The sequence below is a fragment of the Campylobacter concisus genome (genome assembly GCF_015229955.1).
GTDB classification, from domain to species: Bacteria; Campylobacterota; Campylobacteria; order Campylobacterales; family Campylobacteraceae; genus Campylobacter_A; species Campylobacter_A concisus_AT.
The window spans coordinates 1-57,671 of record NZ_JAAKYZ010000001.1; the positions used below are offsets into that span (position 1 = coordinate 1).

Annotated in this window: 60 protein-coding genes (1 of these 60 running past the window's edge); 49 read left to right on the forward strand and 11 right to left on the reverse strand. The window is 36.2% G+C overall.

Features of this window, described 5'->3' with window-relative positions:
• The first annotated feature begins 276 nt into the window (after positions 1-276).
• The 7 genes from G6W45_RS00005 to G6W45_RS00035 all read left to right on the forward strand — a co-directional run bounded on the left by G6W45_RS00005 (position 277) and on the right by G6W45_RS00035 (position 12,341).
• Complete coding sequence (locus G6W45_RS00005; protein WP_194167105.1) at positions 277-936, forward strand: tRNA 2-selenouridine synthase; 660 nt, start codon at positions 277-279, stop codon at positions 934-936.
• The gene (locus G6W45_RS00010) at positions 937-4,437 is read left to right on the forward strand and encodes an Mbeg1-like protein (protein ID WP_194167106.1); all 3,501 of its coding nucleotides are present in this window, start codon (positions 937-939) and stop codon (positions 4,435-4,437) included.
• Positions 4,438-4,439: 2 nt separating this feature from the next.
• Complete coding sequence (locus G6W45_RS00015) at positions 4,440-8,237, forward strand: hypothetical protein (protein WP_194167107.1); 3,798 nt, start codon at positions 4,440-4,442, stop codon at positions 8,235-8,237.
• Between the two features lie 93 nt (positions 8,238-8,330).
• Positions 8,331-9,605, forward strand: a complete 1,275-nt coding sequence (locus tag G6W45_RS00020) for a thioredoxin reductase (protein ID WP_242039011.1) — start codon at positions 8,331-8,333, stop codon at positions 9,603-9,605.
• Between the two features lie 87 nt (positions 9,606-9,692).
• A complete protein-coding gene (locus G6W45_RS00025; protein ID WP_194167109.1) occupies positions 9,693-9,911 on the forward strand; it encodes a hypothetical protein in 219 nt (72 codons plus the stop codon).
• A 229-nt stretch (positions 9,912-10,140) separates the two neighbouring features.
• Positions 10,141-11,331 (forward strand): NifS family cysteine desulfurase, encoded by a 1,191-nt coding sequence (locus G6W45_RS00030; protein WP_103624788.1) that lies wholly within the window; start codon positions 10,141-10,143, stop codon positions 11,329-11,331.
• Positions 11,332-11,348: 17 nt separating this feature from the next.
• Positions 11,349-12,341: an iron-sulfur cluster assembly scaffold protein NifU gene (locus G6W45_RS00035; protein WP_054196048.1), complete on the forward strand. Its 993-nt coding sequence runs from the start codon at positions 11,349-11,351 to the stop codon at positions 12,339-12,341.
• Positions 12,342-12,371: 30 nt separating this feature from the next.
• On the opposite strand, the gene miaA is transcribed toward G6W45_RS00035, so the two are convergent.
• On the reverse strand, positions 12,372-13,247 hold the full coding sequence (gene miaA / locus G6W45_RS00040; RefSeq protein ID WP_194167110.1) for a tRNA (adenosine(37)-N6)-dimethylallyltransferase MiaA: 876 nt from the start codon (positions 13,245-13,247) through the stop codon (positions 12,372-12,374).
• A gap of 2 nt (positions 13,248-13,249) precedes the next feature.
• Positions 13,250-14,464 carry an FAD-dependent oxidoreductase gene (locus G6W45_RS00045; RefSeq protein ID WP_194167111.1) on the reverse strand — a complete coding sequence of 405 codons (1,215 nt, stop codon included), beginning with the start codon at positions 14,462-14,464 and terminating at the stop codon, positions 13,250-13,252.
• Positions 14,465-14,569: 105 nt separating this feature from the next.
• On the opposite strand from G6W45_RS00045, the gene mqnP reads away from it, so the two are divergent.
• From mqnP to G6W45_RS00165, 24 genes are all read left to right on the forward strand, one after another.
• On the forward strand, positions 14,570-15,430 hold the full coding sequence (gene mqnP / locus G6W45_RS00050) for a menaquinone biosynthesis prenyltransferase MqnP (RefSeq protein ID WP_194167112.1): 861 nt from the start codon (positions 14,570-14,572) through the stop codon (positions 15,428-15,430).
• The gene (locus G6W45_RS00055; protein WP_194167113.1) at positions 15,427-15,948 is read left to right on the forward strand and encodes a hypothetical protein; all 522 of its coding nucleotides are present in this window, start codon (positions 15,427-15,429) and stop codon (positions 15,946-15,948) included. The genes mqnP and G6W45_RS00055 overlap by 4 nt, the downstream gene beginning before the upstream one ends.
• 9 nt (positions 15,949-15,957) lie before the next feature.
• A complete protein-coding gene (locus G6W45_RS00060; RefSeq protein WP_021091068.1) occupies positions 15,958-16,464 on the forward strand; it encodes a DUF6115 domain-containing protein in 507 nt (168 codons plus the stop codon).
• A gap of 138 nt (positions 16,465-16,602) precedes the next feature.
• Complete coding sequence (moaA, locus tag G6W45_RS00065) at positions 16,603-17,571, forward strand: GTP 3',8-cyclase MoaA (protein ID WP_194167114.1); 969 nt, start codon at positions 16,603-16,605, stop codon at positions 17,569-17,571.
• Positions 17,571-18,326 carry a 7-carboxy-7-deazaguanine synthase QueE gene (locus tag G6W45_RS00070; protein ID WP_194167115.1) on the forward strand — a complete coding sequence of 252 codons (756 nt, stop codon included), beginning with the start codon at positions 17,571-17,573 and terminating at the stop codon, positions 18,324-18,326. Before moaA ends, G6W45_RS00070 begins: the two co-directional genes overlap by 1 nt.
• On the forward strand, positions 18,326-18,907 hold the full coding sequence (locus G6W45_RS00075; RefSeq protein WP_194167116.1) for a 6-pyruvoyl trahydropterin synthase family protein: 582 nt from the start codon (positions 18,326-18,328) through the stop codon (positions 18,905-18,907). The genes G6W45_RS00070 and G6W45_RS00075 overlap by 1 nt, the downstream gene beginning before the upstream one ends.
• Complete coding sequence (locus G6W45_RS00080) at positions 18,907-19,110, forward strand: hypothetical protein (RefSeq protein WP_194167117.1); 204 nt, start codon at positions 18,907-18,909, stop codon at positions 19,108-19,110. Before G6W45_RS00075 ends, G6W45_RS00080 begins: the two co-directional genes overlap by 1 nt.
• On the forward strand, positions 19,107-19,508 hold the full coding sequence (locus tag G6W45_RS00085; RefSeq protein WP_103651141.1) for a hypothetical protein: 402 nt from the start codon (positions 19,107-19,109) through the stop codon (positions 19,506-19,508). The genes G6W45_RS00080 and G6W45_RS00085 overlap by 4 nt, the downstream gene beginning before the upstream one ends.
• Positions 19,509-20,165, forward strand: a complete 657-nt coding sequence (locus tag G6W45_RS00090; RefSeq protein ID WP_107792854.1) for a 16S rRNA (uracil(1498)-N(3))-methyltransferase — start codon at positions 19,509-19,511, stop codon at positions 20,163-20,165. It abuts the gene before it with no gap.
• Positions 20,166-20,248: 83 nt separating this feature from the next.
• Positions 20,249-20,449: a 50S ribosomal protein L31 gene (gene rpmE / locus G6W45_RS00095; RefSeq protein ID WP_002942443.1), complete on the forward strand. Its 201-nt coding sequence runs from the start codon at positions 20,249-20,251 to the stop codon at positions 20,447-20,449.
• A 3-nt stretch (positions 20,450-20,452) separates the two neighbouring features.
• Complete coding sequence (gene rsmI / locus G6W45_RS00100) at positions 20,453-21,268, forward strand: 16S rRNA (cytidine(1402)-2'-O)-methyltransferase (protein ID WP_194167118.1); 816 nt, start codon at positions 20,453-20,455, stop codon at positions 21,266-21,268.
• Positions 21,269-21,379: 111 nt separating this feature from the next.
• Complete coding sequence (gene rlmB / locus G6W45_RS00105; protein WP_054196059.1) at positions 21,380-22,060, forward strand: 23S rRNA (guanosine(2251)-2'-O)-methyltransferase RlmB; 681 nt, start codon at positions 21,380-21,382, stop codon at positions 22,058-22,060.
• Positions 22,053-22,994, forward strand: a complete 942-nt coding sequence (locus G6W45_RS00110) for a phosphatidylglycerophosphate synthase (protein ID WP_194167119.1) — start codon at positions 22,053-22,055, stop codon at positions 22,992-22,994. The genes rlmB and G6W45_RS00110 overlap by 8 nt, the downstream gene beginning before the upstream one ends.
• On the forward strand, positions 22,988-23,770 hold the full coding sequence (locus G6W45_RS00115; RefSeq protein ID WP_194167120.1) for a hypothetical protein: 783 nt from the start codon (positions 22,988-22,990) through the stop codon (positions 23,768-23,770). The genes G6W45_RS00110 and G6W45_RS00115 overlap by 7 nt, the downstream gene beginning before the upstream one ends.
• A gap of 9 nt (positions 23,771-23,779) precedes the next feature.
• Positions 23,780-24,988 carry an LL-diaminopimelate aminotransferase gene (locus G6W45_RS00120; protein WP_072593963.1) on the forward strand — a complete coding sequence of 403 codons (1,209 nt, stop codon included), beginning with the start codon at positions 23,780-23,782 and terminating at the stop codon, positions 24,986-24,988.
• Entirely contained in the window at positions 24,985-26,247 is a 1,263-nt protein-coding gene (locus tag G6W45_RS00125; RefSeq protein ID WP_194167121.1) for a homoserine dehydrogenase, read from the forward strand. The genes G6W45_RS00120 and G6W45_RS00125 overlap by 4 nt, the downstream gene beginning before the upstream one ends.
• 1 nt (position 26,248) lies before the next feature.
• Positions 26,249-26,590 (forward strand): YraN family protein, encoded by a 342-nt coding sequence (locus G6W45_RS00130; protein WP_194167122.1) that lies wholly within the window; start codon positions 26,249-26,251, stop codon positions 26,588-26,590.
• Between the two features lie 72 nt (positions 26,591-26,662).
• Complete coding sequence (gene trxA, locus G6W45_RS00135) at positions 26,663-26,977, forward strand: thioredoxin (RefSeq protein ID WP_012001054.1); 315 nt, start codon at positions 26,663-26,665, stop codon at positions 26,975-26,977.
• Entirely contained in the window at positions 26,977-27,423 is a 447-nt protein-coding gene (locus G6W45_RS00140) for a hypothetical protein (RefSeq protein WP_194167123.1), read from the forward strand. The genes trxA and G6W45_RS00140 overlap by 1 nt, the downstream gene beginning before the upstream one ends.
• A 9-nt stretch (positions 27,424-27,432) precedes the next feature.
• Entirely contained in the window at positions 27,433-28,371 is a 939-nt protein-coding gene (locus tag G6W45_RS00145) for an NAD(P)/FAD-dependent oxidoreductase (RefSeq protein ID WP_107690690.1), read from the forward strand.
• Positions 28,372-28,516: 145 nt separating this feature from the next.
• A complete protein-coding gene (gene dapB, locus G6W45_RS00150) occupies positions 28,517-29,287 on the forward strand; it encodes a 4-hydroxy-tetrahydrodipicolinate reductase (protein ID WP_107690691.1) in 771 nt (256 codons plus the stop codon).
• Positions 29,280-29,474, forward strand: a complete 195-nt coding sequence (locus G6W45_RS00155; RefSeq protein WP_107690692.1) for a hypothetical protein — start codon at positions 29,280-29,282, stop codon at positions 29,472-29,474. The genes dapB and G6W45_RS00155 overlap by 8 nt, the downstream gene beginning before the upstream one ends.
• Before the next feature lie 122 nt (positions 29,475-29,596).
• The gene (purF, locus tag G6W45_RS00160) at positions 29,597-30,934 is read left to right on the forward strand and encodes an amidophosphoribosyltransferase (protein ID WP_107690693.1); all 1,338 of its coding nucleotides are present in this window, start codon (positions 29,597-29,599) and stop codon (positions 30,932-30,934) included.
• A complete protein-coding gene (locus tag G6W45_RS00165; RefSeq protein ID WP_194167124.1) occupies positions 30,931-31,593 on the forward strand; it encodes a DUF8095 domain-containing protein in 663 nt (220 codons plus the stop codon). The genes purF and G6W45_RS00165 overlap by 4 nt, the downstream gene beginning before the upstream one ends.
• A gap of 121 nt (positions 31,594-31,714) precedes the next feature.
• Here G6W45_RS00165 and G6W45_RS00170 read toward each other — a convergent pair whose 3' ends face one another.
• From G6W45_RS00170 to G6W45_RS00205, 8 genes are all read right to left on the reverse strand, one after another.
• Entirely contained in the window at positions 31,715-32,266 is a 552-nt protein-coding gene (locus tag G6W45_RS00170; protein WP_103583279.1) for a DUF2393 family protein, read from the reverse strand.
• Positions 32,266-32,796 (reverse strand): DUF2393 family protein, encoded by a 531-nt coding sequence (locus G6W45_RS00175; RefSeq protein ID WP_194167125.1) that lies wholly within the window; start codon positions 32,794-32,796, stop codon positions 32,266-32,268. Before G6W45_RS00175 ends, G6W45_RS00170 begins: the two co-directional genes overlap by 1 nt.
• A complete protein-coding gene (gene hisIE / locus G6W45_RS00180; protein WP_194167126.1) occupies positions 32,786-33,520 on the reverse strand; it encodes a bifunctional phosphoribosyl-AMP cyclohydrolase/phosphoribosyl-ATP diphosphatase HisIE in 735 nt (244 codons plus the stop codon). The genes G6W45_RS00175 and hisIE overlap by 11 nt, the downstream gene beginning before the upstream one ends.
• Before the next feature lie 2 nt (positions 33,521-33,522).
• Complete coding sequence (locus tag G6W45_RS00185; RefSeq protein ID WP_194167127.1) at positions 33,523-34,641, reverse strand: prohibitin family protein; 1,119 nt, start codon at positions 34,639-34,641, stop codon at positions 33,523-33,525.
• A gap of 17 nt (positions 34,642-34,658) precedes the next feature.
• On the reverse strand, positions 34,659-35,573 hold the full coding sequence (locus G6W45_RS00190) for a branched-chain amino acid transaminase (RefSeq protein ID WP_021090882.1): 915 nt from the start codon (positions 35,571-35,573) through the stop codon (positions 34,659-34,661).
• A 104-nt stretch (positions 35,574-35,677) separates the two neighbouring features.
• Positions 35,678-36,319 (reverse strand): thiol:disulfide interchange protein DsbA/DsbL, encoded by a 642-nt coding sequence (locus G6W45_RS00195; RefSeq protein WP_194167128.1) that lies wholly within the window; start codon positions 36,317-36,319, stop codon positions 35,678-35,680.
• Between the two features lie 9 nt (positions 36,320-36,328).
• A complete protein-coding gene (gene bcp / locus G6W45_RS00200; protein ID WP_194167129.1) occupies positions 36,329-36,826 on the reverse strand; it encodes a thioredoxin-dependent thiol peroxidase in 498 nt (165 codons plus the stop codon).
• Entirely contained in the window at positions 36,823-37,026 is a 204-nt protein-coding gene (locus G6W45_RS00205) for a tautomerase family protein (protein ID WP_085657868.1), read from the reverse strand. Before G6W45_RS00205 ends, bcp begins: the two co-directional genes overlap by 4 nt.
• Positions 37,027-37,150: 124 nt before the next feature.
• Here G6W45_RS00205 and G6W45_RS00210 point away from each other — a divergent pair, with 124 nt between their 5' ends.
• Positions 37,151-37,555 carry a hypothetical protein gene (locus tag G6W45_RS00210; RefSeq protein WP_194167130.1) on the forward strand — a complete coding sequence of 135 codons (405 nt, stop codon included), beginning with the start codon at positions 37,151-37,153 and terminating at the stop codon, positions 37,553-37,555.
• On the opposite strand, the gene G6W45_RS00215 is transcribed toward G6W45_RS00210, so the two are convergent.
• Positions 37,552-40,860 (reverse strand): DUF748 domain-containing protein, encoded by a 3,309-nt coding sequence (locus G6W45_RS00215; protein ID WP_194167131.1) that lies wholly within the window; start codon positions 40,858-40,860, stop codon positions 37,552-37,554. The two genes, G6W45_RS00210 and G6W45_RS00215, sit on opposite strands and share 4 nt — an antisense overlap.
• Positions 40,861-41,031: 171 nt before the next feature.
• Between G6W45_RS00215 and G6W45_RS00220 the strand changes: the two genes are divergently transcribed.
• The 17 genes from G6W45_RS00220 to G6W45_RS00300 all read left to right on the forward strand — a co-directional run.
• Complete coding sequence (locus G6W45_RS00220) at positions 41,032-42,564, forward strand: ABC transporter substrate-binding protein (RefSeq protein ID WP_194167132.1); 1,533 nt, start codon at positions 41,032-41,034, stop codon at positions 42,562-42,564.
• Between the two features lie 12 nt (positions 42,565-42,576).
• Entirely contained in the window at positions 42,577-43,515 is a 939-nt protein-coding gene (locus G6W45_RS00225; protein WP_103640564.1) for an ABC transporter permease, read from the forward strand.
• Complete coding sequence (locus tag G6W45_RS00230) at positions 43,512-44,312, forward strand: ABC transporter permease (protein ID WP_194167133.1); 801 nt, start codon at positions 43,512-43,514, stop codon at positions 44,310-44,312. The genes G6W45_RS00225 and G6W45_RS00230 overlap by 4 nt, the downstream gene beginning before the upstream one ends.
• The gene (locus G6W45_RS00235) at positions 44,309-44,989 is read left to right on the forward strand and encodes an ATP-binding cassette domain-containing protein (RefSeq protein ID WP_194167134.1); all 681 of its coding nucleotides are present in this window, start codon (positions 44,309-44,311) and stop codon (positions 44,987-44,989) included. The genes G6W45_RS00230 and G6W45_RS00235 overlap by 4 nt, the downstream gene beginning before the upstream one ends.
• Positions 44,986-45,735 (forward strand): ATP-binding cassette domain-containing protein, encoded by a 750-nt coding sequence (locus tag G6W45_RS00240; RefSeq protein ID WP_194167135.1) that lies wholly within the window; start codon positions 44,986-44,988, stop codon positions 45,733-45,735. Before G6W45_RS00235 ends, G6W45_RS00240 begins: the two co-directional genes overlap by 4 nt.
• A 28-nt stretch (positions 45,736-45,763) precedes the next feature.
• Positions 45,764-46,837 carry an epoxyqueuosine reductase QueH gene (locus G6W45_RS00245; protein WP_194167136.1) on the forward strand — a complete coding sequence of 358 codons (1,074 nt, stop codon included), beginning with the start codon at positions 45,764-45,766 and terminating at the stop codon, positions 46,835-46,837.
• Positions 46,838-46,987: 150 nt separating this feature from the next.
• Entirely contained in the window at positions 46,988-47,434 is a 447-nt protein-coding gene (gene fabZ, locus G6W45_RS00250) for a 3-hydroxyacyl-ACP dehydratase FabZ (protein ID WP_021091063.1), read from the forward strand.
• A gap of 21 nt (positions 47,435-47,455) precedes the next feature.
• Positions 47,456-48,244 (forward strand): acyl-ACP--UDP-N-acetylglucosamine O-acyltransferase, encoded by a 789-nt coding sequence (gene lpxA, locus G6W45_RS00255; protein ID WP_009295380.1) that lies wholly within the window; start codon positions 47,456-47,458, stop codon positions 48,242-48,244.
• Positions 48,244-49,476: an ATP-dependent Clp protease ATP-binding subunit ClpX gene (gene clpX, locus G6W45_RS00260; protein ID WP_021090629.1), complete on the forward strand. Its 1,233-nt coding sequence runs from the start codon at positions 48,244-48,246 to the stop codon at positions 49,474-49,476. The genes lpxA and clpX overlap by 1 nt, the downstream gene beginning before the upstream one ends.
• A 9-nt stretch (positions 49,477-49,485) precedes the next feature.
• Positions 49,486-50,523: a rod shape-determining protein gene (locus tag G6W45_RS00265; RefSeq protein ID WP_021090637.1), complete on the forward strand. Its 1,038-nt coding sequence runs from the start codon at positions 49,486-49,488 to the stop codon at positions 50,521-50,523.
• Complete coding sequence (mreC, locus tag G6W45_RS00270) at positions 50,513-51,268, forward strand: rod shape-determining protein MreC (protein WP_194167137.1); 756 nt, start codon at positions 50,513-50,515, stop codon at positions 51,266-51,268. Before G6W45_RS00265 ends, mreC begins: the two co-directional genes overlap by 11 nt.
• Entirely contained in the window at positions 51,268-54,528 is a 3,261-nt protein-coding gene (gene carB, locus G6W45_RS00275) for a carbamoyl-phosphate synthase large subunit (protein WP_194167138.1), read from the forward strand. The genes mreC and carB overlap by 1 nt, the downstream gene beginning before the upstream one ends.
• 163 nt (positions 54,529-54,691) lie before the next feature.
• A complete protein-coding gene (locus G6W45_RS00280) occupies positions 54,692-55,132 on the forward strand; it encodes an isoleucyl-tRNA synthetase (RefSeq protein ID WP_072593936.1) in 441 nt (146 codons plus the stop codon).
• A gap of 49 nt (positions 55,133-55,181) precedes the next feature.
• The gene (locus G6W45_RS00285) at positions 55,182-55,733 is read left to right on the forward strand and encodes a DUF507 family protein (protein ID WP_194167139.1); all 552 of its coding nucleotides are present in this window, start codon (positions 55,182-55,184) and stop codon (positions 55,731-55,733) included.
• Entirely contained in the window at positions 55,733-56,851 is a 1,119-nt protein-coding gene (gene carA / locus G6W45_RS00290; protein ID WP_194167140.1) for a glutamine-hydrolyzing carbamoyl-phosphate synthase small subunit, read from the forward strand. The genes G6W45_RS00285 and carA overlap by 1 nt, the downstream gene beginning before the upstream one ends.
• A 22-nt stretch (positions 56,852-56,873) precedes the next feature.
• A complete protein-coding gene (locus tag G6W45_RS00295) occupies positions 56,874-57,518 on the forward strand; it encodes a sulfite exporter TauE/SafE family protein (protein WP_194167633.1) in 645 nt (214 codons plus the stop codon).
• Positions 57,519-57,598: 80 nt separating this feature from the next.
• Positions 57,599-57,671: the beginning of a response regulator transcription factor gene (locus tag G6W45_RS00300; protein ID WP_194167141.1), read on the forward strand. It continues 611 nt past the right edge of the window; 73 of the gene's 684 nt are visible here — the first part of the coding sequence; its start codon is at positions 57,599-57,601; its stop codon lies beyond the right edge, outside the window.

The following is a 57,671-nucleotide window of genomic DNA, read 5'->3' on the forward strand; positions in this document are numbered from 1 at the left end:
AAAAAATCAAATAAAGAGCTAATAAATTGCTTTAAAGACTATATTGATATAGCTGATGCAAGTTATGCAATGCTTCATAATGTATTTGAGAATGAAAGAAATGGACTTGATGAGCTTTATGATAAATAAAGTAAGCTATAAAAATACCCAAAATAAATTTTTATCTGCATAATAAATTTTAATAAACCCCAAACAGCACATAATAAATTAATAATATTATAAATACAATAACAATAAAATATCCAAACTAAAATTTCAAACATAAAAGGATAATCAATGAAATTTCTAGCTATAACACTCTTACTTCTAACAAGTATATTCTTAATAGCTTGCTCAGCTAATCAAGCAAACAAAAAGATAAGTAACTCTGAGCTAGAAAACTTAGCTAAACAATATGGTGGAGTATATATATTTGATGAGAAATTTGAGAAAGAGATAGAGAGACAAGAACAAATAAGAGATAGTAAAAGAAAAGAAATTTTAGAGAGAATAAAGACAATACCTAATAAAAATGAAAGAAATCAAAAAATGAGAGAAATTTTAAAAACAGAGTTTTACGATAATCCAAAAATGGATCAAACCCTCTCAAATGGTAAAAAATACTACATTCGCTGGATAGATTATGAAAACCAAACTGGTAAAAAAGCTAAAATTTCTGAGGTCTATATAAATAAAATAATTGAGTTTATAGGTTTAGAAAATTTTAACAAAGAAAAACCATATTTAGATTTAGGAAAATTATATGTAGATGATAATGGAGAAATAGTTCCTATAAGCATAGATGTTTATTATGAAACATACAGTACTAAATATGGCTTATTTGGAGATGAAGGAATGGGAATAAGCTTTAGTAAAAAAAGTATAGTTCCAGTAAGCGGTGGAAACAAATTCATTCTAACAAACAACAAATTTATAAAAGCAAACAAGGACAAGTAAGTGCAAACTAAAAAATCAAATAAAGAGCTAATAAATTGCTTTAAAGACTATATTGATATAGCTGATGCAAGTTATGCAATGCTTCATAATGTATTTGAGAATGAAAGAAATGGACTTGATGAGCTTTATGATAAATTTGGTAAAGATAATGTCCCTGAAAACATTGTAAATTCTTATAGAGAAAATGAAAAGAAAAAGCCTGTTTGGAGATATGCAGATGATATTACCTTGGGTGATAAAATTGATATAAGCAATGAAACAGACACATCACAAACAAACAATAGAAAATTTGGTGACCTTACCGCTTATGCTCTTTGTATAGAAGCAAGATTTATGGCAGATAAAATAGTAAAGAAACCAGTTGGGGCAAATGGAGAAACAAAAGATACTGAACTCAAAAATGATGTAAAAAATTTTATAGCTTTGGTACCAGATCAGCCACCCTATATCTTTTATAAGCCTGAATCCCTCTCTCCTCGCACAAAACTATTTGTTAATCGCTATGAGCTAGTAAAGCACATACCTAATCAAAAATCAGGTTTTAGCTCAACTATATTTTATGACACTCTTAAGTCAAACTATATAATAGGCTTTAGAGGAACAGAGATGAAAATAAACGATCTCTTAGATGATGCCTTTATGGCCATCACATCAAGAGCGCTTATGCAAATATCTGCTTTAAAATCACTTCAATCCTCTATGCAAGAAGCTATAAATTCTCATAGTCAAAACTTAAGTGGCTTAGATAACATCGCTAAAGACATCATTTTATCAGGTCACTCATTAGGAGGTCATCTAGCTCAAATATATGCAGTAACCTTTAAAGATAGCGGAGTAAAAGAACTTTATACTTATAACGCTCCAGGAATTTATGGTGGCATATTAGCTTCAGCTTTTACTTGGAGCTTAAGGCTTCTTAGCTTTGTAGCCAAAGCCATAGCAAAAGGTGCAAGATGGATAGCAAGAGTCATAGATAAAGATGGCTTTATAGGAAAGATGGTAGGCTCAGTCTTTAATAAGATAAAAGGCATGTTTGGCTTTAAAGATGATAAGAGCAGCGTAGATGAATATGTAGATGTAGTTAAAAATAATGAACAAGCTCAAAAGACTCTTGCAGATAAAAAGGTGAGCTCTAATATAAATAAAGCTAGCAAAGAAAAAGATATAGACATAGAGATACATCACGTAGAGAGCGTTAAACAAAGTATAAATAGAGATGAAGATAGCTTTTCAAAAGATGTAGCTGTTTTGATAGAACCTACCTTTTCGGTCATATCTGATCTAGGCTATAAGCTAGGCATAGATACAACTGGCGAAGTAAAGTATGAAAATACCGAGAATAGACACTTGGTGAATATATTAATTAGATCTCACTTTTTAAAAGAGAGCGTTTTGGTTTTATATATGTTGTGTTATCTCTTGGAAAACAAAGAAAATGAAGCCAAGATAGAGGGTAAAGATATAGCTGAAGCACTTGATTATCTAAATGAATATATCCAGTCTCTTAAATTTAAACTAAAATGCATAAGATCGAAGTTAAATTTAGATGTAAATATAGATGATATAAGTGATGCTTCTATGCTAGATACGCCTTTATATATCTTTTATGCTTATTTAAATCTCTTTTACGAATATGGCAAATTTAGTGATGAAAATTTTAAGCAAGATATGGTCGGGTATATAATAGAAAATTTAGGCAGCAACATAGATAAAAATAGCAACAAAGAAGCACATCTAGTAAAGATACTAGATATAGATGATCTAGATAAACTAGATGCGACAAAGATAGTAAGTGATGCTAGAGCTGGCGATATAGATATGCTAGTGGCAATTTGTGCTTTGAATTTATTTGTATTTGAAAAAAAGATAGATGTAAATGAGCTTGGTAAATACTTCTCTTATAGCAAAAACATCTATAAAAATATAACGATACTACGAGACAATAGAGTAGATATAGCAGAGGCTAGCATCTTTGTAAAAGATAGAATAGATATGCTAAAGAGCATAATAAATCTAAAATATGCGGATCTAGCAAAGCTAAAAGAAAATGAAAATTTCTTGGCTAGCATAGACTCTAAGGACATAAGCTCTAGTGATGAAGCCATAGTAATAGCTAATAATAAATCTGCTCAAAATAACGATGATGTAGCCTACAGCAATAAAGTAGCAACCGATGATATAAAAGCTCTTATGAATGAGAGTGTAGGAAGTATCTTTTATAAAAACAACGATACCCTTAGTGTAAGTGCAGTAGATAAAAGTATCGTTGATGTTGAAGTATTAAAGGAGATATTTAATCTAGATAGTAAAAATATGAATCAAAGAATATATCTAAACTCTGCCCTTTTGTCTAAAGCCAATGAAGAGGAGGATTATCCACTTTATTTTAAAGACGAAAAATATAATAGTGATGAGAATATCCCTCTAAATTTTACTCATCAGCCAAGAGACGAGGATAAAGATATAGGAAGGCTAAATGTTGCTTATAGAAATTCTCAAGCAAATATATTAAATTATTCACTACTAAATAAGAGTCTAAATATCGATCTAAAACCAATGAGCAAAAAGACTAAAGAGGCTCTTTCAAATTTAAATCAAAGGCAAAATTTACAAAAAGATAATCAATCTAAAGAAATTTCATCCACTGCGACTTCATGCCCTGTCATAGAAGACGACACTATCATTTGCCCACATGGTGGTCATGTGATATTAAAAAGTAGGGCAGGCAGGAGCATAAGATCAGATGATCAAGGCGTGATACTTGATGTTGATTTTATAAATTCACCGATAGTAGGCTGCTCAGCTAGGACCCCATGCGTCATAGTAGCTTATGTACCAAGATCGGCACTTAGTTTAAAAAGTATGAATGATCACTACGCTGTAATGCAAGATCTAGTGCCAAACTGCCTAAGCAACACCGGCTCTTCGCTAAGGTGCATAAAAAAAGAGAATAAACTAAAACTAGAGCATAGTTTAAGTAATCCTGGTATGCAAGATAGTAGCGAAGTAATAAAAGATATAAATTTAAATAATGCCTACATAAGGCTTCATATAAAATCAGCCCTTAATCAAACAGATAATCTTGCCGTTTGTATATATAAGCTAAATGATGTGGAATATAAAAACCAAGAGGGATTTAAAGAAATGGAGCTAAATTTAGACGAAGGCTCTGATATAAAAGATAAGAAGCTAAAAGAGTATCTAAAGGCCCGATTTAGAGATGATAAATTTAGTATCTCATCATTTAACTTTAAATACTCGCTTATGGATAAAAATTTTATTTTTATTACCCCTAAATATACTGAGCCTATCTATAAAGATATGACGCTTCCTAAGAGCGGGATAGGATTTTTTCAATTTGTAGATGATATTAGCGACGATAACAATCTTATCTATATTACGCCAAGTAAGGCAAAAACAGTATGTATAAAATTTGCTTGCGGGTTAGATAGTGAATATAGCGATGATATAAATATAATTAAAATAGTAGTGGTGGCATAACGATGAATGATATAAATATAACCTACTCTTGCGAAGAGAGTTTAAAAAAGATAAAAGAGTACATGGCTGATGCAAAGAGTGTGACGCTTTATACGTCTAGTTTAAACTATCTCTCTTCATATTCTGGCAATATAATTGCGGAGATTGTCTCTGATCTTATCTATTGTAAAGATAAAGATAAAGACATATCAATAATAACTGATTTTTATGTAGACAAAGAGAGCTTTAAAGATAGCAAACTAAATAGAGTAAGGGAGTTTAAATATAAAGGCATTCCGGTAAAAGTAGTTCATAAAAAAAGTGCTATTGATAAATTCTTTGAAAATTTAAGAGAAGGGCTTACTCCTTTACAAACAAAAATACATAATCAAGAGATATTGGATTTAGCTCAAGATGAGCATGATAGAGAGTTGCTAAAAGATGGTAATGAAGTAGAAGATAAACCATCAAGTTTTTATCATATGTTTGAGCTTATTGTTTCTAATTATAATGAGGCTAAAAATATTTTAAGAGATTGTTTAAAAACTCTAAAAAATGATCTACTAAATGACGCTAAATCATTGATAGCTAGTGAAGGATTAGACGAGGCCAAATTTGAAAGAAGCATAAAAGAGTGTTTTGATGAGCTAGATAAAAATTTAAAAGAGCTAAGCTCGGAAAATGGAGAATTTATAATAAAACAAATAGCTCTTTTTATATTAAGTCTAGTTGATATAACCGATCCAAAGGCCATAATAAAAAAATCAAATCTTGGTTTTGTGGCTTATGAGCTTGGAAAGATGGCGTATGCAATTCATGAATATGATAGCAATAGGGTATTTTACGGTGTATCCTTACCAATACTAAGTTTTTTTACATCCAGATTTGCTTCTATCGTAAATACTTTAAATATAAGTTCAAACTGCAATGTCTTAGTGTTTAAAAGTGATAAAAATTCTAGATCTAGTTTTTTCTTGGACTTTACTCACTTAAATTTAGACTACCGCCCTTTTAAATATAGCATTAACGAAAAAGAGACAAACTATAATACAGATGAAGGATATAGTGTATATGGATATTTAGATGATGTATCTGTATTTGATTACTCCAAAGAGGTTTGCTCTTATGACGCGGTAAATAAAAATTTAGGCTTTGGCTCAAGTGATGATACTTTATTTAGTAGATTAAAAGATGAGATAAAAAGTACAAATGCAAATTTAAATTTTATCTGTGCTTCAAATTTTAACTCTATAAAGTTAGCTAATCTAATAGCAGATAAATCCGATAAAAATAATACCTCAGTAAATGATGAGATGAATAGTAAAGACTTCTCAAATTTAAATAAAAACTACATTGTTCTTTCAAACTCTCCTTTTAGATCAAGTGCAGGATTAAGAGAGGAAGTTATTAGTAAAAGTCTTGATCAAACTATAAAAGATGATATAAATAGATCAAAAAGTAGCAACCTGGTAAAACAAAAATTTAATGACATAAAGACTCTAAATCCAGTAAAAGACTATAGCAAATATAGTATAGATATAGATCAAAACAATGATAAATCAACTCTTTTACTAAATTTATCTCCATTTGCAAGGATAGAAAAAAGCTATATAGATAATATTGAAGAGAACAAAGAAAAATATAGTGAAAGCTATACAGAAGAAAATAGTAGCGATGCTTATGATTTTCAATTAAGCAAATTAAAGTACGATGAGCTTTTTGATATAAATGTCTCTCATATAAATGCTTATGCAAAGCAACCAAATGATATGGAGAAGATAAAAGAGAGTGAAAAAGAGTATATGGAAAAATCAACTCTAGCATTTAAAGCAGTCTTTGACAGAGTTAATAAAAATGTTAGTGATAGAATGAATTTCGAAGATGACTGCTATGATAAGATAGAAGCGATAAAAGAGTATGAGATATTAGGAGATATAGACTCTGTAAAAAGTACCGTAAAAGACATACTAGATGATCAGCCAACTCCGTACTACTCTCTTTTAGAAGTACTTTGCCTTGGCGTGGCTTACTTTATAATGACCAAAAGCTATTCAGGAGAGTTATTAAATAAATCTATAAAAAACTCCCGTGAATATATAAAAATAGGTGATGAAGAGATAAGTACTATAAATGTAAATTCTTTTGTGAAATTAGGTGATATTGATATAAGATTATTCTTTTATAAAGATAGTGCTAAAAGTAGTGGATTAAACAAAAATGAGTATCTATGTATAGAAGAGATTAGTGATTATATGGATGGCGCAGGAAATACTAAGGATGTATATAGCATAAAAGAACTTTTGGAAGAAAATGATAGTAGTGTAAGTACAAATATAAAAGATCCTTTACAAAGTGATCTAATGAAGCTTCTAATAGAGCAAGCCAATGATATAGATGAAAGCTGCAAGAAAGATAAAGCTTTTATAAAAGAAGTGATAGTTTCTAAGGATAAAGATGTCTTAAAAAAAGCCATAGACTTAGAAGATAAGGCTTATCATAATGATAGAGATATGGATAAAGAGGTAAGCTCTTTACTCGTAAAAACAGCCATTGAAGGATTATTCCCAATAGCAGGCTTTGCAAGTGAAGATGGCATATCTAAAATTTATGAGATGCTTAGCTCTTTTATATTTGAAAGGGATGCAAAGAAATTAAAAGATGCTTTTTTAGACGAGCTTGGAGTATTAAATTTAATAAAGAAACTATTTAGTGCAAAAAAGACTAAACAAATAGATGAATATTTTTTGTATATCACAAGATTAAAAACTACAAATATAGTACTTCAAAGATCAAAGCTAAATTTAATTTTGCAAGCCCAAAATACCTCTATGCTTTATAGAACGATAGAACATTTTAAACTAAATATATCTTACAGCGAGATAACGACATATACTTTTATGAGATACACATATAGCTTTAATATAAGAGATGTAGAGCTTATGAAAAAAGAAATCAAAGACTATACTAAAACTCTTGGTAAAGACATAGGTATCTCTATGATAACCGGTCTAATAGAACTTTATAAAACATCATATGAAAAACTAGAAGAGAACTACAACGAAATAATGCACACAAGATATACATATAAATTTAATGAAGCTTACGCATTAAATAATATCTCATATAAACCTATGTCTATAAAAGAAGCTTATGATAAAAATAGTACAAATACCTATTGCTACTATCCAGTAATGATCTATCAAAACTATATAAGCCTAAATTTAAATAGACTATTTTTAGGAGCTAATATAAGTAGTGGAGGACTAGACTATAACTCATTTATCTACTATGATATAAACAATAAACAAAGCAAACTCTCACATAACCTTGCTTCAAAGCTAGCACTAAATAACCTTAGTGCTTATCTATGTTTAGATGAACTAAGAGGAGCTGGTAATGAGATAGATGCAAACTACTTTAAATATGCAAGAAGCAGATATACAAACTCAGATGTAGAGATAAGAGGATTAAATTTAGATGTAAAAGAGGAGAAAGAAATTTATGATGTGTATAAGCAAAATATATTAGCAGGTGATAGTGAAGATGCCGAATACGCAATAGACTCTTATCAAGAAGCAGTAAAAATCATAAATTTATTTAAAAAAGGAATCTTTAACACTAGCGATGAAAACAATCACTCTAATCTCTCAAGAGATCTGGTAGAGGCTCTTGATACTATTGGCAACAATAACATTAAGGGCGTGTATGTGGGGTGCAAGGCACCTAAAGAGAAGGAAAGAAGCCAAGATGAAATCCCTCCTCGTCTAATCGGTCGTCTAGCCACCACCATAGTCATGGAAGATGGTCTTTACATAGGATAAAAGATGAAAAAGATTATATTTGCAGCTTTAGCTATCTTAGTAATAGCTATATCGCTAATAGCAATAAATAAAAGAATAAATAAAGGAAATTTAATGGATAACAATAATACATATATAGTTATAGCTCACAATGGTAGAGAGGTAAAATTTGATAAAAATACAAATTTGATTGTTTATGATGGAAAAAAATCAGATAATACAAACAATGATCTTTCTTCAAAACTAGTCCTTAACTCCCGCTCCATCCTAGACTCATCTCCATATAAAAACTATAAACCACTATACTATAACCCTAAACCAAACTCTTTAGGTCAAACAGACTATCTATCATTTAAGCCATGGCTAGATATTAGCTATAAACCAAGCTCAACCAAACTATCACCTTGGACTAAATCAGAAAAAGCTTACTATGAAAGCTTAAAAGATAAAAGAGATAGATATATTTATCTAGTAAAAAGAAGTAATCTAAAATGTACTATGATAGATATTCCTGAAGATGCAATAGCTAGAGTAGATAGTAATGGCAAACTAACCAAACCAGAATACGCTGAAATTTATGATGAAGTAAATGCTAATAGAAATACTCTAAAATCAGAACTATTTGCAGCAGAGTGGAATATATGTGCCGGAACTTTAGGAAATACGGCTGGATTTTCAAGAGGAGTTGGGCTAGGATATGCAGGATTTAAAGCAAGAGCATATCAATCAATGTTTTTATCAGCCCAGCTTGGTAAAAAGGAAGCCCTAAGAGCTTTAGCTGATATGTTTGAATATTCTACATACCTAGCAGGTCTAAACAAAAATTTACAAATGGCAGAAGAGTTTAGAAAACTATTTACTAATCCTCCACTAGATGAATATGGTATGATGCCTTATCTTGATGAAATAGTAGGCAATTACTTTGTGATGGATTTTAATAGAGGTGGGGTGGCAGCAATGCCAGATAATTCTTTATATAAAGATCTAAGAGAGCTTGTAGAAGATAAAGGTGAGCTACTAGACCCCAGAGACTTTGATGCTAATGAAACTACAAGGGAAGAATTTATGAAATATGTAAAAAGTGAATTACCTAAATTCCAGGATAGGCTAGAACTTCCCGGTTTTCCTAAAGATTGGGATGATAGAACACTTACTCTTTTTATCGACTCCACCATCCTAGAATCCAAAATAATGTCCCTAACTCCACCTGAGGGTTATCCAAATGCTCCATACTACAACACACCAGAAGAACTAACAAGACTATATGAGGCTGGTAAATTAGATAAAAAGCTAAATCCACTAACACCAGTGATGTATAGAGAAAGTTTTCCTGAAGATCTTAGGCAAAAGATATTAAGCTATGCCAAAGAGCATAATATAAAGGATTAGATAATAAATTTAATACCTATGGCTCCATTTGGAGCCAAACTTCGTCTCCTAATAGGTCGCTATAACATAAGTATCATCTGGAATAGTATGAGAAGCTTTGCTTTTATGAAACAAACTTATATGTTTAATCCAAAAGATGTCGAAGCTATGAGAAATATGCTAAAAGGATATGGCAAATCACTAGGCAAAGATGTAGGAGTAGCTTTTCTTAAAGGTATGGTAGAACTTTATAAAACATCATATGAAAAACTAGAAGAGAACTATAAAGAGATAAAGCACGCAAGCAATATGTTTATCGCACTATAAACTTAAAAAAATAAATTAATTTTAGGAGATAATTAGACTTTTTTATAAGAAAAATCGCAAATAGCGTTATATACAAATTCTGATAAAGAATTTCAATATATTTTAATATCAAAATGAGCTGATTTTTGAAAAAATTAAAGCATATTTTTAAACTTGCTTTTAACTTTTTTGTTATAATATCCCATTAAAAATAAAAAGGATATTTTTTATCCTAATTAAGGTTTTAAATTTGAGAGTATATTTAGACAATAACGCTACAACAATGGTTGATCCTGAAGCTTTTGAGCTTATGAAGCCATATTTTTGTGAAAAATACGGCAATCCAAACTCGCTTCATAAATTTGGCTCTGAAACACATCCAGCTTTAAGAACAGCACTAGATCAGCTCTATGCCGGACTAAACGCAAAAGATAGCGATGACATCGTCGTTACCTCATGTGCGACTGAGAGCAACAACTGGGTAGTAAAAGGTATCTACTTTGACAAAATAGCAACTGGCGAGAAAAAGCGTATCGTAACAACCGCAGTTGAGCATCCAGCTATTTTGGCGACTTGTAAATTTTTAGAAAAATATGGCGTAGAGCTTACTGTTTTAGATGTAAATAACGATGGTATAGTCACGCCAGAACAGCTAAGGGCCGTAATGGATGAGAATGTAGCGCTTGTTTCTATAATGAGCGCGAATAACGAAACTGGCATGATCTTTCCTATAAAAGAGCTTGCTAGTATCGCTCATGAATATGGAGCTTTATTCCACACGGATGCTGTTCAAGCAGTTGGTAAGATAAAGATAAATGTTCAAGACCTTGACGTTGATTTTTTAAGCTTTTCTGCGCATAAATTTCATGGACCAAAGGGTGTTGGAGCACTATTTATAAAAAATAGTATGCCACTAAGTAGCTTGCTTCACGGCGGCGAGCACATGGGCGGACGTAGAAGTGGTACACTCGATGTTCCTGGCATCATCGGCATGGGTAAAGCACTTGAACTGGCAAATAAATTTATGGATTATGAACACTCTCATGTTCGCCGTTTGCGTGATAAGCTTGAAGATGCAATTTTGCAAATTCCTGACGTTAGCGTCGTTGGTAAAAAAGAGCAACGTGTGCCAAATACCATTTTGGCTTCTATAAAAGGCGTTGAAGGCGAAGCTATGCTTTGGGACCTAAACAAAGCTGGCATCGCAGCTTCAACTGGCTCAGCATGTGCAAGTGAAACATTAGAGAGTAATCCAATAATGGAGGCCATAGGGGCAGATAAAGAGCTAGCTCACACCGCACTTAGATTATCTCTTTCTAGATTTAATACAGAAGAAGAGATTGATTATGCGATCGAGCATATAACAAAAGCAGTAAATAGACTAAGAGGTATCTCTAGTACATTTGCCTACGCCCCAGAATGGCATAAGAGTGGATTATAAAATTTAAAGGAAATAACATGGCAAAGAATAATTTGATCGGAGGCTCTATCTGGGATGAGTATTCTAAGGTAGTGCAAGATAGGATGAATAATCCTAAATTTATGGGAGAGATAACCGAAGAAGATGCTAAAAAGGCAAACGCAAAGCTTATTGTGGCTGACTTTGGTGCAGAAAGTTGCGGTGATGCGGTTAGGCTATACTGGCTTGTTGATGAAAAGACAGACAAAATAATAGATGCTAAATTTAAGAGCTTTGGCTGTGGTACAGCGATAGCTAGCTCTGATACGATGGCTGAGCTTTGTATCGGTAAAACAGTCGATGAAGCAGTCAAGATCACAAATCTTGATGTAGAAAAGGCTATGCGCGACAATCCAGAAACGCCAGCAGTTCCACCCCAAAAGATGCACTGCTCAGTTATGGCGTATGATGTTATAAAAGCAGCAGCTGCAAGCTACAAGGGAATAGACCCAGAGCATTTTGAAGATGAGATCATCGTTTGCGAGTGCGCTAGGGTAAGCCTTGGTACGATTAAAGAAGTGATAAGACTAAATGACCTTCACACAGTTGAGGAGATCACGCAATACACCAAAGCTGGTGCATTTTGCAAGTCTTGCGTAAAGCCTGGTGGTCATGAAAAAAGAGAATATTATTTGGTGGATATTTTGCGTGATACTAGGGCTGAAATGGAGCGTGAGAAGATCGAAGCTCAAGCAAATGCCCAAGCAAATCACACTTTAGGTGACATTAGCTTTGAAAATATGACGATGGTAGGGCAGTTAAAAGCAGTCGAGTCTGTCATAGATAAAGAAATTCGCCCAATGCTCGAGATGGATGGCGGAAATTTAGAAATTTTAGATATCAGAAATGATAACGGCGAAAATACTGATATTTATATCCGCTATCTTGGTGCTTGCTCGGGCTGTGCAAGTGGCTCAACTGGCACTCTTTACGCGATTGAAAATGTCTTGCAAGAGAGCTTAAGCCCAAAAATTAGGGTAATGCCTATTTGATTTTATTGACTAGCCCTTGTGGGCTAGTTTTTATTCTCTTAAGAATTTTAAAATTTCACTTCTAATTTGATCCAAGTCACCCACAAATTTTTTTTCAAACTGCGAGCGATTAAAGGTTCGCTGACGTTTTGCTAACTGAGCCGTGTGCGTAGCTATGAGCTCTTCAAGCTCGTTTTGAGAAATTTCTTTATCTAAAAATTGCTTGCACTCTTTTAAACCTATTGATTTTAGGGGTTTTGGCTCACTTTTGTATTTATCAAATAAAAATTTCGCCTCATCTATGAGTCCAGCTTCAAGCATGCCTTTTGTTCTTTTCTTGATACGTTCTCTAAGCTCATCTTTATCCCATAAAATTTCAAAGATCGCTAGCTCTTTTATGATGCTCTCTTTAGTATTTTCTCTTAGCCAAATGCTTGGAATTTGGCTACTAAATTTATAAATTTGATACCATTTTTCGAGGCGATAAGAGTCGTTTTGACTAAATTTACTTGCAAACTCAGGATCGATTTTTACAGCTAACTCGTAAATTTCTTCATTGCTTAAATTTAGCTCACATTTTGGCACATCTGGTGCAAGTCCGCTAAGCATTGATTTTAGATAAAAGCCGCTACCTCCTGTAATGATGAGTGGGCAGTCTTGTAAGTGCGCAAAATTCTTTGCATTTTTATAAATTTCAAAAAATGCCCCAACGCTAAATTCTTCATCAGGATAAATTTCATCTACACCAAAGTGCTTTATGGCTTCAAGCTGCTCTTTATTTGGCTTTGCGCTGGCGATATCTATCTCCTTATAAAGTGCAAGCGAATCAAGACTTAAGATGACGCCATTAAGCTCCTTTGCAAGCTCAAATGCAAGATCGCTTTTGCCGCTTGCTGTGGTGCCAATTATTGCAAATTCTTTAAACAAGTCTAGCCCTCGTAAAACGAGCTAAAGAGTAAAATTTCATCATTTTCCTCGTTATTTTTGCCATCTTTTATAAGACTTGCCAAAACACCGGCAAAATACGGAGCAAAGCTAAGCTCATTTAGTCCATAAGCTTGGCTATAGATCAAGTTACTATATATGTTATCGCGTCCAAGAGCTGGTTTATCGTTTGAGCTAAGAAGTACGTAGTTTGCCCTAAAGCTAGGCTCTTTTAGCTCGCTTATACCAAGATGTATCTTTAGTTCATTTAAAAATGCATTAATCTTTTCAGTTTTAACAAGCGTATCGATAGCGCCGACTTGTAAATTTGTAATAATCGTAACGCCATTTTTAGTTGGATAAATTTTGGCAAATAAATCATTTAAAATGATTGGTTTTTTAGGAATTTGCCCTTCATTTAGGCTAAGATCAATAGTATAAAATTTAGCCAAAATCGCATTTAAGCTCGTGCCTAGCTTATTTGAAAGCTCTAAATTTTTTGAAGCGATCACAAAGCTATCGGCCTCATATTCGCCGTTATTACCGGTAGCTTTTTGTACTATTTGCACTTGCGTTTTTAGCTCATAAATTTCATCATTTATAAATTTTACCCCAAGAGAATTTAGCTCATTTATCAAAGCTTTTTTTAGCTCATTTGTATCAATACTTGCGTTGTTGGCTAAATTTATAGCGCCTTTTATGTTTTTATTTATTAGCCCAAAATTTGCAAGCTCTTTATCTACACTTAAAATTTCTTGCTCGCTATGGGCAACTTTTATCTCATCAAGCCTTTTTTTAAAGCTTTCGTCATTGCTAAAAAGTAGATAAACGCCGCTCTCATCGAAATTTATCTGCGGATATTTGTTGTTTAAATCTCTTAAAAATTCAAAGCTTTTCTTACCAAATTTTGAAAATAAAATTTGCATCTTTTTGTCGTGAGCTTTGGTTGATTTAAGTGTAAAATTTGTCATCCAAGCTCTAAAATTTTCGTTTAAGCAAATACTTATATCAAGCTCGCTTTTTTTGCTAACTAGCCCCATAAACGAGCTAGATATCGCTCCATCTTTTGCAAGAGCGTGTGTACCAAAAGGCGTTAAAATTCCATTTGTAAAATCATCTTTTTGGTTGCTAATAATTAAAATTTCTTCACCTTTTTTAGCTAATTCGTAAGCCGTAAATAACGCACTAAAACTATCTCCAATAATCGCTATTTTGCCCATAATAACCCTTTGTTTTAAATTAATCTTGTAATGATAATATAAATTCAAATTTAAAGCAAAATGGTGTAAAATCAACCATTTTTAAAGAAAATGGAAATTTATCAAATGATAGAAAAATTAAAAGTTATTGCTGAACTTATTGTTTTTAAGCATTCTGTTTTTGCTTTGCCTTTTATTTTTGTGGCGATGATAGTTGCTAGTAAGATAGAAAGTGGCTCGGCTTGGTTTGGTTTAAAACTGCTTATCTTAGGTACTTTTTGCGCTGTTAGTGCTAGAAATTTTGCTATGGCATTTAATAGATATAAAGATGAAGATATCGATAAGCTAAATCCGCGAACTGCAAGCCGCCCAAGCGTTGATGGTCGTATCGGTAGGAGCAATATGCAGCGTTTCATCGCAGCAAATGCGTTTGTTTTTATCGTATGTGCTTATTTTATAAATTCGCTCGCATTTTGGCTAAGTTTTCCTATTTTAGCTGTTCTTGGTGGATATTCGCTATTTAAACGCTTTAGCGAGTTAGCACACTTGGTGCTTGGCCTTAGCTTAGGTCTTGCTCCTATTGCTGGTGTGGTCGCAGTGAGTGCTGCTATACCACTTTGGAGCGTGTTACTTTGCCTTGGTGTGACATTTTGGGTAGCTGGATTTGACTTGCTTTACTCGCTTCAAGATATGAAATTTGATAAAGAAAACAAGCTCTTTAGCATACCAGCTATTTACGGCGACAAGGCTACACTTTTTTTATCGGCCATTTTTCACGCTTTGGCTTTTGTATTTTGGCTACTTTTTGCTTGGGCTGCTGGGCTTGGAGTGATGGCATTTTTTGGAATTTTAGTAAGTGGCGTTATTTTATTTTTTGAGCATAGGATCGTAAGACGCGACTTTAGTAAGATAGATAGAGCATTTTTTACGTTAAATGGCTATTTGGGAATTTTATTTTTTATCTTTGTTTGGATTAGCGTATTATGAGTGAGATTAAGCTGTTTAAAGCGCCTCTTGATATAGAATTTGAGTCTGATAAAGATGGGAGCGAGAAATTTAAAAGAGAGTTTGACTCTATCTTGCCGGGCGAAGAGGACGCACTTGGGGCTTGGCTAAAACGAGCTAAATCACGTGGCGAAACCAAAGAGAGCGATCAAGTTTTATTAACTTTGCTGATCGAGCTCCATAGAAAAGTTGATGCACTGAGTGATTATATTAAAAATGAGCATAAGCAATATTTGCCACTAAAAGAGAGGACGAGTATCGAAGAAATAGGCTTTACACATATCAAAATAAGTGAAGAGAAATTTATAAAAGATGAAATTTACTACGCAAGGATTGCTATGCCTATCTTTCCAAAGAGAAATTTGAGCCTTTATTTAAGGGCTGTTAGTGAAAATTTAGTAAAGATAGAAAATATGCATGAAGAGGATGAAGCCGATTGGAACGCTTACGTAACAGCTAGAGAGCGTGTAATGATAAGAGAAATGAGAGCGAATTCGTAAAGGAAAAATATGGAAATTTATATTTTTTTAGGCTTTGGTATCGTTTTGGCGATAATAGTAGCTTTAATGTTGATAAAAGATAGTGAGACAAATAAAAAATTTGCGAGATTTGAGCGAGCGATAGAAAGCGTTATGCAAGAAAATTTCAATCTAAAAAAGCAAATTTCAATGCTTGAAGGCGAGGCATTTAAAAATAGTGAACAATATGAGCCACTTAAAAAACAGATAAAAGAAAATATTGATTTGCAAATAAATGAGAAAATTGTGCCAATAATTCGTGCGATTAAGAGTATTGAGCGAGTAATTGATGATTTTGCGACAGAGCAAAAAGATAGGATAGTTAGTCTTGAAGAGCGAACAAGAGATATTAATAAAATCGCACCAAGTGTCATCAATGAAGAAGAGCAAATTTTAAAAATGTTTAAAGACGGAAAAAGTGCAGCGATGATTGCAAAGGACCTTCATGTTGGAATGGGGCGAGTCGAGTTTGTGCTTAAATTTCATAAATTAGCCTAAATTTACAGGCTAATTTTAAAAAGACTAATCTACTCTTAAACTACAAAAATTGGCTTAAATTTTTATTTTGATTTAAATCTTTTAACATATAATTGAAAAAATTATAAAAAGCTCTAACCAAGCTTAAGAAGGTACTTTATGCTAATCGATAAATATGGTCGGGTTGTTGATTATTTAAGGATTTCTGTAACTCAGCGTTGCAACTTTAGGTGTAGGTATTGTATGCCTACAACGCCATTTAGCTGGACGCCAAGAGAGAATTTATTAACCTTTGAAGAGCTATTTTTATTTGTAAAAGTGGCTATCGATGAAGGTATAAAAAAGATAAGAATCACTGGTGGCGAACCGCTTGTACGTAAGGATTTGGACGTTTTTATAAAAATGATAAGTGATTATAATCCAGACATCGATCTAGCACTTACTACAAATGGCTATATGCTTTCACACTTTGCTAAAAGGCTAAAAGACGCTGGACTAAAGCGCATAAACATGTCACTTGATACACTAAATGAGCAAAAGGCTAAATTTATCGCACAAAAAAGCGTCTTGCACGAAGTTTTAGCTGGCTTTGAAGCGGCTCATGATGCTGGATTAAAAGTAAAAATCAACACTGTCGCACTAAAAGGTGTAAATGATGATGAGCTTATAAATTTGCTCGAGTTTGCTAAATTTAGAGATTCCCAGATCAGATTTATTGAGTATATGGAAAATTCACACGCTAAAGATGATCTAAAAGGGTTAAGTAGCGATGAAATTTTAAAAATCATCTCACAAAAATATAATGTTACAAGAGATGGAAAACTACCAAATGCGCCTGCGTCTATTTATAGACTTGATGATGGTTATAAATTTGGCATCATAGATCCACACAAGCACGACTTTTGCGAGAGTTGCAACCGTATCAGACTAAGTGCTGAAGGACTTTTGATACCTTGCCTTTACTTTGAAGAGGCTCTTAGCATCAAAAAAGCGGTTGAAAAAGGTGATATCGTAGCTGCAAGTGAAATTTTAAGGCAAGTACTAGCAAATAAGCCAAAAGAGAACAAATGGGCGATAGGCGCTAGCAATGAAACCTCTTCGCGTGCCTTTTATCAAACTGGTGGTTGATGAGCAAAGAGCTAGAGCTAGTTGAAGCGTTTTTAAGTATCCAAGGCGAGGGGGCTTACCAAGGCAGACTCGCTATATTTTTACGATTTTTAGGCTGCAACTTAAACTGCTCTGGCTTTGGCGTGCAAACAAAGTCTTTAAAAACCGGCGAAAGCTTACTAGGATGCGATAGTATAAGGGCTGTTTTTAAAGGGCATTTTAATTATAAAATTTACAGTGTAGATGAAATTTTAGGCTTAGTTGATAACCTATGCAAAGGCTTAATGCAAAAACCTATCATTGTTTTGACTGGTGGCGAGCCGCTCATCTGGTATGAAAATGAAAATTTTATAAATTTGGTAAAGAAATTGCTTGAAGATTATGAAGTGCATTTTGAGACGAATGGCACCATCTTAATTGATTTTGCTAAATATGAAATTTATAAAAAATGCCATTTTGCACTTGGTGTAAAGCTAGCAAATAGCGGAGTTAATGAACAAAAACGCATAAATTTAGACGCTATTTTAGCTATTAAAAATAATGCAAGAAGTAGCTTTTTAAAATTTGTCCTCTCGCACTTTGACAAAAGCGAGTTGGACGAGATTATAAATATAAAAAATCAAGTTGATTTGCCAGTTTGGTGTATGGCAATAGGGGCAAATAAAGCTGAGCTAAACGAAAATGCTTTAAAAACAGCAGAATTTGCCATAAAGCATGGATTTAACTACTCAGAGCGTATCCACATCAGGCTTTGGAGCGATAAAGAAGGTGTTTGATGATTATTAGAAAGCTTTTTAGATTTGAAAATGCACATATTGTGAGATTTTGCAGCTCAAAGCGTTGTAGGACTAGCATCCACGGGCATAGCTATGTGGCTGAAATTTTACTTAGCTCAAATTTTCTTGATAACGCCGGCATGGTCTATGATTTTGGCTTGATGAAGCAAAATATAAAAACGATCATTGACAGTTTTGATCACGCTACGACAATATTTTCAGGCGATAATGATGAATATAAAAATGATCTAAAAAAGCACTCGGCAAGATGGATCGAGATCCCGTTAAATCCAAGTGCAGAGCAGTTTTGCCGTATATTTTTTGTACTCATAGAAAGACTACTTGAGCTTAGCGTGATGAAAAACGGCGAGCGTGAAGTGAAGCTTCATAGCATTATCGTGCATGAGACTGATACAGGCTATGCACAGTGCTTTAAAGAGGACGCCATAAATGTGCAAATGGGCGAGATAAAGCTAGATGAGATCAAATTTTCAGACGCTATCATAGAAGAGTGGGAAGATAAAAATTTATTTGAGAAGATTAAAAATAGGTTAAAAATAGAAATTCCAAAGGACGTTTGATGAAAAAAATTATAACTTCTTTTTTATTTATAGCTGGTCTATTTGCGGGTTGTGGAGATAAAGATGAGGCTAGAAATGATATTAGTGAGCCAGTGCCGAGTGACGTGACCATAGCTCAACCAGACGCAAATGTTACAATCGATGAACAACTCCCGCCTGAGCCAGTCGTCGAAGAGAACGAGCCTTCTAAAGATAAGAAATGAACGAACATCTCTCCTCACTTTTTGCATACACTTTGCCTTTTCATGTGATATTTTTTTATGCACTAGTTGCCTGTAATATACTTTATTTAATACTTACTCAGTTTGGTAGCAATAGTAAAAACTATGTGCTTCGTATAAGATATTTTTTACCGATTTATCATATGCTACTTAGTTTTCTTACGCTTACTGGACTTATTTTATGGGCGTATTATGGATATGAGTTTAAATTTAATGCCATAAAAATGTTAATTATCTTAATAATTTTAATCGCACTTAGTGCCATAGGTTTTAAAAGGCTAAAAATTTATGCAGTTAATGGTGACTTAGAAAAATTTAAAAAATTCGCCCTTATTAAGGGTTTTTGCGATCTTATTTTAGTCTTAGTTGCAGGGATTTAGATGAAATTTTTATATGATAAAAATGCAGGTAATGAAAGCTTAAAGATAGTAAATGAAGCTTTTTTGCACCTAAAAGCTAGAAGAATGCAAGCTGGTGAGCGAATAAGCGTTAGAAATTTACGAGATTTTAAAGAGTATATTTATGAAATTGATGAGATTGATAGGCGAAGTGCGAGCTTAAGTCTTGTCTTTGCTAGCTTAAATGGCGAGCATAAATTCGACTTTACGATCGCTTGGGCTATCGTCGATCCAAAGACGATAGAAAAGACATTGCCATTTTTAAATGAACTTGGCGTTGGTAAAATAGCTTTTGTCTATACTAAATTTTCTCAAGCAAATTTTAAGATAGATATTGAAAGGCTAAACTATATAAATGCACTTTCATGCGAGCAGTGTGGACGAACTTCACTAATGGAGTTTGAAATTTATAAAAATTTAGACGAACTAATGAGCTTTTATAAAAATGTCTCAGCTATAAATTTTGGCGGTAAAAGCTTAAATGAAAAAAAAGATGATGAGCTTTTAATAATTGGTCCAGAGGGTGGATTTAGTGAGGAAGAGACGGCTAAATTTAAAAATAGCTACGGCCTAAATACAAAAAATATCTTAAGATCACAGACCGCAGTTATATCAGTAGCGGCAAAATTCATAGCTTAATTTATTTGATTTTTAGATTTCTTTTTATATAATCAGCAACTTTTAATGTAGATAATTAGCCCAAAAATAATAAAGGAAAAATGATGAAAAAAGATATCCATCCAGAATACGTAGATTGCACTGTAACTTGTGCGTGTGGCAACACTTTTAAGACAAAGTCAAACAAAAGCGAAATCAGAATTGACATTTGCGACAAGTGCCACCCATTTTTCACAGGCAGCGAAAAGATAGTTGACAGTGCTGGCCGTGTTGAGAAATTTAAGAAAAAATACGCTCAAAAATAAGCCTTGCTCTACTTTATTCCTACTCCAATAGGAAATTTAGAAGATATCTCGCTTCGTGCGATTAGAATTTTGCGTGAATGCGAGATAGCTATCTGCGAAGATACAAGAGTTTGCAAAAGCCTTATAAATCTGCTAAACGAACGCTTTGACGCAAGTATAAATATATCAAAATTTATTCCATTTCACACTCATAATGAAGATGACTTTTTCACAAATTTAAGTGATGATTTTTTTAGTAAAAATGTAGCCTACATGAGCGATGCTGGTATGCCAGGTATCAGCGATCCTGGAGTAAGTCTAGTAAGATACGCTCAAAAAAATAACATTGAATATGAAATTTTAAGTGGAGCAAATGCTGCACTTTTAAGTGTAGTTGCAAGCGGACTTTGCGATAAGGAATTTGTCTTTTTAGGCTTTTTGCCAAATACTGGCAGAGATAGGTCTTTGGCTATCCAAAATGCTCTAAATTTAGCTTATCCAGCCGTTATTTACGAAAGTCCAAAACGCATACTAGGCTTAGTACAAAGTATCGCAAATCTAGAGCCAGAGAGAGAAATTTTTGCTATAAAAGAGGCCACCAAAAAATTTGAGACTAAATTTAAGGATAGAGCCAAAAATTTAGTCCAAATTTTAGAAAAAGCAAATTTAAGTGGAGAGTGGGTGGTTGTCATCTCAAAAAGTGACAAAACAGCCACTCAAAATATCACAAAAGATGAGATACTTTCGCTTGATCTTGCCCCAAAAGTAAAAGCAAAATTGCTTAACAAAATAACTGGAGAAGATGTAAAAAAGATATATGATGAGCTTACGAAGGCTTAAATTATAGACTACAAAACTACTAAGTGACACTAAAACGAAAGTGTAAAATTTACTCTAGTTACATACAAAAATAAGTTAAATTTTAATTGACTTTAGCTACCATAAGTTACCATGATAATATACGGAAAACAACTATTTTTACATATTTTGAACAAGCGACCACAGATATTAGAAGAGATATATCTCTCAAAAGAGTGTGACAAAAAACTCTTCTCTAAAATTTGTGGCACAGGCAAAAAAATTATTCGCGTGGATAATCAAAAAGCACAGTCTTTAGCTCGCGGTGGAAACCATCAAGGTTTTTTAGCAAATGTTAGTGAGTTTGAATTTTCAGACATTGCTGAGCTTAAAAAGCTAAATTTTATCGCCATTCTTTACGGTATAAGCGATGTTGGCAATATCGGTGCTATCGCTAGAAGTGCTTATGCTCTAGGCTGCGAAGGTCTTGTGATAGTGGCAAAAAGTATAAATATGCAAGGCGTTTTAAGATCAAGTAGCGGCGCTGCCTATGAGATACCAATAGCGATTTTTGAAGATGGGCTTAGTTTGCTAAATGAACTAAAGCAATTTGGCTTTAAAATTTATGCAACAGCAAGTAATGGCAAAAACGTAAAAGAGATGAAGTTTGCCGGTAAAAGAGCTTTGGTGATGGGCTCAGAGGGCGAAGGCATACCGCAAAAGGCTCTAGCAAAGTGTGATGAGTGTATTGGTATAAAGTTAAAAGAAGGCTGGGACTCCTTAAATGTAAGTGCAGCTTTTGCAATAATTTGTGACAGGATGATAGATGAATGAGATTGAAAATTTAAAAGAGATAGGCATAAAGGAAATTTCACGTAAAACGCATATTGAGCCTACATTTTTACAATATATTTTTGATAAAAATTTTGAAAAATTATCACGTTTAAATATTAGAGGTTATGCCAAAATTTTACAACGTGAATATGACGTTGATTTGAGCGAGTTACTCGCTGAATATGATGCCTTTATGCAAGAAAACACTCCAGATGAGAGTCATAAAACTAAAGTTACTCCAAAAATTTCTTCTTACACTCCAAAAGATATTACCATACAAAAACAAAGCGGTAGTGGCGGTGCTGGATTTTTATTTTGGCTCATCATTTTAGCTATTATCGCTGGTGGGGCATATCATTTTGATGCTTACAAATATATCGAGAATTTTTTATCATTTTTAAATGACGAGAATAAAAGCGTGAGCTATTCGCAGTCAAGCATAGTAAATGAGGTAAAGAAAAATATCATCGATACAAATATCACTATCTCTCAAAATAGCCCTAAAATAGAGGCAAACGCATCAAACTTGAAAATTTCAGCTCCAGTTGAGCAAAATGTGACAACAAGTCCTGCAAACATGGAGCAAAATGCTGTGAAGCCAAGCATGGTAGCTCAGCCAGCTCCTAAGATAGAGCAAAACATTACAAAGCCACTAAATGAGGCGGTCATTACACCAAAACAACGTGTCTGGATAGGGATAATTAATCTTGAAAATGGTCAAAAAGTATCAAACGACACAAGTAAAAGCATAAATATAAATTTAGACCAAAGACAGCTCGTAGTTTGTGGAAATGGCAACATTGAGCTAAAGATCGGCGATAAGGTTACAAAATATAATCCAAGCCGTCCAGCTAGATTTTTAGTAGAAAATGGAGAGATGAAATTTGTGAGCTATGATGAGTTTGTAGAACTTAACAAGGGCAAATCTTGGTAAGAAAAATAGCGATTTTCACCGCTTTTAGTGTATTTGCCTATGCTTTTAGCCTACAAACTAGTGCAAGTGCTTTAAGCAATGCTGAAAATGTGCAAATCTCTTTAGAAAATTTAGACCAAAATGGCTCACTCAATGTCAATGAGCTAGTATCAAGATTAAAACAAAACTCAAGTTACGATAGCATTTCATTTGGTTCAAATAGTTTGAATTTAAAATTTATAAGCGAGCAAAAAGTTCCTTCTACATTATTTGTAAAATCAATAAATTCGACTCTGGATGATGCCAACATAAGTATTTCAAGGATAAATTCCTTAAAAAATGGAGATCAAATTTCTTATGGAATTTCAGCCATAAAAAATGGTGGAATAGATCCAAGTTTATTAAGCTTAGCACTTAGTCAAAGCGGTTTTAGAATTTTAGGATTTGATAGGGTTGATGGGAATTTAGAGATATTTTTAGATGCTCAGAATATGATCCTTAAGGCTACAAAGGTAAATTTTGACGAAGAGACGCCACTTTTAAAAAGCGGTGGTACTTATTTTGTTGATGTTGAGGGTGCAAGTAGTCTGGATATCGCGTCAAAAGAGTCAAATAGATGGATGCCACTTGTTAGAATTTATGATAAAAATTTAAATCAGATTGACTCTATAAAAGAGGAGCAAGCAAAAACCGCCGTTTCTATAAATTTAGCAATAGGCGCAAAATACGCATTAATTAGCGACAATGTTGATATAAATAATATAAAAAATGAGATAATTATCAAGCTTATAAAATAGGAGTAAGCAGTGTTTGATGAGATAAGATTTAATACAATTGAGCGTTTGCCAAACTACGTTTTTGCCGAAGTAAATGCAATAAAAATGGCTGCACGAAGAGCTGGCGAGGATATCATAGACTTTTCTATGGGCAACCCAGAGGGCAGAACACCGCAACACATCGTCGATAAACTATGCGAAAGCGCGCAAAAAGATAAGACCCACGGCTACTCAGCCAGTGCTGGAATTTATAAGCTCCGCCTTGCCATTTGCAACTGGTATAAGAGAAAATACGGCATAAATTTAGATCCAGATACTGAAGCAGTCGCCACGATGGGTAGCAAAGAGGGTTTTGTTCACTTAGCTCAAGCCGTGATAAACCCAGGCGATGTGGCTATCGTGCCTGATCCTGCTTATCCGATACACACGCAAGCGTTTTTATTTGCTGGCGGAAGTGTCGCAAAGATGCCACTTCACTACAATGATAAATTTGAGCTAGATGAGAATAAATTTTTTGAAAATTTGATCCAAACTATACATGCAAGCTCGCCAAAACCAAAATACGTAGTCGTAAATTTCCCGCACAATCCAACGACCGTGACAGTGCAAAAGAGCTTTTACGAGCGTCTTGTAAGCATCGCAAAACAAGAGAGATTTTACGTTATATCTGACATCGCCTACGCTGATCTTACATTTGATGGCTACAAAACGCCAAGTATCTTTGAGGTTGATGGTGCAAAAGACGTTGCAGTCGAGTGCTATACACTTTCAAAAAGCTACAACATGGCTGGCTGGAGAGTCGGCTTTATGTGTGGAAATAAAAGGCTTTGTGCGGCACTTAAAAAGATAAAATCATGGGTTGATTATGGCATGTTTACGCCGATCCAGGTGGCTGCCACAGTCGCACTTGATGGCGATCAAAGCTGTGTTGAAGAGATACGCCAAATCTATGAAAAAAGAAGAGATGTGATGATAGAGGCCTTTGCCCAGGCTGGCTGGGAGCTTAAAAAACCAAGCTCAAGTATGTTTATCTGGGCGAAACTTCCGCCAAAGGTTAGCCATCTGGGCAGCCTTGAGTTTTCAAAGCAGCTTCTTACAAAGGCATCAGTCGCAGTTAGCCCTGGTATCGGTTTTGGCGAGGGCGGAAATGACTATGTGCGTCTAGCTCTTATCGAAAACGAAAATAGAATAAGACAAGCAGCAAGAAATATAAAAAAATATTTGAAAGAATTTGAATGAATGTAGCGATATTAGGCGTTGGAACAGTTGGCGAGTCAGTTGCTAAAATTTTACTAAAAAACAAAAAGCTAATCGCAGCAAGATGTGGTGAGGAGATTGTACCAGTCGTTGGAGTGGTCAGAAATTTAAATAAAAAAAGAGACGTTGGCATCCCTTTGACTGACGATATAAATAGCGTTATAAACCGCGATGATATCGATGTTTTTGTAGAACTTATGGGTGGTGTGGAAGAGCCTTTTAGGGTTGTGAGTGAAATTTTAAAGCGAAAAAAAGCAGTCGTGACCGCAAACAAAGCACTCCTTGCCTATCACAGATATGCTTTGCAAAATTTAGCCAAAAATATACCATTTGGTTTTGAGGCAAGCGTAGCTGGTGGCATACCGATCATTAGAGCCTTAAGAGAAGGCTTAAGCGCAAACCATATTGTTAGCATAAATGGCATACTAAACGGAACTAGTAACTTTATCCTAACCTCGATGATGAATGAGGGCTCGAATTTCAAAGACGCACTTAAAAAGGCGCAAGAGCTCGGATACGCTGAGGCTGATCCTACTTTTGATGTGGGAGGCTTTGATACGGCTCACAAACTTTTGATCCTCGCTAGCATCGCATACGGCGTGCATGGCGATCCAGAGGATATTTTGATCGAAGGAATACAAGGTATTACACCTGAGGATATATTTTTCGCAAAAGATTTCGAATACTCAATAAAACTTCTGGCCATCGCCAAAAAAAGCGAGGGTAAAATCGAGCTACGCGTACATCCAGCACTTGTACCGCAAAATAAAATGATAGCAAAGGCAAGTGGTGTGACAAATGCGATCAGTGTCGTTGGCGAGGTCGTTGGCGAGACGATGTACTATGGGCCTGGAGCTGGCGGCGACGCAACGGCAAGTGCTGTGATCAGTGACCTTATCGACATCGCAAGAGATAGTAAGTCGCCAATGCTTGGATATAAAGCACCGTTTGAATTAAATACGCTTGAGCTACTTGATCGCGACAGGATAAAGACGAAGTACTACTTTAGGTTAAAAGTCGAAGACAAAATGGGTGTGCTAGCAAAGATTACAAATTTAATGAGCGAAAATAACTTATCGATCGATAGCATACTTCAAAAACCAAAAGATGAGAGCGAATTTGCGGTATTGTTTTTTACGACACATACGAGTCTTGAGGCTGATGTAAGAAGGACAATTGAAATTTTAAAAGAGCAAGAGTATATAAAAGAAGAGCCATTTATGATGAGGATCGAGGAGTAGCTTGGGGTTAAAAGAGTATCTCTTTGGTAAAAGCTCAGAAAATAGGGCGTGTAAATTTTTACAAAAGCTTGGTTTTGTCATTTTAGAGAGAAATTTTCACTCTAAATTTGGCGAGATAGACATCATTGCACTAAGTAGTGATAAAATTTTGCACTTCATAGAGGTAAAATCAACTAGCGGAGAATATGATGCAGAGTATAGACTAAATAAGGCAAAATATATAAAAATTTTAAAAACTATAAATTTTTATATGATGAAAAATGAGCCAAATAGAGATTTTCAAGTCGATTTACTCGTCATAAAAAATAACAATTTAGAACTGATAGAAAATATTAGTTTATAATAAAATTTATTATTTAGATAAAATTTAAATTTAATTTGTATAATTGCCACATTTTAAAAATAAGGAGAAAAAATGGGAAAATACATCGAACTTACAAAAGAAAATTTTGATGTTACAAAAGAGGGCGTTGCTTTAGTAGACTTTTGGGCTCCATGGTGCGGACCTTGCCGTATGCTAGCTCCAGTGATCGAAGAACTTGCTGAAGACTTTGACGGTAAAGCAAAAATTTGCAAGGTAAATACTGACGAAGTGCAAGATCTTGCAGTTGAGTTTGGCATCAGATCGATCCCAACATTGCTATTTTTCAAAAATGGCGAGCTAGTTGAGCAAATGGTCGGTGCGCAGTCAAAACAAGCCTTAACTGACAAACTAAATTCGCTTCTTTAATGAGCGAAAAAAGAAGAGGAAGCCTACTTCCTCTTACATATATATTTGGTTCATTTTTTGGTGCAGCTATGATAGCAGCTGCATTTGCGTATAGCAACTATCGTTTTTCACAATATAAATTTATTGATTTTGCGAAGCTAGTTTTCTACGAAAAAAGCGAAATTTTCACTCCAAAAGAGCTAAAATACACGCTTTTAATCTTCAGCTCAAATCAATCAAAATTAGACGAAATTTTACCAATCAAAAATGAAACAGTTGTGGCAATTGATATCTTTCAAAAAAGATATGAGTCAAACTCAACACTAAAATATATAAGCTCAGATATTAATACGGTCTTGGAGCTAATGCGAAATTTGAGCATCACAAAGCTGCCAAGTAGTGTTGAGATAGTTCATCAAAGGGGTGAAATTTATAAACAAAATTCGCCCATAAATGTTTTAGAATAAAGGAAATTTATGCTTGATTTAGCGATCATCGGAGGCGGTCCAGCAGGACTAAGCGCCGGACTTTACGCCACTAGAGGCGGACTAAAAGATGTTGTAATGTTTGAAAAAGGCGAGCCTGGCGGTCAGATCACCTCTAGCTCAGAGATAGAAAACTACCCAGGCCAAAAAGCCCCTGGCGAGAGCGGTTTTGACTTTATGAGCACTTGGTGGAAGCAGTGTAGTGCATTTGGACTAGTTCATAAGTGGGCAAACGTCGTTGGTGTTAGAAAAAACAGCGACAGTAGCTTTGAAATTTTACTTGAGGGCGGTAAGAGCGAGCAGGCAAAGGCTGTCATCGTAGCAACTGGCTCAACTCCAAGACGTGCTGGCTTTAAGGGCGAGGATGAGTTCTTTGGCAAAGGTGTTAGCACATGCGCAACATGCGATGGATTTTTTTACAAAAATAAAGAGGTAGCTGTTCTTGGCGGTGGCGACACAGCCGTTGAAGAGGCACTTTATCTAGCGAATATCTGCTCAAAAGTCTATCTAATCCATAGACGTGAAGAGTTTAGAGCGGCGCCAACTACGGTTGAAAAAGCTAGAAAAAATGAAAAGATCGAGTTTATAACAAGTGCGACGATAAAAGAGGCACTTGGCGATAAAATGGGCCTAACAAAGATCGTACTTGATACCAAAAATGGCGAGCGTGTGCTTGATGTGCCAGGAATTTTTACATTTGTCGGACTAAATGTAAATAACGAAATTTTAAAAGATGAAAATGGCAAATTTATCTGCGAGATGGTTGATGGTGGACAGGTTAAGACAAACCTTAAGATGCAAACTAGCCTAAAAGGGCTCTTTGTAGCGGGCGACATAAGAGAGGACGCTCCAAAGCAAGTCATCGTAGCTGCAGGTGATGGCGCAGTGGCTGCACTTAGCGCTATGAGTTATATAGAAAGCTTGCATTAATACTCAAATTTAGCCAATTTTTTGGCTAAATTTTTCTTCTTTTTTTCTATCAAATTTTTGATTTTATACGTATTTTTAAAGCCTATTTGTAATCTATCTATAATAAATTTTATGTTAAATTTCACCAAAAATCAAAGGATAAATTTTGGTAAAAATAGGCCTTTATGGTGCTAGTGGAAAGATGGCTCAAAGTATCATTTCTTGTTTAAAAGATGAGAAAGATGCCACTTTAAGCATCGCTTTTAGCCAAAAAAATGAGGTTGAAAATTTAAGTAGCGATCTTTTGACAAATGACTTTGCTAAATTTTTTGAAGCGTGTGATGTAATAATCGACTTTAGCCAAAAAGAGGCTACGGTAGCACTGCTAAACTACGCTAGAACTAATCCAAAACCACTAGTTATCGGTACAACCGGCTTAGATGATGACGAGAAAAATTTGCTCCACCTGGCATCAGGGGCTATGCCTATTCTTTATGCAACAAATATGAGTCTTGGTGTGGCTGTTCTAAACCGCCTTGCAAGGATTGCTTCAAAAACATTAAGAGAATTTGACATAGAGATCGTAGAGCAACACCACAGGCACAAAAAAGATGCTCCAAGTGGCACTGCGATGACACTTGCAGGAAGTGTAGCTGAGGCAAGAGATTTAAATTTAAAAGATGTTTTAGTAACTGGTAGAGCCGGTATGGTAGGGGCTAGGAGCAAAGACGAGATCGCAGTCATGGCACTTCGTGGTGGAGATGTGGTAGGTCGCCACACGGTTGGCTTTTATAATGACGGTGAGTTTATAGAGCTAAATCACACCGCAACGAGTAGGGCAACCTTTTCAAAAGGTGCGATCAGGGCTGCTATTTGGCTAAAAGATCAAAATAGTGGCCTTTACTCGATAGATGATAGTTTAGGGCTTGATGATTAAATTTGTGCTTGATGATGTAGAGAACTACAAGCTAGAATTTGGTGATAAATTCTACATGCCAGAGCATGAAAAGCGCCAAAATTTAAGAACTGGTGATATAGTAAAGCTTATATTTAGATTTGAAGATGATGAGTTTGCTCAGGTTGAGCGCATGTGGGTGGTCATTAACGAGACAAATAACGGCTAATTTACCGGCATTTTAGACAATGAACTATTTCAAAAGGCTGTTTAAATGCTGGCGATGAGATCAAGTTTAACTACAAAAATGTTCTTGAAATTTACAAAGATGATGAAAACTAAAGGAAAAAAATGTGTGCAATAGTTGGTATTATAAATTCTAAAGATGCAGCAAAGACTGCCTATTATGCGTTATTTTCTATGCAGCATCGCGGCCAAGAGGCGAGTGGCATTAGTGTTTGTGATGACGGAGAAATTTCTACGCACAAGGGTAATGGCCTAGTTACAGAGGTCTTTAATGAAGAAATTTTAAGATCACTAAAAGGTGATATGGCGATCGGTCACAACCGCTATGCAACGGCTGGTAAAAACTCAGGTCGTGACGCCCAGCCAATAGCCGCTAATTACTCTTTGGGGCAGATTTCGATAGTCCATAATGGAAATTTGGTAAATAAAGATGAGGTTAGAGATGAGCTTATTAAGGATGGTGCGATATTCCAGACAAATATGGATACTGAAAATATCATCCATCTAATCGCAAGAAACCATAGCGAACACTTGCAGGACCGTATTATTGCAGCACTTGATAAGATAAAAGGTGCTTATTGTCTGCTTATCCAGTCACGCCATAAAACCTTTGCCATAAGAGATCGCTGGGGTGTTAGGCCACTAAGCCTTGGCAAGCTAAAAGATGGTGGATATATCGTAGCTAGTGAGACTTGTGCTTTTGATCTTGTGGGGGCTAGCTTTATAAGAGATATCAGGCCTGGTGAGATGATAGTCTTTGAACATGGAAAAAGTGAGTTTCAAAGCATTCAAATTTATGAGCCAGATCCTAGAATATGCGCATTTGAATATATCTATTTTGCTCGCCCAGATAGCGTGATAGAAGGTAAAAGCGTCTATGAAGTTAGAAAAAAAATGGGTGAAGTACTAGCTAAAAAGAGCAAAATTAAAGCAGATTTCGTCGTACCTGTACCAGATAGCGGAGTACCAGCAGCGCTTGGGTACGCAAATGAGAGCAAAATCCCATTTGAGCTAGCTATCACTAGAAACCACTATGTGGGTAGAACCTTCATCGAGCCAAGCCAAGAGATGAGAAATTTAAAAGTTAAGCTAAAACTTAACCCTATGTCATCGGTTCTAAAGGGTAAAAGTATCGTTGTTATCGATGATAGTATCGTTCGCGGTACTACTTCAAAAAAGGTGGTTGATCTTTTAAGACATGCGGGCGCTAAAGAGATTCATTTTAGAGTCGCATGCCCTGAGCTTAAATACCCTGAGCGATACGGTATCGATACGCCAAGTTTTGAAGAGTTAATAAGCTCTAAAAAAAACGCAGAGGAAGTAAAAGAATATATCGGCGCAGATAGCTTAGAATTTTTAAGTATAGACGAACTTAAAGAAAGTATCGGCAATGAGCGAAGATATTCGCTTGTAAGCTTTGATGGTGACTATTTCATAAAGTGAAAAATTTAGCAATTTTTTTGCTTGTTGCACTATTTTTTAGTGGTTGCTCACAAAAGAATCCAAGCAAAAAAGACGAAATTTCTATTTACGTAAGCTACTATGAGATAAATGGCACAAAACAGCAGCTACAAATAAAAACCGTTCAAAATTTTGTAGAACAAAATGCTAGTGTGCCATTTTTTGGTGTAGTAAATTTTTTAGCAGAAGATAAGATTTTAAATGCTTATTCGCTTGCAAAGGGTACTATAAACGTACTTGAGGTAAATAATAGCTCTATAAATTTAAATAAATCAAGTGATATTCTGACTTTAAAAAAAGCTAATGAGATAAAATTTTATGAGATAAGGCCTGATGTGCTTGAGAGCGTTAAATTTAGCTCGCAAAATAGTGTTTGTGGCGATTTTTTGATGCAAAAACCAGTGTATGTAAATGTAGCAACAAACTACTATTTAAGAGATGATAGCTTTTTTGCAAGCTTAATAGAGGCAAATTTCTTTTATAAAAAAGGTGCAAAGATCCTAAAAAAAGAGTTTGTTTATAATATAGCCGAGACTAAAATCCTAGAGGAAGCAAAAGAATTTACACGAAAAACAAAGCAACTTTTCTTAAATGACCTACAAAAATTGGGTAGGCTACTTGACATACTTTGTACTTTTTAAATCTTTAATTTAAAAATTCGTGTTTATTGCAGATGCTAAAAAGATAAAATTTACTCTAAAATCAAACCAAGACTTAGCGTTTTATCCTATGAAATTTGTAAAAATTTGCTTTAAATTTGACTTAGTAGCAATTTAGTTTTGTGATATTCATGCCGTTTTTAAAGTAAGGCGGATATGGCATATATACGGTAAATGGTGTGCTTTTTTGCTTTGGTAAATTTTTGGCTACATCAAATTTATATTCAACTGTATTTGGCCTCTCGTCCTTATCTGTGCCAAGAATCCATGAGAAAAATGAAAGCCCACTTGGCTTAAAAAATGCTTCCCCGCCAAGGTCATTTTTATTTAGCGGTTGATTGATTAGTTTGACTGTCAGCGTGCAGTTGCTAATTGTAAATTTACCAATATTTCTCACCTGTCCCTTAAAAACAATACTCTCATTTCGTAAAATTCGCTCACTTTTTACATTTTCAAGCATGCCTTTTTTTGTATATTTGTCAAGCACTAGCATCAAAAAAACAGCAAGTGTGGTTGAGACTAGAATGTTTGTAAAAAATAGTGATAAAAATAACTTTCGCTCAGCTCTAAGTGAAAGAACAAGAAACAAAATAGAAAGTAGAGCAATCGCAAAAAGAACGATAATATGAACGATCGTAAAATATGCTGAGCTCATCAAAAACACTCCACTTTTTTAGAGATATTGTAGTCTATAAATGCGAAATCATTGACAAATTCTTTAACTTCAATGCTTTGCTTTGGTAAAAATTCCTCGTTTAAGATGATTCTTTTTCTAGCAAATGGGTTAAGTGAGTTAAAAAAGTCTTTCGTATTTTGTCTCGAGCTTAGATAGAAGTCAAGCTCGATTTTACAGATACTAAGTGCATTATTTGAATTATTTGTAATATTAAAATCAACCATTAACGCATCGACATATTGAAGCTGCTTGGTTATTATTTTGCTTATGCTAACTGGCCTTAAATTTTCATTTATATATTTGTTCGCGTAGTAATTACCTACAAAAAGTCCGAAAAAAGCAGCCAAAATAAATAAAAATCCTATCTGCCACCACGACTTTATCGCGATAAAAATTCCTAAAAGCACAATTAGTATAAATGCTAAAAATATCCAGCCATAGGTTAGAAAATCAATGAGCTTTGCATTTTGCAATACAAAAAGCAAGTTGTGCTTAATGCTATTTAACATCTCGCGATCTTTTCTCTTCAATGCCGCTCATACCAAAACGCCTTGCAAGTTCGTTTTTTACAGTGTCTGGATGGATATTATGGGCTGAAAGTGCTACAAGTGCATGAAAGCAAAGGTCGGCTGCTTCATAGATCAGATCATCTTTTGCTTTTTGCTCATTTTGCTTTGAGTTTTCTGCGAAACTAAGATCCTTTGCGGCCATTATAAATTCGCCAGCCTCTTCGCCAACTTTCTTTAAAATTTGATTTTCACCTTTTTTAAAAAGACTTGCTACATATGAAGTTTCAGGGTTAGCATTTAGCTTTCTATCTTCTATCACATGGTAAAGCTCATCAAGCACACCATAATTTATTTTTTTGACTTCAACTTTTGTATCTAAAATTTTGCCATCATGTAAATTTATTTCATTAAAAAAGCATGACCTTGCTCCAGTGTGACAAGCAGCGCTTCCGTTTTGAATCACTTTTAAAAGTAAAGTATCGTTATCGCAGTCTAAAAAAGCAGCCTTTATCTCCTGAGTGTTGCCACTTTCTTCGCCTTTTTTCCAAATTCTATTTTTAGTGCGTGAAAAATAGTGAGCGTAACGGCTAGATAGACTTAAATTTAATGCTTCTTCGTTCATATAAGCAAGCATTAAAACTTCATTTGTGGCATGATCGCAAACCACTACTGGAAGCAATCCGCCAACCTTTTGCCAGTCTATACTTTTTGTTACGCTATTCATTTTTATCTCTCGCTTACTGAGCTAGCTTTTGCTCTATCTTTTGCGTCTAGCCAGATATTTGGCACAGCTCCACCGGGTGTTAAGAAAATTTTAGCATCTTTGTTTTCTTTTAGAGCTTCGTTAAATTTGTTTTGCGTCTCGATCTGCTTTAAATTTAGTAAATTTTGATCGACGCTTTTTGCAACCTCTTTGTTTGCATACGCAGTTGCGTCAGCCTCGATTTTAATGGCATCAGCCTTACCTTTTGCTTCAATGATCGCAGCTTTAGCGGTACCTTCTGCAAGTGCGGCTTGTTTTAAGGCTTCTTGATTTGCTCTTTCTACTTCGTATTTTGTTCTTTCAGCTTCTTGTTTAGCGATTTGGACGCGCTCGATCTGCTCTTTTACCTTTGAAGGCAAGATGATCTCACGAAGCTGCACTGTTAAAAGCTCAACTGGCTTATTTGGCTGAGAGTCGATGTCTTTTCTTATGCCATCATCGATTTGTCTTGCTAGATCGTTTCTCTTTGTTGGAAGCTCTTCTGCTGTATATTTACCAGCGATACTGCGAACTACGTCACGAACGACAGGATCAACTATCTTGCTCTCCCAGCTAAGACCCCAAGAGGCAATAGTTTGAGGGGCATTTTCTGGATTTAAACGGTATTGCACAGTAATATCAATGCTAACTGGTAAATTTCTAGCATCAAGCACTGAAATAGAATTTTTACGTAAAATTCCAGCACCAACGCCTTGATATGATTTTTGCATTGATTCGCCCATATCCTCGCCAGAAGTATAGTTTATGATCCTAACTCTGGTATCTACGATGATGATGTCTTGGATAAAAGGTAAAAAGAAGTGAAAGCCTGGCTGTAAAGGATTTGGCTCGTATTTACCTGCTGTAGATTTTATGCCAACTTCGCCTGAGTGAATCACTTTAAATGGCTGAGTGATAGCAAAAATAGCAATAATTGCAATTACAATGTAGGCAAGTGCTCCAAATTTACCAAAACCACTTGGTAAATTTGGCATTTTAAAGTCCTTTTTGAAAGGCGGCTCTTTGTCGCTATTTTGACTTGAGCCTCTGTTGTCATTACCTGGCTTTTTTTTATTGAAATAATCGTTTAAATCAGCGGGCATTTCGTTCCTTTAAATTTTTAAATATATGTTAAAAATGATTCATATTTTTTATTTAGACCATAAACCACGTCAAAATAAGCTTTTTGTAGTCTCTTTGTCACTTCGCCTCTAGCACCATTACCAATGATTCGGTTATCTATGCTATTTATCGGCGTTACTTCGGCTGCAGTACCTGTGAAAAATGCCTCGTCAGCTGTATATGCCTGATCTCTTGTGATGCGCTCCCTTCTTACTTCAATGTCAAGATCATGAGCAAGTCTTATGACTGTATCTTGAGTGATGCTAAGTAGGCTGTTGTCGTTTGGTGGAGTGATTAAAACGCCATTTTCAACGATAAAGAAGCACTCGCCTGGACCTTCAGCCACAAAGCCCTCGCTATCAAGAAGTAGCGCCTCGTCGTATCCAGCCTCTTTTGCCTCGTAGTTTGCCATTTGTGAGCTTAGGTAGTTTGAGCTAGCTTTTGCTCTGTTCATTTGAGCAGCAGGTGCGAGTTTGGCAAAGCTTGAAATTTTAACTCTGATACCTTTTTCTAGGCCTTCATCGCCAAGATAAGCACCCCATTCCCATGAAGCGATAGCAGTTTGCACTGGTGCTTTTGTGTGAGCTACACCCATTACGCCGTATCCTAAAAATATAAGTGGGCGAATATAAACATTGCCGTCATATTTGTTTGCGCGAAGAAGCTCTATTTGCGCTTTTTCAAGCTCTTCCTCAGTGTAAGGTACATTTAAAACAGTCATTTTTGCTGATCTTAAAAGCCTTTTTGTGTGATCTTGGAGTCTAAAAATAGCTAGACCTTTTTTTGTTTTATAAGCTCTTGTACCCTCAAATACGGCATTAGCGTAGTGCAAAGAGTGAGTTAGAACGTGTACTTTTGCATCGTCCCATTTAACTAATTTTCCATCCATCCAGATAAATTCTGAAGCATTCATTGTTAAACCTTTCTTTTTTCTTAGAAATTTTGGTCTGAGTTTATCTAAAATTGCTTTAAATTTACATTTCTAAGACCAAAATTTGCAGATATTACCCGCCAAAACTACTTATCTAAAAGCTCTTGTATGATCTTTACCATCTCATCGATTGATGAAGCTGCGTTTAAATTTATTAAGTATTTGCCACTTACTACAAAAGCTGGCACACCGCTGATACTTGCCACATCATAAGAGGCAAACCACGCATCTAAAAGCTCTTTTGCTCGGTCGCTATTTAGTGCTTTTTCGTAGTCGTCTTTGCTCACGTGAGCTGCTTTAAGGGCTAAATTTATAAATTTCTCTTTGTCTTTGCCATCACTAAAATCATCTTTTTCATCATGTCTTGCTTTATAGATCGCAAATTTTGCTTGCTTAAATTTAGACTCATCGCTTAGTAGATCAGTGCCATTTGCCTCATCTATCGATATAAGAGCGGCAAAAATTTTACTCGCGGTCTCGCCAAGCTTGCCTTTTGTGCTTAGGTGATATGGGATAAATTTCACATCTTCAAGCTTTGACATCAGCTTTTTTGTAATCGTTCGGTCAAATTTATAGCAGTGTGGGCAGTCGTAGCTAAAGACCTTAACGACCGAGTTTTTAGGCACATTAAGCGGTTTTACTAGAGTTTGATACTCCACACCTTCAGTTAGTGCTGATAAATTTAGCGCAAAAAACGCACTTAAAATTAGTATTTTTATAAGCTTCATCTTTGCTCCTTATTTTACAAGATCAGCTAGCACTTTTGCGGCGTGGTCTTTGGCTTTTACGCTTTTATAAATTTTAGCGATCTTGCCATCTTTGCCGATCACAAAGGTGCTTCTAACGATACCAAGATACTCTTTGCCGTAGTTTTTCTTAACTTGCCAAACACCATAAAGCTTTGAAATTTCTTTATCCTCGTCGCTTAAGAGGATGTGCTTTAAATTTTGCTTTTCGATAAAGCCCGCATGCGACTTCACGCTATCTGGGCTAACGCCGATGATGACGGTGTCATTTTTGATAAATTGATCGTAGTTTGCGCTAAATTCACAAGCCTCAGTTGTGCAGCCAGGAGTGTTGTCCTTTGGGTAGAAGTAAAGCACTACATTTTTGCCCACAAAGTCTTTTAATGCGACCTTTACACCGTCTTGATTTAGCGCTTCAAACTCTGGCGCTTTATCGCCAACCTCAAGCGTTATCTTTCTTTCTAAGTCTGTTTTGCTAAATTCGCTCATTTTATCACCTTTCTCTTATCTTCTACACTTTCGCCACCTACGCCGATGTTGCTAGCATCATGAGTTTCTATGAAGATCATAACCGCCTCTTTTTTCTTGCCAAGTACTCTTACAAGCGTCTCAGTCACCTCTTTAAAAACTTGATCTTTTTGCTCTTTTGTCGGCTCTGGGCCTGCTATTTTGATATTAACATAAGGCATTTTTGCTCCTTTTTCAAGATGCAAAATATTAGCCAAAATGAGTGAAATTTCAGATTAAAGCCTTTATTTAAGAATTTGGCATTAAAATACAAAAACTTGTTACATAGGAGCAAAGGAGCAAAAAATGGACTACAACAAACATAACAAAGGCTTTGTTTGCTTTATGTACGGCTTTGGACGAAGCAGGATAGTTTATGCTGTTTTGATGGTTTTAGTCATATTTTTGCTTGGTTTTTTGACATTTGGCTCAAGTGCTCAAGCTGACATTTTAAATTTACAAATAGCCCTTAGTGTCATGCTTTGCGGGCTTTTACTCATCCTTGTAAATCCAAAAATTTTTATCATTAAGCTAATTGGCTATTTAATTTCACTTGCTGGCGTTATGATCGCTCTTCACAATGCAAATTTGCTAGGCGAAGGCTTTAGCTTATATTTTTACGCGAGCCTAGTTTTTGGTGCATTTATGATGCTCATGCTTCTTAGCTGGTTTGTTTACAACGCAAGAAGCAGCGAGATAAATGAAATTTAGTTCGCCACTCCCATAAGCACGCTTGTGTAGGTATTTTGCTTAGGCTCTGAGTTTGTTACATCATTTACATTTATGCGGCCAGCCTCAAGTCCAGCCTTGATGAGCGCTTCTTTTACTGTATTTGCACGCTCATTTGCAAGCTCAACTAGCTTTTCCTTATCCACTTCGATGATTTTTATTGCCTCTTCTCTTAAGGCTTTATCGCTTTTATCTTTAGCGTTTGGAACGAGAGAATTTAGCACAGTAATATAATCTTTACCACTTGAGGCGATTATTTGATTTATCTTTTGATCAAGCCTTTTTTCTTTAAAGTAGAGCACATCTATCTCGGAGTAAGTAGGTGTGATGCTAAGTTTCATCATAGGCTTTGCAGTAGTTAATTTTATAAAATCAGCTATTTTTGGTGCTTCTGAGCTTATTAGCTCGCTACTTCCAGCAAGAAAATCAATAGAACTAAGATCCTTGCTGCCAAGCCCTAGAGCATTACCTAAAAATCTAAACGGAGCTAACGTGATATCAGCAAAGAGCTTTTTAACAGCAGCCCAAATGACACCGCCATATTTAAAGTCAGGGTCGTCTAAATTTCCTTCAACTGGCAGGTCGATATTTATTTGATTATTTTGATCGCTTAATATCGATATAGCAAGCGAAAGTGGTAAATTTACAGCATCTTTTGAATCAACCTTTTCTCCAAGTGTGAGTGTGTCAAAATTTATAAGATTTGAGCCGTTTAGTTTTGAATCAACAACGCTATAATTTAGATTTAAATTTAACTTACCTTTTTTTATTTTATAGCCCAAAAATTGCCCACTATATGGCGTTATGTCGATTAGATCGATATCTTTAAAATCAAGCTTAATATCGGTATTTTGCTTTAACTCAAAAGGAAATAGTTTTGCTGTAATCTGAGAGAAGCCATTTTTGCCAACTACGCCTTTAAACTCACCCGAACTTGGACGTTTTTTATCGATGTCAGTTAGCTTGCCATTTAGATTTGAAATTTTCGTAGCAAATGGCATAAATAGTGACGCATCTGAAAAATCAACCTCGCCGTTGTTAAGTGAGAAATTTTTGATACTAAAATTTAGCTCGTCATCTTTTTTACTAGCTACCTTTTTGCTCTCAGCTTTTTGCTCACTTTGGGCTTTGCTTTTATCTTCTTTTACGATTTTGCTTAGATTAAATTCACGCTCTTTGCTTAGATGAGCCTTGATAAATGGCGAATTTAGAGCAACTCCAGTAATTTCAAGATTATCTTTAAAAAGTGAAATTTTATCTACATCTAAACTTTTAAATGCGATTAGCTTTTCTTTATTTTTATCATCTAATCTAATATCTTTTACACTAAGTTTTGCATCTGCTTTTATATCTTTTGCATAGTGAAGCTCGGCGTTTGCACTCATCTCTCCACTTGAAAGATCTGCCTCTAAAAATGGCTTTGCGTAGGCAAAATATTTTGGCAAATTTTTATCTTCAAGTTTGATTTTAGCAGTTATATCAAGAGGTTCAAGTTTGATCTTTGAGGTTAGGTCTAAATTTAGCTTTTGTGAGCTTTTCATATCCACTTTTGCGTCAAATGGCTTACTAAAATCGCTACTTAAATTTGCTATTTTTACAAACAAATTATCAAATTTATGAGCGATTTTCTCGCCTTCAAAAAGATGCGTCAAAGCGATACTAGCATTATTTACATTGATATTTTTTATATCAAATTTAAACTCATTTTCTTTGCTTTTTGAAACTGATGTATTCTCTTTTTTGGTTTTAGTGCTATGATTGGCTGTTTTTGCTGGCTCTTTCTCACCAAGTCCAAGCTGGTTTATCGCGCTTAAGCCGCTACCATTTAACTCTGAGTTAAATTTTGTTCTATTTACATCGATATTCTCGGCACTCAAAGCCATATTTAAAATATCAAATTTGATCGTTTTTGTAAGCACATCAGCGATATTTAAAATTTCTTTATTTTTTGCCTTTAAATTTATGCCATTTATACTAAGCTCATCAAGAGTTGCAAGGCTTTTATTGGTATCTTGAGTGAAGCTAATATTTGAGATTTTAGTCCCTGCCACATTTGCATTCGCATTTTTACTAAGCGGGGCATTGATGTCATCAAACGCTATTTTTTCAAGTGTTAGAGCTGTTTTGTTATTTGCTAAATTTGCATTTAGATTTGAGGCATTTATATCTTTTAGATTTACTAAATTTTTACTGGTTTCGTCTATTTTTAGGGTATTTGCATTTATGCTATTTAGTGCAGCTGTTGCATTTAGCTCACTTTTTTCATTTAAATTTGCTAAAAGCGAAATATCGTTTAAATTTAGTGATTTTAAGCTTGCTGTTATTACATTTTTAAATGATACATCGCTTAAATTTATGGTATTTAGATCTAATTTAGCATCTATCTTGTCTGCTATCTTACTTGATAGATCAAATTTTGGAAGCTCTAGCTCACCAAGACTTAGTTCGTTTTTGCCCTCATCTATGTTTAGTGATTTTATATTTAAAAAGCTATCCTTTAAATTTATATTTGTAGCGTTCTCGTCGGCAATTAAAGTGTAATTTATTCCTAAATTTATGACCGCATTTTTAAGATTTAGTGTGTCTTTATCGATAAAGCTAATCGCGACTGGATCGATACTAAAATCCTTTATGCTGATATTGCCCTCGATTTTTAGTGGATTTAGCTTGATATCGCCATTTAGATCGATCTTGTGAGCTAGAGTCGAGTTTGAGTCAAAAATATGGCTGCCTGCGCTATTTTTCTTCGTATTTAGCGAGCTTAGCTCGTAGTTTATATCATCAAAATTTACGTTAAATGGATTTGTTAAATTTTGATCGCTATATGAAAATGTGCCTTTGATGATTTTTGCGTTATTTAGGGCAAAATTTATAGAGCTAGTACTGTTATCTTCGGTAGTTGCGTTATCGTCGCTTATAAAATTACTAAAGTTAAATTTTGAATTTTTATCTCGTAAAATTTTGACATTTGGCTCTTGAAGCCTGAAAACATCAACTTCAACTAATTTTTTAAAGATAGAAAATGGCTTTAGCTTGACGTCGATTTGCTTTGTGCTAAAAAGTGGCGAAGTAGTGTTTAGTTCAGCATTTGTAGCATTTAGCTCAAAGGTAAAAGGATTAAATTTAGCACTTTCCACAAAAAGCGTTGCATTGTAGTCTTTTAGATACTTTGGAGCAATATTTTTGATAGCATAAGGAACACCAAAAAAGCCAAGAAGCGTGTAAATAAGCAAAAGTGAAACTAAACTTATACCTGAAATTAGGGCTATTTTTTTATTTTTATTCATTGTAAAATTTGCCTTGCTATTATCTAAAATAGGAGAGATTTTACTTCAAAAAAGGTTAAAAGATAGTTAGAAATTTAAAACTTCTATACTATAAATTTACATTTAGCTTAATAACACTTTTATGCGATTCGTATTACTATGCAGAAATATTTTTAAACAAAGGGGATGGTGATGAAGAGAATTTTGCTTGTCTTTTTTTTGTTGTTTGGTACTCTTTCTTATGCAAATGAAAATGCCGTTGTGGTCGCTATCGAGGAGCAAACACCTCGTATAAATCCACTCTATGATGAGGATCATGATCCTACGCTTTCGCTAGTTTTTTCTGGACTTACTAGCCACGATGAAAATAGCAACGTCGTGCCAGAGCTTGCGAAGTCTTGGCAAGTAAGCAACGATGGGCTGAAGTATATTTTTGAGCTAAGAGATGATGCCTTTTGGCATGATGGGGTAAAATTTAGCGCAAAGGACGTTAAATTTACTATCGAAGCGGCTCAAGATAAGAAGCTAAATGCGCCTGCTATCTCAAATTATGAAGTCGTAAAAAGCGTTGAAATTCTAGGGGATTATAAAGTAAAGATTACGCTTAATGAGCCGTTTCCGCCATTTCTTGACGCACTTAGTTTTGGTGTTTTGCCTGAGCACATTTTAAAAGGCAAAGATATCTCAACCGATAAATTTAACGACGCTCCCATTGGCACTGGCGCATATAAGCTAGTAAAATGGAAAAAAGATGAGAGCTTGGAATTCGCGGCAAATGAGAAATTTTACAAGGGTGAGCCAAAGATAAAAAGGGTATTTTTTAAAATTGTTGGTGATGAAAATTTAAGGCTCGTTGGGCTTAAAAGTGGTGAGATCGATGTCGCGCTCATCTCTCCAACTGGTGTAAATTTCATAAAAGATGATAAAAAATTAAGCTTGCTTAAGTTTAAAAGCGCGGATTATAGAGCTTTGATGTTTAACTTTAATGATCCTCTTTTTCAAGATAAAAATGTAAGAATCGCCCTAAACTACGCGGTAAATAAAGATGAGATAGTTAAAAAATTATTTCACGGATATGCAAGCGTGGCGAATAATCCGATAGAAAAAAGCTTTGCAAATGACAGCGAGTTTAAATTTAGCTACGATCCGCAAAAGGCTATGGAGCTGCTTGAAAAGAGTGGCTTTAAGAAAAACAAGGCTGGCTTTTTTGAAAAGGACGGCAAGGAGCTTGGCTTTGACATCTACGCCTTTAATAACGACATCTTAAGGGTTAATCTAGCCAAAATTTTAAGCAGTGAGCTAAATAAATTTGGCGTGAGAGCCAAAGCCTACGCAAAGCCAAGAACAGCCTTTAGTATAAGCGAGGTTGATAGCTTTATCATCGGCTGGGGAAGTCCGTTTGACCCAGATTTTCACACGTACAGGATCTTTGGTGGATTTGCTGATGTGAGTGTGAATGAAAATGGCTGGAATTTTAACCACTACAAGGACGCAAACGTCGACCTTGCCTTAAAAAATGCAAGATATACAAAGGATGTGGAGCTTAGGAAAAAATACTATAAAGAATTTCTAAAAGCGCTTCATAAAAACCCACCTTACATTTTTATAGCCTATCTTGACTATCCACTTGTGTTTAATAACAAAATTTCAGGCATAAAGACGCAAATTTTAGGTCACCATGGGGCTGGATTTTTATGGAACATAAGAGAGTGGCAAGTAAAATAATGGATAAAAACTTTGTTTAGAGCCATTTTAAAAACAGCGATCTCAAGCCTTGGATTACTGTTTTTCATCTCATTTTTTCTATTTTTGCTCATATATTTTTTGCCAGGAAACGTCACTGACGCGATATTTTTGCGAAGTGAAGCGCTAAGCGTTGCTATAAAAGAGCAAATTTTAGAAAATTTGGGGCTAAAAGATGGCTTTTTTGTGCAGTATTTTAGATGGCTGACTCACTTTGTGACAGGGGATTTTGGCACTAGCTTTGTAAGTGGGGCAAGCGTTTTTTTGCTCATTAAAGAGAGGCTTTTAAACTCACTTATTTTATTTTTTGCTTCGTTTTTTCTGATAGTTTTTTTATCATTTTTCTTAGGATTTTTAAGCGCCATTTATAAGAATAAATTTGCCGATATCTTTATAAATTTTAGCTCATTTTTACTGGCTTCACTGCCGCATTTTTACGTAGCTCTCGTGCTTATAGCGATCTTTAGTGTATATCTAAACGTGCTTCCAAGCTCTGGGGCAAACGAACTAGGATCTAGCGGCGTCGGAGCTAAATTTATCATCTTGCCAACGCTTGCCATCATTTTGCCACACCTTGGCGCAAACGTGAAATTTGTAAGAGACAGGCTAAATCAAAGCCTAAACGCTGATTTTATCCAGACAGCTCACGCTAGAGGTTTGGGGCGCGGCAAAATTTATCTCTTTGCCATAAAGCACGCAAGCACCGATATAGTCTATTATTTTGCAACCCTTGTGGCCGGCGTTTTTGCTGGATCATACGTCATCGAGAGCATTTTTTCATTTCCAGGCATAGGCAAGCTTAGCCTTGATGCGGTGATCGCCAAAGACTATCCAGTCGCACTTGCGACCATTTTGCTAACGGCTGTTTTTGTTGTTTTTGCAAATTTACTGGCTAAAATTTTCGCCATCTTGGCAGATAAAAGAAATTTATGAGAAAAGTCATATTTTTCTTAGCCTGTTTTGTCTTTTTAGCGCTTGTAACATTTGCTTTTGTGACGCCATTTTTTTCTAAATTTGAGCCAAATTTTACTGACTTTATGGCGGTAAATTTAGCCCCAAGTAGCGAGCACATCTTTGGCACTGATATCCTAGGCAGGGACAATCTCATAAGAGTTGCCTACGCACTTAAAAACTCGCTTCTTGTCTTACTGCTAGCTGGCTTTTTAACGACGCTTTTCTCGCTTATCTATGCCTATTTTGGCACGAGCAAGAGTAGAGTTTGTGAGAGCCTTTTTGATAAGGGGCTTGATGCCTTTTTAAGCATACCAAACATCGTTTTTATCATGCTTTTTAGCTCATTTAGTAGCGGAGATCTGCTTATAACCTCTTTTATCATCGCCATTTGTTCGTTTATGCAGGGCGCAAAAGTTTTTATGCAAAATTTAAGGCTTAATAAAAAGTGCGACTACGCCGAGCAAGCCGTCATAAATGGGGCTGGTAAATTTAGCCTGATCTGCTTTGAAATTTTGCCAAATTTAAAGCACCTTATAATTAGTATTTTTGGCATAAACGCGATAAATGCGGTCGTCATGGAGGCCACGCTTGGTTTTTTTGGCGTGGGCAGTGACGCAAACAAAATAAGCCTTGGCATCATGCTAAATGAGAGTAAAGAGGCGCTTTTCCTTGGCTCTTGGTGGATGGTACTTTTCCCTGGCGTGACGCTATTTTTGCTCATCCTTGTAACCTCGATCATCACATCAAATTCAAAAAATAGCAATATAAAAATATGATAGAGATTAAAAATTTAAACGTTTTTTATAAGGATAAGAAGCTTTTGTGTGAGCTTGATTTTGCCATGAGTGAGGGTAAATTTATAGGTATCACGGGTGCAAGTGGCAGTGGCAAATCGCTCTTTGCAAAGAGCCTAATAAGGCTTTTTGATGATGATTTTAGAGTGAGGGCGGATAATTTTAGCATTTATAAAAAAGATATCTTAAAACTTAGCCAAAATGAGCTAAAAGAGCACCGAAAAAAGGTTGCCGCGCTCATTTTTCAAAACTCCGTTGCTAGCCTTCATCCGCTCTTAAACGTGGGCGATCACTTTAATGCCTATCTTGGCGGCGATAATAAATCAAATAAAGAGCTTGCATTTAGCTATTTTAGGGAGTTTGGGCTAGATAATGCTAATCTCATCTGGCATAAATACTCATACGAGCTAAGTGGCGGTGAGGCGAGCCGTGTGCAGATCGCTCTTGCACTTTGCCTGAAGCCAAAAATTTTAGTCTGCGACGAGATAACAAGCGGGCTTGATAGCATTAGCGCTAGCCACGTGGCGGGCATCTTAGAGAGCCTAAAAGGCAAGATGAGCGTCATCTTTATCTCGCACGATGAGGCGCTAACAAATTATCTTAGTGATGAGATTTGGCAGATGAGAGATGGGCGGCTAAATTTAAAGGAAAATGCGTGAAAATCAGGCTTGAGAACGTCTCAAAAAGTTTAAGCTTTAAGGAGCATTTTAACGCTAAAGCTGAAGTGCTGCACCTTTTGGAGGGGATAAGTTGCGAGCTTGATGATGGCGAAAATTTAGCCATTTTGGGGCAAAGTGGCAGTGGCAAAAGCACGCTTGCAAAGCTTATATCATTTAGTGAGCCAAAAAGTGGGGGCAAAATTTACATAAACGATGAGGAGATCACAGATAAAAATGAGCTCAAAAAGGACATCAGATATATCTTGCAAAATCAAAAGCAAGCCCTAAATCCAGCGCTAAAAGTAAAAACCGCGATCGCTCACGTGAGGTCTTATCTTAAGCTTAGCTTTAGTGAAAATGAGCTTAAAGAGCTTTTAGCTAATTTAAATTTAAAAGATGAAATTTTAGAAAAATATCCATCTCAGCTAAGTGGTGGCGAGGCGACAAGGGTTGGGATATTGCTGGCACTACTCTCAAAACCAAAAATTTTGATCTGTGACGAGATAACAAGCGGGCTTGATAACGAGACAAAGCAAAAGATCATAAATTTGCTTTTAAGCTTAGATGAAAAAATCAGCATAATTTTTATCACGCACGATATTTTAAGTGCGATTAAGATAGCACAAAAAGTGCTAATAATCGAATCTGGCAAGCAGGTGGCGTGGGGTAAATTTGATGATCTTGAAAGCCAAAATGTCCTTAAAAAATACCTCGATGCTGCAAAAATTTATAAAAATAATCTTTGATATAATGCAAGCAAAAAAAGGTTAAATTTTGTTAGTTCACATCTGCTGCTCGGTCGATAGCCACTACTTTTTACAGCGCTTACAAAAAGACTTCCCAAATGAACGAATAGTCGGCTATTTTTATGACCCAAACATACATCCATATAGCGAATTTTTACTGCGTTTTGAGGATGTAAAACGAAGCTGTGAGAAGCTAGGCATCGAGCTAATATGCGGCGAATACGACTACGAAGCGTGGCTTGGCGGTACAAAGGGGCTTGAAGATGAGCCAGAAAAGGGCAAAAGGTGCGAATACTGCTTTGATTTTCGTATGAAAGACTCCGCTAAAAAGGCACTTGAGCTAGGACTTAATAAGATCACGACGACGCTTTTGATGAGCCCAAAAAAGGACTTTACTCAGCTCAAAAAGGCGCTTGATGAGGCGGTGGCTGGCTCAAATTTAGAAGCCGTTGCGGTTGATTATAGAAAAAATGGCGGCACAAGCGAGCAGTTTATCCTCGCTAAAAAGGACAAACTCTATCACCAAAACTACTGCGGCTGCGTCTTTGCGCTAAAAAAACAGCGCGACTCGCAAAATTTACCCCAAAGTGAGCTAATGAGCGAGCTTCATGCAAGGGCACTTTATGGTAGCATTGAGGCGAGACTTGAGCTTTATAAAAAGGTGCGCCTTTGCGAGGCGAGAGGGGAGAAATTTCACCTTTTTAGAAGGCGATTTTTAAACTATAGACTTTTGCGCGCTAGTGTTAAATTTCAAAATGCTGTGGTGTCAAGCTACTTTGTGCTCTACTCTGGCTTTAAAAGAGAGAGCTTAAAGCTAAATATAGAGCGCGACTGCGAGATCGATGATGAGCTAAAAGAGGGCGCAATACTTATGAGCATAGAGTGCTTTAATAAATTTATAAATAGCAAATTTAAAAGCGTTGATGAGCTTTGTAAAAGGCCGCTTGAGCTTGGCGCTGAGATGAAATTTCGTAGGCAGATATGCGGGGAGTTTTCGCAAAATCCTATCATCATCTTAGACGAGGTCAAAAAGGGCAGCTACGAAATTTACGCAAAGGCTATTTTTTATAACGACAGCGAAGAAATTTTGGTTTTAGACTAAGAGGTTAGTTTATAAAATTTATCTTAAAGCAGTGAATTAAATTTTTGCTACATAAGGCGAAATTTAGAGATTTTTAAAAGAGGCTAATAATTTTTTTCTTAGTATAAATTTGTTACAATCGCCACAAATTTACATTACTAAGGCTAAAACGTGATAGACGTCGTAGAAATTCAAAAAATTCTTCCACATAGATTTCCATTTTTGCTTATCGACAGAGTTGTCGAGCTAGAGCCAGCTAAGAATATCGTCGCTTATAAAAATGTAACCATTGGTGAGCCGATATTTCAGGGGCACTTCCCAGGTCACCCGATCTATCCTGGCGTGATGATCATTGAAGGCATGGCACAAGCTGGTGGCGTGCTAGCGTTTAAGAGTATGAGCGACGAGCATCAGGCTGGTATCGAGAATAAAGTGGTTTATTTTATGAGCATAGACGGAGCGAAATTTCGCCATCCAGTCCGCCCTGGAGATAGACTAGAGTATAGACTAAATGTATTAAAACACAAGGGAAATATCTGGGTGCTTGAAGGCAAGGCATACGTAGATGACGCACTTTGCGCTGAGGCTGAGCTAAAAGCGATGATAGTCGATAAATAGGCTTTAAGAAAAAGAGAGACAATGAAAAATATCCACCAAACAGCAGTTATAGAAGATGGAGCGATCATTGGAGATGACGCAAATATCGAGGCTTACGCATTTGTGAGTAAAGATGCGGTCCTTGGCAACAACGTCACGATAAAACAAGGCGCAAGGGTGCTTGGCAAGACGAGGATCGGCGATAACTCTCGTGTATTTAGCTACGCGATCGTGGGCGACATCCCGCAAGATATCAGCTATAAAGATGAGGTCGATACTGGCGTCATCATCGGCGAGCATGCAACTATACGTGAGTTTTGCACGATAAACTCAGGCACGCACAAGGGCGATGGTATAACAAGGATCGGCGATAACGCCTTTATCATGGCATATTCTCACATCGCACACGACTGCATAATAGGCAGCAATGTCATTTTGGCAAATAACGCAACTCTAGCAGGCCACGTCGAGCTTGGCGACTACGCTGTTGTGGGCGGTCTTACGCCTATTCATCAGTTTGTTAGAGTAGGGGAAAGCTGCATGGTCGCAGGGGCTAGTGCGCTCAGTCAAGATGTAGTGCCATTTTGCCTAGCTGAGGGCAACAGAGCCTATATAAGAAGCTTAAATTTAGTTGGCATTAGGCGTAGATTTGACAAAGAGCAGGTTGAAGAGCTTGTTCGCGCTTATAAATTTTTGTTTAATCAAGGCATCAGCCTAAAAGATCAAGCAAATGAGCTGATCGCAAAAACCAGCGATGAAAATGTTAAAAAAATGTGTAAATTTATATTAGAAACGACAAGAGGAATTCCGCTTGCAAAAGGAAGAGATTAATGGCTAGAAAGTGTAATTTTTGTGGAGAGGCAGAGTCTGCTGAGAGAAGATTACTCGCTGATATCGAAGGAAATGCCTATATATGCGAGTACTGCATAGCAGCCGCATACGATATGATACATGGAGATACTAGCGTAGAAGAGAGTAAAAATGACGAAACGATAGAGTATCAAAAGCTCACACCAAAGGAGCTAAAAGCGGTACTTGATAACTATGTGATCGGTCAAGATAGGGCTAAAAAGGTCTTTAGTGTCGGCGTATATAACCACTATAAGAGAATTTTTAAACAAAGCGACATCAAAGACGATACTGAAATTTCAAAATCAAACATCTTGCTTGTTGGCCCAACTGGAAGCGGCAAGACATTGATGGCTCAGACTTTGGCAAGATTTCTTGATGTGCCTATCGCAATTTGTGATGCCACAAGCCTAACTGAGGCTGGATATGTCGGTGAGGACGTTGAAAATATCCTTACTAGGCTTTTACAAGCTGCAAATGGCGATGTAAAAAAGGCGGAGCAAGGTATTGTCTTTGTAGATGAGATCGATAAGATCGCTAGAATGAGTGAAAATAGAAGCATCACAAGAGACGTTTCGGGTGAAGGCGTACAACAAGCACTATTAAAGATAATCGAAGGAAGCGTCGTGAACATCCCACCAAAAGGTGGCAGAAAGCATCCAAACCAAGACTTCATCCAGATAGATACGACAAATATCTTGTTTGTTTGCGGTGGTGCATTTGACGGACTTCTTGATATTATAGAGAGAAGAGTTGGTAAAAACGTACTTGGATTTAACCAAGAAAAACGTGGCAAAAATGAAAAAGAAAATTTACTAAGCCTACTTGAGCCAGACGATCTTGTAAGATATGGCCTCATTCCAGAGCTTATTGGCAGACTTCACGTAGTAGCTACTTTAAACGAGATAACAAAAGAAGATATGGTTAAAATTTTAACCGAGCCAAAAAATGCGATATTAAAACAATACCAAAAGCTTTGTGCGATTGATGGTGCTACGCTTAAATTTGATGATGAAGCGCTTGAAGAGATAGCAAGTCTGGCTATTGAGAGAAAGACTGGAGCCAGAGGGCTTAGAAGTATAATGGAAGAGCTTATGACAGACATAATGTATGAGCTACCAGAGTTAAAAGAGTATGATATTGTTATCTCAAAAGAGACAGTAAAAGATAAGGCAAAGCCAATTTTAATAAAGCACGATAAGAAAATAGCGTAAAGGAAATAGATGTTTTTAGATCAGGTTATAGGTTTTTTCTCAAGTGATATGGGCATAGATCTCGGTACGGCAAATACACTTGTTTTGGTAAAAGATAAAGGCATAATAATAAATGAACCTTCTGTTGTTGCAGTAAGGCGTGAGAAATATGGCAAACAAAAAATTTTAGCGGTCGGACATGCTGCAAAAGAGATGGTAGGAAAAACTCCAGGCGATATCGAGGCGATAAGGCCGATGAGAGATGGCGTTATTGCGGATTTTGATATGACTGAGCGTATGATACGCTATTTTATAGAAAAGACTCATAAAAGAAAAAGCTTTTTACGCCCAAGGATCATCATCTCAGTTCCTTATGGACTTACTCAGGTCGAAAGAAAAGCTGTTAGAGAAAGTGCTTTAAGTGCTGGAGCAAGAGAAGTATTTTTGATCGAAGAGCCTATGGCAGCAGCGATTGGCGCAAATTTACCAGTTCGTGAGCCACAAGGTAACCTAGTGGTTGATATCGGTGGTGGTACGACTGAGATTGGTGTCGTCTCGCTTGGTGGTCTAGTTATTTCAAAATCAATCCGCACAGCTGGCGATAAGATCGATATTAGCATTGTTAATTACATAAAAGAGAAATATAACTTACTAATAGGTGAGCGAACTGGCGAGGAGATAAAGATCGCCGTAGGTTCTGCCGTGCAACTTGAAAAAGAGCTAAGCGTAGTGGTAAAAGGTCGCGACCAGGTAAGTGGTCTTTTAAGTAGAGTCGAACTAACAAGCGAAGATGTGAGAGAGGCGATGAGAGAACCGCTAAAAGAGATCGCAGATGCGCTTAAAACCGTGCTTGAGATGATGCCACCTGATCTTGCGGGCGATATCGTGGAGACTGGTATCGTACTAACTGGTGGTGGAGCACTTATTAGAGGACTTGATAAATTTTTATCTGATATCGTTAAACTTCCAGTTTTTGTAGCAGATGAGCCACTTCTCGCGGTTGCTAGAGGAACTGGCAAGGCACTTGAAGAGATTGGGCTTTTACAACAGCTGACAAATGAAGAGTAAGATTGTTCTTTTTGTTTTTATAGCATTGCTTGCTACGGCCTCAGTTTTTAAGGGAGAAATTTTAGGTAATCTTTCTATTGGGTTTAGTAACTATGCTACGAATTCATACGACAATTTTGCTAAAAGCGTGAAAGACTATATAAACGAATATTTTAGGCAGGCTAGTGAGATAGAAAAACTAAGAGCGCAAAATGAAGAGCTAGAGCGCTCAGCCACGCTTCTTTCTACTTTTGCAAACGAGCTAAATCAAATTTTAAAAGATAAAAACTCAACTGCCTACGCCCCAGCTGTAAAGCTTGTAAAAGGGCTTAGCTACGTGCATATCGGGGATTATAATAAAATTTGGATAAGTGAGTTTGAAGGATACGACCCAAATAAAATTTATGGACTCATCTATCAAGGAAATAGCGCTGGCATCGTCATCGCAAAAGATGGCAAGCCACTAGCTTACTTGCAAAATGATCCAAAAAGTATATTTGCGGTTTACATAGGAAATGACAAAATTCCAGGCGTCGCGCATGGAAATCAAGGCCAAATAATGGTGAAATTTATCCCACAATGGCTCAGCCCAAAAGAGGGCGATGAGGTCTTTACGAGCGGGCTTGATGGGATATTTTTTAGTGGAGTGCCAGTAGGGCGCGTGAGTAAAATTTTAAAAGAGAGCTCCTATCAAAGCGTGATAGTTGAGCCTTATGTGAAGCTAAATATACCAAACTACCTATACGTTGTTACAAAGGAAAAATAATGCCAAAAAGAACAGACATAAATACCATTTTGCTAATCGGCTCAGGCCCTATCGTCATCGGTCAAGCCTGCGAATTTGACTACTCAGGCACGCAAGCAGCCAAGACGCTAAAGGAGCTTGGATACCGCGTAGTGCTTATCAACTCAAACCCAGCCACCATCATGACTGACCCAAATTTTGCCGATGCAACGTATATAGAGCCGATCACAAAAGAGAGCATTTTAAGGATCATCGAAAAAGAAAATATTGACGCTATCTTGCCAACAATGGGCGGTCAAGTGGCGCTAAATGCCGCTATGGAGGTCTTTGAGAGCGGCCTTTTAAAGGATGTCAAATTTCTTGGTGCAAACCCAGAAGCGATAAAAAAGGGCGAAGATAGACAAATTTTTAAAGCGACCATGCAAAAGATCGGCATGGACCTGCCTGAGAGTAGATATGCTTATAACATGGATGACGCGCTAAATGCAGCAAATGAGATAGGCTTCCCACTAATAATAAGAGCTAGCTATACGCTTGGTGGTGCAGGAAGCGGCGTGGCTTATAATATGGATGAGTTTAAAGAGCTAGCCAACACCGGCCTTGACGCAAGCCCAATACATGAAATTTTGATAGAAGAGAGCCTGCTTGGCTGGAAAGAGTACGAGATGGAAGTCATTAGAGATAGAAATGACAACTGCATCATCGTCTGCTCGATCGAAAATTTCGACCCAATGGGCGTGCATACAGGCGATAGCATCACGGTCGCACCGGCCTTAACGCTCACAGATAAGGAGTATCAAGCTATGCGTGACGCTAGCTTTGCCATACTTCGTGAGATTGGCGTTGATACGGGCGGCAGTAACGTGCAGTTTGCCATAGATCCAAAAACTGGCCGCATGATCGTTATCGAGATGAACCCACGTGTTAGCCGAAGCTCAGCGCTAGCAAGTAAGGCTACTGGCTATCCTATCGCAAAGGTCGCGACTCTACTTGCAGTTGGTTTTAGTTTAGATGAGATCAAAAATGACATCACTGGCACGCCTGCTAGCTTTGAGCCGGTGATCGACTACATTGTGACAAAGATCCCACGCTTTACATTTGAGAAATTTCCAGGATCAAACCCATATCTAGGCACCGCGATGAAGTCAGTTGGCGAGGTGATGGCGATAGGTAGGACATTTAAAGAGAGTATCCAAAAGGCGCTTTGCAGCCTAGAGCGCGACCTTTGCGGATTTAATAGCCTTAGCCTAGAGAAAAATGCCTTGGTTTATGGCATCAGAAATGCAAACGAGCAGAGAATTTTATATATTGCGCAGGCATTTAGAGATGGATTTAGCGTAGCTGAGGTGCATGAGTTTAGCAAGATCGATCCTTGGTTTTTGGAGCAAATTTATGAGATAGTTAAATTTGAAGATAAGATCGACATGGATATCTTAAACAACGAGGAGCTACTGCGAGAGGCTAAAAGCATGGGCTTTTCAGACAAGATGATAGCTGTGCTTATAAATGAAAAAGACGATCTTGAGCTTAGTCAAAATGATATCTATTTTGCTAGACAAAAGCTTGGCATCGAGCTTGAATACAATGAGGTTGATACTTGCGCAGGTGAGTTTAAGGCACTAACTCCGTATCTTTACTCAACCACAAATATCACTAAATTTCCTAAAAAAGAGCTAGCAAAAGACGCTAAAAAGGTGATGATAATAGGTGGCGGTCCAAATAGGATCGGTCAGGGTATAGAGTTTGACTACTGCTGCGTGCATGCAAGCTACGCCCTAAGAGACCTTGGCATAAAAACGATAATGTACAACTGCAACCCAGAAACCGTCTCAACCGACTACGACACGAGCGATATTTTGTATTTTGAGCCGATTGATTTTGAGCATGTTAGATCAGTCATCGAGCGTGAAAAGCCAGACGGCGTGATCGTGCATTTTGGCGGCCAAACTCCGCTTAAATTCGCAAAACGCCTAAGCGTGATCGGCGCTAAGATCATCGGCACAACTGCAAGAGTGATCGATGTGGCCGAGGATAGAAAGAAATTTAGTGAATTTATAAATAAAATAGGCGTCCTTCAACCTAAAAATGACACTGCCACTAGCTTAGAGGAAGCCTTACAAAAGGCCGCAAATATCGGCTATCCAGTGCTAGTTCGTCCAAGCTACGTCCTTGGCGGTAGGGCGATGAGAAGGGTACACAACGAGAGCGAACTAAAAGAGTATATGAGTGAAGCGGTCAAAGTTAGCAATCACTCGCCAGTACTACTTGATAAATTTTTACAAGATGCAAAAGAGCTTGATGTAGATGCGATATGTGACGGCAAAGAGGTCTATATCGGCGCGATAATGGAGCACATTGAGGAGGCTGGAATTCACTCTGGCGACTCAGCTTGCATATTGCCACCGATGAGCTTAGGCGAAGAAATGATAAAAAAAGTGGAGAAGCAAACCAGAGATATCGCGCTAAATTTAGGCGTCGTCGGCCTTATGAATATCCAGTTTGCCATCTATGAAAACGAGCTTTATATGATCGAGGTAAATCCTCGCGCGAGCAGGACCGTACCGTTTGTGAGCAAGGCTACTGGCGTGCCTATGGCAAAGGTAGCGACAAGAGTTATGTGGCAAAGAAATTTACGTGAGGCGCTTAAATTTTATGATGATTATAGAGTTGTTTATGAGGACGGCGACATCTTAAAACCTCGCGTAAGCTCGCATATTTGCGTAAAAGAGTGCGTGTTGCCGTTTAATAAGCTAAGTGGCGCCGATCTCATCCTTGGTCCTGAGATGAAGAGTACGGGTGAAGTAATGGGCATAAGTCACGATTTTGCAAGCTCATTTGCAAAGAGTCAGATTGCTGCGAGCAATACTTTGCCAAGCAAGGGTAGGGTCTTTTTAACGCTAGCTGACGCTGATAAATCTTACGCACCTGATCTTGCGAGAGAGCTAATAGCGCTTGGCTTTAGCATCATAGCAACTGGCGGTACACATAAAATTTTAAGCGAGGCTGGTGTGGAGGCCGAGTTTGTCTATAAGATAAGCGAGGGCAGACCAAACGTCGAAGATAGGCTCAAAAACGGCGACATCGCACTTGTTATAAATACAAGCGATACAAAATCAAGCGTGGATGATGGTAAAAAGATCCGTCAAAACGTGCTTAGATTTAAAATTCCATATTTTACAACGATCCGTGCAGCACTCGCAGCTGCTAAGTCGCTAAGCTCAGTTCAAACTGGCAAAGCACTTGAAGTAAAAAGCTTGCAAGAGTATTTATCTAAAAAATAATAAATTTAAGGCAGTTTAGCTTATAGCTAAACTGTTTTTAAAGTATTGTTGGAAGTAATAGATGTCCATATATGGTATTTTGCTTTGAATTTTAGTCTAGCTTTCATCAATCTAGTAATATTAAAGCTTATGTTTAATATAATCTCACTCAAAAGGAGAGATTATGAAAATTTTAAATGCTTTTTTTACGGGTATTATATTTGTCCTTGCTCCTATTTTTACGCTATTTGTTGGAATTTACAACAACTACTTTTCTTACTATGGCATAAGCGAGTATTTTAATGTTATTTTTGTTGATAACGTGCCTTTCTTATGGCTTTTACCCGTATTTTTTATATTTGGGTATTGCTTTTTTTACGCGTCTTTTAGAAAAATTTTTAGAGCCTTTTATTTAGTTTTGCTGATAGTTTGTGCTTTTAGTTGGTATCCTGACTTTGGACGCACTTTAGGAGAGAATTATTTTATGAGCAAATCGCTATCTTTAGATATCTCATCAAATTTAGAAAATGAGCAAAAGACTGATGGAAAGATACTTTATGAAGGACGAAGAGAAATTTATTTTTTAAGAAGCGATAATAATAAAGTCGTTAAAATTTCAAAGTAAAGTTTTACCTTTATTTAGTTAAAATGGCATAAAAATTTAAAGGTTTAAAATGCGTTTAAAACTCCCACACGTTCCGTATATTTCACATAAAATAGCAATAGATCTTCTAAATTGTGGTTTCGTAAGATTAAATAAAGGCATTGAGCCAATCGTATCAAAAACAAGCGAAATTTTAACAGTCGATATTCAAAAAGAAAGAGCTTTAGATGAGCGAGTAAATGAGCTTTTGGAGAAAAATGAAGATGAGATGCAAACTATGCAAATTGACCGCAAAAATATGTTTTGGCTCGTTAAAAAGAAGCTCGCAGGCGAATTTGATGTAATCTTAACCCACGAAGATAGATTTAGCAATATCGCTCACAAAGTGCTTGAAACTATTTGGAAGAGCGGTCTTGTTGATTATAATGTATCTGAAAATCGCGTAAAAAATGTGATTTATAACTCAATAGACGAGTACTTAAAAAGCTATGAGAAGATAGAAGATGATGTTTATGAAATGATACAAAATTATAAACATAAGCTAATCCCAGGAACTGATGAATATGATCTTATCTTTGAGCGTTTGTATCAAGATGAGCTTAAAAAAAGAGGCATGCTTTAATGAAAGCTTACATTTATATTGAAAATGGTGTTTTTTTAGAAGCAAAAGCTTTTGGTGCTCACGGCGAGTGTGCAGGTGAGCTCGTTTTTAATACCTCGATGACTGGCTACGAAGAGATCATGAGCGATCCAAGCTATGCTGGTCAGTTTATCGTCTTTACTATGCCAGAAATAGGCATAGTAGGTATAAATGAAGACGATATGGAGAGTCTTAGAATTCATGCAAGTGGCGTTATAATGAGAAGCTACAATGAAATTCCATCAAACTACCGCTCACAAAAATCTTTGGGAAAATTTTTCGAAGAGCAAGGTAAATTTGGCGTTTATGACGTTGATACTAGATATCTTACAAAGATGCTACGTGACGAGGGTGCGCTTATGGCCTATATATCAACGCAGATAAGTGACAAAGATGAGCTAAAACGCAGGCTTGAAAGTAGCGGCCGTATCGAAAATATAAACTACGTAAAAACAGTTAGTGCGATGGATGAATATGAGCACAAAAAAGGTGCATGGGATAGAAATTTAAAGTCATATAAGCCGCTAAAAAGTATTGGTAAAAAGATAGCTGTTTTTGACTTTGGCGTAAAGAGAAATATCTTAAACGAGCTATGTGAAACTGGTCTTGAAGTCATCGTTGTACCACACGATACTAAGGCTGAAATTTTGATAGAAAAATTTAAAAATGGCGAGATAAATGGGGTATTTTTATCAAATGGTCCTGGTGAGCCAAAAAATTTAAAGGCTGAAATAGGCGAGATCAAAAAGATGATTGAGGCTAGGATACCTATATTTGGCATCTGTCTTGGACATCAGTTACTCTCAAACGCCTTTGGGTACGAGACATATAAGCTTAAATTTGGTCAGCACGGAGCAAATCATCCTGTACTAAATTTAGAAACCAGGGCGATCGAGATAACAACGCAAAATCACAATTACAACGTACCAGAGAGCATCGCAGAAGTGGCAGTTGTGACACATAGAAATTTATTTGACAACACAATCGAAGGCGTGAGATACAAAGACTATCCGATCTTTTCGGTCCAGCACCACCCAGAAGCAAGTGGTGGTCCAAGCGAGAGTAAATATATATTTAAGCAGTTTTTAGAAATTTTATAAGATGCAAAATATAAACCTTTACATGATTGTCTCAGTTGCATTTTTAAGTAGCTTTAGTCATTGTGTAGGTATGTGCAGCGGATTTTTGAGCCTACAGACTCTATTTTTTAAAGGCAAAAGCAAGAGAGAAATTCTAATGCTAAGTACGCTTTATAGTCTAGCTAGAATTTTTGCTTATGTGGTTTTAGGAGCTTTGTTTGGTGCCTTTGGAGCGGCCATTAGCTTTGGCTTGCAAGCAAGAGGTCTTATATTTTTTATAGTTGGCTTAGTGATTGCGTTTATCGGCATTGCCTTACTTTTTAGGGGTGAGCTTTTAAAATTTGTAGAGAATCAAAAGGCGCTTAATTTTGTAGTAAGAATTGCAAAAACGAGGATTCAAAAGAAAAATTTAACAAATTTTTTATTACTTGGTTTTTTAAATGGCTTTTTGCCTTGTGGTGTGGTTTATTATTTTTTGGCACTTGGGATTTTAAGTGCAAATTTTATTGATTCGGCTTTTATAATGCTTGTATTTGGTCTTTGTACATTGCCAGCTATGCTTTTAGCTAGCTTGGTATTTGGGATTTTAAATAAAAAATTTAAAGACATAATGTTTAAGATTTCGGCTAGCATAATGATAATAAATGGAATTTATCTATCATTTTTAGGATATAGAGCAAATGCCTAAGATAGAAAAATAAGAGAAATAATTGTTAGTTGCGTCAAAATTTATGATGTTTGATAAATATAACCAAAAAGGAAGAATAAATGAGCAAGATTCTTAATAATCTAACTATTCTTATCGTTGAGAATGAGGGAGATGGTAAAAAAATAGTACAAG

What these genes read in the sequence shown, in the direction of transcription:
- G6W45_RS00005 (WP_194167105.1), top strand. Translation starts at nt 277, where the DNA reads ATGAAATTTCTAGCTATAACACTCTTACTTCTAACAAGTATATTCTTA.
- G6W45_RS00015 (WP_194167107.1), top strand. Translation starts at nt 4,440, where the DNA reads ATGAATGATATAAATATAACCTACTCTTGCGAAGAGAGTTTAAAAAAG.
- G6W45_RS00020 (WP_242039011.1), top strand. Translation starts at nt 8,331, where the DNA reads ATGGATAACAATAATACATATATAGTTATAGCTCACAATGGTAGAGAG.
- G6W45_RS00025 (WP_194167109.1), top strand. Translation starts at nt 9,693, where the DNA reads ATGAGAAGCTTTGCTTTTATGAAACAAACTTATATGTTTAATCCAAAA.
- G6W45_RS00035 (WP_054196048.1), top strand. Translation starts at nt 11,349, where the DNA reads ATGGCAAAGAATAATTTGATCGGAGGCTCTATCTGGGATGAGTATTCT.
- G6W45_RS00045 (WP_194167111.1), bottom strand. Translation starts at nt 14,464, where the DNA reads ATGGGCAAAATAGCGATTATTGGAGATAGTTTTAGTGCGTTATTTACG.
- mqnP (WP_194167112.1), top strand. Translation starts at nt 14,570, where the DNA reads ATGATAGAAAAATTAAAAGTTATTGCTGAACTTATTGTTTTTAAGCAT.
- G6W45_RS00055 (WP_194167113.1), top strand. Translation starts at nt 15,427, where the DNA reads ATGAGTGAGATTAAGCTGTTTAAAGCGCCTCTTGATATAGAATTTGAG.
- G6W45_RS00060 (WP_021091068.1), top strand. Translation starts at nt 15,958, where the DNA reads ATGGAAATTTATATTTTTTTAGGCTTTGGTATCGTTTTGGCGATAATA.
- moaA (WP_194167114.1), top strand. Translation starts at nt 16,603, where the DNA reads ATGCTAATCGATAAATATGGTCGGGTTGTTGATTATTTAAGGATTTCT.
- G6W45_RS00070 (WP_194167115.1), top strand. Translation starts at nt 17,571, where the DNA reads ATGAGCAAAGAGCTAGAGCTAGTTGAAGCGTTTTTAAGTATCCAAGGC.
- G6W45_RS00075 (WP_194167116.1), top strand. Translation starts at nt 18,326, where the DNA reads ATGATTATTAGAAAGCTTTTTAGATTTGAAAATGCACATATTGTGAGA.
- G6W45_RS00080 (WP_194167117.1), top strand. Translation starts at nt 18,907, where the DNA reads ATGAAAAAAATTATAACTTCTTTTTTATTTATAGCTGGTCTATTTGCG.
- G6W45_RS00085 (WP_103651141.1), top strand. Translation starts at nt 19,107, where the DNA reads ATGAACGAACATCTCTCCTCACTTTTTGCATACACTTTGCCTTTTCAT.
- G6W45_RS00090 (WP_107792854.1), top strand. Translation starts at nt 19,509, where the DNA reads ATGAAATTTTTATATGATAAAAATGCAGGTAATGAAAGCTTAAAGATA.
- rpmE (WP_002942443.1), top strand. Translation starts at nt 20,249, where the DNA reads ATGAAAAAAGATATCCATCCAGAATACGTAGATTGCACTGTAACTTGT.
- rlmB (WP_054196059.1), top strand. Translation starts at nt 21,380, where the DNA reads ATGATAATATACGGAAAACAACTATTTTTACATATTTTGAACAAGCGA.
- G6W45_RS00110 (WP_194167119.1), top strand. Translation starts at nt 22,053, where the DNA reads ATGAATGAGATTGAAAATTTAAAAGAGATAGGCATAAAGGAAATTTCA.
- G6W45_RS00125 (WP_194167121.1), top strand. Translation starts at nt 24,985, where the DNA reads ATGAATGTAGCGATATTAGGCGTTGGAACAGTTGGCGAGTCAGTTGCT.
- trxA (WP_012001054.1), top strand. Translation starts at nt 26,663, where the DNA reads ATGGGAAAATACATCGAACTTACAAAAGAAAATTTTGATGTTACAAAA.
- G6W45_RS00140 (WP_194167123.1), top strand. Translation starts at nt 26,977, where the DNA reads ATGAGCGAAAAAAGAAGAGGAAGCCTACTTCCTCTTACATATATATTT.
- G6W45_RS00145 (WP_107690690.1), top strand. Translation starts at nt 27,433, where the DNA reads ATGCTTGATTTAGCGATCATCGGAGGCGGTCCAGCAGGACTAAGCGCC.
- G6W45_RS00155 (WP_107690692.1), top strand. Translation starts at nt 29,280, where the DNA reads ATGATTAAATTTGTGCTTGATGATGTAGAGAACTACAAGCTAGAATTT.
- purF (WP_107690693.1), top strand. Translation starts at nt 29,597, where the DNA reads ATGTGTGCAATAGTTGGTATTATAAATTCTAAAGATGCAGCAAAGACT.
- G6W45_RS00170 (WP_103583279.1), bottom strand. Translation starts at nt 32,266, where the DNA reads ATGAGCTCAGCATATTTTACGATCGTTCATATTATCGTTCTTTTTGCG.
- G6W45_RS00175 (WP_194167125.1), bottom strand. Translation starts at nt 32,796, where the DNA reads ATGTTAAATAGCATTAAGCACAACTTGCTTTTTGTATTGCAAAATGCA.
- hisIE (WP_194167126.1), bottom strand. Translation starts at nt 33,520, where the DNA reads ATGAATAGCGTAACAAAAAGTATAGACTGGCAAAAGGTTGGCGGATTG.
- G6W45_RS00185 (WP_194167127.1), bottom strand. Translation starts at nt 34,641, where the DNA reads ATGCCCGCTGATTTAAACGATTATTTCAATAAAAAAAAGCCAGGTAAT.
- G6W45_RS00190 (WP_021090882.1), bottom strand. Translation starts at nt 35,573, where the DNA reads ATGAATGCTTCAGAATTTATCTGGATGGATGGAAAATTAGTTAAATGG.
- G6W45_RS00195 (WP_194167128.1), bottom strand. Translation starts at nt 36,319, where the DNA reads ATGAAGCTTATAAAAATACTAATTTTAAGTGCGTTTTTTGCGCTAAAT.
- bcp (WP_194167129.1), bottom strand. Translation starts at nt 36,826, where the DNA reads ATGAGCGAATTTAGCAAAACAGACTTAGAAAGAAAGATAACGCTTGAG.
- G6W45_RS00205 (WP_085657868.1), bottom strand. Translation starts at nt 37,026, where the DNA reads ATGCCTTATGTTAATATCAAAATAGCAGGCCCAGAGCCGACAAAAGAG.
- G6W45_RS00210 (WP_194167130.1), top strand. Translation starts at nt 37,151, where the DNA reads ATGGACTACAACAAACATAACAAAGGCTTTGTTTGCTTTATGTACGGC.
- G6W45_RS00215 (WP_194167131.1), bottom strand. Translation starts at nt 40,860, where the DNA reads ATGAATAAAAATAAAAAAATAGCCCTAATTTCAGGTATAAGTTTAGTT.
- G6W45_RS00220 (WP_194167132.1), top strand. Translation starts at nt 41,032, where the DNA reads ATGAAGAGAATTTTGCTTGTCTTTTTTTTGTTGTTTGGTACTCTTTCT.
- G6W45_RS00230 (WP_194167133.1), top strand. Translation starts at nt 43,512, where the DNA reads ATGAGAAAAGTCATATTTTTCTTAGCCTGTTTTGTCTTTTTAGCGCTT.
- G6W45_RS00235 (WP_194167134.1), top strand. Translation starts at nt 44,309, where the DNA reads ATGATAGAGATTAAAAATTTAAACGTTTTTTATAAGGATAAGAAGCTT.
- lpxA (WP_009295380.1), top strand. Translation starts at nt 47,456, where the DNA reads ATGAAAAATATCCACCAAACAGCAGTTATAGAAGATGGAGCGATCATT.
- clpX (WP_021090629.1), top strand. Translation starts at nt 48,244, where the DNA reads ATGGCTAGAAAGTGTAATTTTTGTGGAGAGGCAGAGTCTGCTGAGAGA.
- G6W45_RS00265 (WP_021090637.1), top strand. Translation starts at nt 49,486, where the DNA reads ATGTTTTTAGATCAGGTTATAGGTTTTTTCTCAAGTGATATGGGCATA.
- mreC (WP_194167137.1), top strand. Translation starts at nt 50,513, where the DNA reads ATGAAGAGTAAGATTGTTCTTTTTGTTTTTATAGCATTGCTTGCTACG.
- carB (WP_194167138.1), top strand. Translation starts at nt 51,268, where the DNA reads ATGCCAAAAAGAACAGACATAAATACCATTTTGCTAATCGGCTCAGGC.
- G6W45_RS00280 (WP_072593936.1), top strand. Translation starts at nt 54,692, where the DNA reads ATGAAAATTTTAAATGCTTTTTTTACGGGTATTATATTTGTCCTTGCT.
- G6W45_RS00285 (WP_194167139.1), top strand. Translation starts at nt 55,182, where the DNA reads ATGCGTTTAAAACTCCCACACGTTCCGTATATTTCACATAAAATAGCA.
- carA (WP_194167140.1), top strand. Translation starts at nt 55,733, where the DNA reads ATGAAAGCTTACATTTATATTGAAAATGGTGTTTTTTTAGAAGCAAAA.
- G6W45_RS00295 (WP_194167633.1), top strand. Translation starts at nt 56,874, where the DNA reads ATGATTGTCTCAGTTGCATTTTTAAGTAGCTTTAGTCATTGTGTAGGT.